We start from the raw sequence: 57,671 nt of genomic DNA, 5'->3' as shown, positions 1-57,671 counted from the left end.
GGTGAGACAACGTACGCCCGCCTATCGGAGCACTTCTTGAATGAATTGAAAGAGTGGCAACAGCCATTGATAAAAATGGAAAAGTATAGCTTTTTAAAAGAGGTGGGAGATTTTTCTGGACAGCATCGTGAGTCTTTGGTTTTGCAACAAAAAACAGGCTACAGTGCAGTTTACAAGGTGTGGCAAGAACTAAAATATTACTTGGATGTTTTTGCTAAGCACTCAACAGTGTCAATGAAGTCTGTCGCGGAAACGTATGAAGTATGGTGCTTTTTAGAAATACGTACAATCTTATTAGAAGTGCTTGGCTTTCAAGAAAAAGAACACAAAAAAACAAAGCTAAAGCTTAATGACTATTTTGAATTAAAACTTAAAGATGGTTTAACAGGCGCAGGGGCATTTACATTTGAGCGAGCCGATGGACTTAGGGCGAAGTTAGCCCATGAACCGGTCTTTCTGCGAGCTGGTCAACATATTCGGTCGTTTGGTGTGACACAAAAACCCGATATCTTGTTAGAAGTTACTTTCCCAGGTGGTAAGACGTGCATTTGGTTATTTGATGCCAAATATCGCATAAAGACCCAAAATAATCGATATGATGTAGATGATATTGATTGTAACGATTACGTGCCCGACGATGCGATTAACCAAATGCACCGCTATAGAGATGCTTTAATTCGAGTTGATGAACAAAAAGAGTCCAGAAGCAAAAGTCGTCCTGTTTTTGGTGCCTTTGCTTTATACCCAGGCTTTTATGACCAAGAAAGCGATGAAAACCCATACCAATCGATGATAGCTGAAGTTGGGATTGGTGCCTTTGCTTTGCTGCCTAGCGCAAACGGCAATAAGAACTCCTGGCTCCAAGCCTATTTATTGCATCAGCTAGGAACAGGTATCAGCTCTTACACTACTGAGTCGATACGGGATGATCTTTATGTCAATGAAGCAGCGCGTATTCCATACTCGGGAATGCAGCAAGTGCTACACCATGATCTTGTTTTGATATCGAAACTCGGTGAAAGTCGTGAGCAAGACTATATCGATAACTTTAATAATGGATTGGCAGAGTGGTTTCATATTCCAGTTTCTGTATTTGATCAGAAGTTTGGAAAACATATTGCTCAGGAATTGAGGTACTTAGCAGTCATAGAGAATAGTGAAAGCCCTCTGGTAATAACCATGGTTTACCGAATTAAAAAGGCGATGCTGTCGCAGCGCGATGAGATATCTGCTAAGCAAGCCGGTATTAAGGTCTCTAAAGTCGGGAAAAGCCAATACTGGTTATTTGAGCTTGGTGAAGCTATTCCATTGAAGCAGGCGATCCAACATGCTCCTACTGCTGGATTTAGACAATCATTGAAGCTAGCTAAATTAGATGACATGCTAGTTGCTAATAGTTTCAGTGAAATTGTGCCTATTTATGAACGCTGTTATCGATAGTCTTTGGTGATGCTTAATTTGATAAATATAGCTGGACCGAATGCTATCTTCGCTAATGGTAGGAGAGACTATATTAACGGTAGCAGTAGTGTGGCCAACTTGTTTAGCGCCTCTCTTCGCTCTTTCAAATAATCATACTGATCATAGATCCCTTCAACACCCTTTAACTTGTGATTCAAGCACCTCTCGGCCACATGGCCGGGAGTGCCTTGTTTTGCCAATAGAGTACGACAAGTGCGGCGTAGGTCATGCACGGTGAAGTGCGTCATATCCCCCATCAAATTGGGTGGCTGCTTCTTCTTGCCAGCCTCATGACCAAATAGCTTGGTAATGGCTCGGTTAAGCGTGTCGGGGCCCATGTGAGGGCTTTTACTAGCTCGCCTACTAGGAAATACATACTCAGAGCCAAATCCTCTTATCTTCAACTCTTCAAGCCATTTCAATACTTCTGGTGCTAGTGGGATAGTAAAGCCGACATTAGTTTTACTGCGCTCCGCTGGTAAGTGCCACAAACCTTCCTTCAAATTAAACTCTTCCCACTTTGCTTCACACAATTCAGATTTACGCACCCCTAAACAGACCAATAATGCACAAGCTAGGTAGTTATCGCGGCTAAAGTTAGCGCTGTTCTCTCTAGCGATACTAAAGAACTGTTTCAATTCATCTTCAGTCAAGAAACGATCTTTACTTTGTTCTATGCCGCCAGCATCCCTCACAGTAAATGCAGAGGCCGGATTACCTTGAAGAAGGTCTAGCTTCATCGCGTGATTAAATAACTGTTTACAGTGACCTAGAGCATCATTGGCTATAGTCGGTCGACCAGAGTCATTAATCGCTGTGATTGTTGTGCGAATATCACGTGCGGTAATCTTATCGAGAGGGATGTCACCGATGTGTGGTGCTATATCTTTAGTGTAAACACGTTTTGGGATATTAGGGTGTTTAAGGCGCTTAACTAAGGTTGGATACCAATCTTCGAATAAGTCATTAACGGTTTTAATGCTTTCTTGTTTGGCACGTTTGCGTTGTATGAGGGGATCAAAGCCTTCTCTCACTTGTTTCATTTTAGTGGCGGCTTCGAGGCGAGCGTTAGATAAGGAAAGGTCATTAACCTTACCAAGCGTCATTTCACGGCGCTTTTTATTAGAGGTAAAGCGTAGCATCCAGCTCGCAGTGCCCGAAGCTGGGACTACCAAGTACAAGCCCTCACCATCAGCATGGCGCTGTGTTTTCTCACCACCAGACTTAATGAGCGCTTCTACTTTCTTAACGGTTAACTTAGCCATAACCCACCTCTAATTGCGTATGATCTTGATGGTGGATATTATTTTACCCACCACTTACCTTTGTGGTAAGTCTATCACACCCACCACATTAACCACCAGTTGGTGGTGGTTAATGGCGTATTGAAGAATACGGTGGTAGAAAGTGGTTTGAACTAACTTGTTGTATTTAATTGTTTTTAATTCAGTTAAATACAATTATAACTATTATTCAATGTTCTGGATCTGCTCACGCATCTGTTCGATAAGAACTTTAAGCTCCACGCCCGATGCTGTGATGTCTGTGCTGATAGACTTAGATGCTAGCGTGTTTGATTCACGGTTGAACTCTTGCATCATGAAGTCAAGTTTACGGCCACAAGCGCCACCTTTCTTCAATACTACATTCGCTTCTTTCACGTGAGAGTCTAGACGGTCTAGTTCTTCTGCTACGTCTGACTTCTGAGCCAGTAGGATCAGCTCTTGCTCAACACGAGAACCTTCAAGTTCAATCTTCGCATCTTCAAATTTGGTAAGAAGACGCTCACGTTGCCATTCTAGGATCTCAGGCATGCGTGCACGAACTTTAACGACTTCTTCAGTGATCGCATCTAAACGCTGAACGATGAGCGCTTTCATGTTTTCGCCTTCACGAGCACGAGCGTCAATGAACTCTGCGATTGCATCGTTGAATGCTTCAAGTAGATCTTTGTTGATGGCATCCATGTCTTGCTCTGGCGTTTCCATTACGCCAGGCCAGTTCATGATTTGGAATGGGTTCAGACGGCTGTCTTCACCTGTCATCGTCATTACTTGGTTAGCAGCATTGATTACTTGCTGAGCCAAACCTTCGTTGATGCTTAGCTCGCCTTTCGCTGCTGGGTTTGCTTCAAAACGTAGGTTACATTCAACCTTGCCGCGAGCTAGACGCTTACGGAAACGCTCACGTAAGATTGGCTCTAAACCACGGAACTGTTCAGGCATACGGAAGTAAGTTTCTAGGTAGCGTTGGTTTACACTACGGATTTCCCATACTGCTGTACCCCAATCGCCTTTTACTTCTTTGCGTGCGTACGCGGTCATACTATAAATCATCGAATTTTCCTGTCTTTTATCATTCTGAAAATAACGCGCACGCATAGTATCACGATATGGTGTGCTCCCGAAGCTTGTCGATTTTCCGTTATAAATAGCCTTCACGGTAAGTATCTTTGAGTCGTAAGTCGCTTTAAGTAGTAGGCCACTTTGAATGGTAAATAGATTTGAAAGATAAACTGCTATATAATCTTGCCCCAATCAAAACTGTCTCACCCCTTTCTTAGGTGATGCACTCTTTCGATAGTAAATCACTTCAGACTGTTAATAAGGTAGATACCAATGCGTCCAAATGACCGCGCTGTAGATCAAATTCGTCCAATTAAAATTACTCGTAACTACACTGCTTATGCTGAAGGTTCTGTATTAGTTGAGTTCGGCAACACTAAAGTTCTATGTAATGCGACGGTAGAAGAAAACGTACCGCGTTGGTTAAAAGGCCAAGGAAAGGGTTGGGTAACCGCTGAATACGGCATGCTGCCACGTGCAACGCACACTCGTAACCGTCGTGAAGCGGCGAGCGGTAAGCAAGGTGGTCGTACGATGGAAATCCAACGTCTGATCGCTCGTAGCCTACGTGCTGTTGTTGACCTGAAAGTAATGGGTGAAATCATGATCACTGTCGATTGTGATGTTATCCAAGCAGACGGCGGTACTCGTACTGCTTCTATCTCAGGTGCAAGCGTTGCAATGGCTGATGCTATCAACAGCCTACTAGCAAGCGGCAAACTGAAGAAGAACCCAATGAAAGGCCACGTAGCGGCAGTTTCAGTGGGCATCGTTGGTGCACAAGCACTGTGTGACCTTGAGTACGTTGAAGACTCAGCAGCCGATACCGATATGAACGTTGTAATGACGGAAGACGGTAAGATGATTGAGATTCAAGGCACCGCAGAAGGCGAACCGTTCAGCCACGAAGAGCTGATGCAGCTTTTAGCCCTGGCAAATAAGGGCATTGCCGATATCGTCGAAGCGCAGAAAGCTGCGTTGGCCGACTAGTTTTTTAGATAGCTCCTTTCACAGGAGCTATTTTTTTGTCTGTAAAACCCGAAAGGGTAGTGCAGAGCGTAAGTTAAGTTTTATTGAATAAACGTAGAGGAAGAACATGAAAGCATATCAACGTGAATTTATTGAATTTGCACTAGAGAAAGAAGTACTTAAGTTTGGTGAGTTTACTTTAAAGTCTGGCCGTAAGAGCCCTTACTTCTTCAATGCTGGATTGTTTAATACAGGTCGTGACCTAGCACGCTTAGGTCGCTTCTACGCAGCAGCATTGGCTGATTCAGGTATTGAGTTCGATGTACTATTTGGCCCTGCATACAAAGGTATTCCAATCGCAACAACAACAGCGGTTGCACTGGCAGATCACCATGATGTGGACACGCCTTACTGCTTCAACCGTAAAGAAGCGAAAAACCACGGTGAAGGTGGCAACCTAGTGGGTAGCGAACTTGAAGGTCGCATCATGTTAGTGGATGACGTGATCACTGCAGGTACTGCGATCCGTGAGTCGATGGAAATCATCCAAGCAAACGGCGCTGACTTAGCGGGTGTTCTGGTTGCGATTGACCGTCAAGAGAAAGGCAAAGGTGAATTGTCTGCGATTCAGGAAGTAGAGCGCGACTTCGGCTGTGCGATTATCTCAATCGTTAGCCTGACTGATTTAGTGACTTTTCTTGAAGAGAAAGGCACAGACGCAGCACATCTTGATTCAGTAAAAGCGTACCGAACTCAATACGGAATCTAATTCGTAAACTGAAGAAGTTGAACCTAATGGTTTAGTGCCTTAGGTTTAGAGCTTAAAAAAGAAAAATGCCCGAGAGATGAAACTCTTTCGGGCATTTTTTTACTTAAATCTTATTGGACAGAACAAGGCTCGCTTACTTGTAACGAATGCCTTTTTCCGCCTCTGGATCTTCCATGGTTTTGAAGCGCTTGTGTAGCCACATCCATTGTTCTGGGGCTCTTAAGATAATCTTCTCAAGATAGCGGTTCATATACGCTGCTGCCGCTTTTTCATCTTTCTGCGGATAGTTATCTTCGATTGATTCGTCGGCCATGATTTCATATTTTCCGTCGGCATTTCTAAAGCCAGACCCAATAACGACCGCGCATCGACTGGTGTAAGCCAAAATGCTGGTTCCAGTGGTGGTGCTTGCATCCTCTACTGCAAAGAAAGGTACGAATACAGATTTATTGCGACCGTAGTCATGATCAGGGAGATAGAATAGGCGATCTCCGTTACGCAGAACACGTATCATCTTTTTCACATCTTTACGATCAATAGTCAGATTGCCATTGTGGGTTCGGCCCCAAAACTGAATAAGGTTATATACAGCGTTGTTGTGTGGGCGATACACGCCATATCCATGTTGTCCGAGTACGGCAAAAGCGCGAGCGGTAATTTCAAGGTTGAGAGCGTGCACACAACAAAGTAGAACGCCTTTACCGTTTTTGCTATGCGATCTCATTACTGCAGTATCTTTATCAACCAGCAACATTTTAAATCGCCACGTAGGCCAAAACCAAGTAATGCCGGTTTCAATCAACGCTAATCCAGTATTTTTGAAGTTTTCTTTAACTAATTGATTTATTTCTTCTATGGGCTTTTCAGGAAAGGCTAGCTCCATATTACGAGTTGCAATATCAACCCGTTTTTTACCAAAACGCACGCCTAGTAAGCCAAGTCGCTGCCCTAAGGAGAGCAACACACGGTAAGGTAGCAGGTTAACAATTAGAGCCAACAACCCAAAGCCTAGCCATACGGGCCAGTATTTAGGGTGCAGCAGTAAGAGTGAAAATTCAGGCTTATCATATGTGGTTTTGTTCATATATTTGGCTTAATGCTGATTACTATTCGATTTGTGCACTCAGAAGTGCCCAATACTCTTCAAAGTTCGCTGTCGGTTGATATTTGAAGTCCGAGCGAACAAATCGATTTAAACTTCCTTCAACCTGACCTAACAATTGAGCCGCTAAGATTTTTTCATCAACCGGGAATGACTTCCCTTCGCGAAGCTTTCTTTCTCGTAGAATTTGACGAAGTTGCGTCTCAATACGTTCGAAAAGCTGATTGATGCGATCGCGCAGGCGTTCATTTTCAAACATTAGAGCATGACCAGACAAAATTCGAGTCAGGCCTGGGTTACGTTCTGAGAAAACCAAGATAAGTTGTAGCACTAGGCGTATGCGCTCTAGTGTGTCTTTCTCTTCATCTAGAATACGGTTGATTCGAGACATCAACGCTTCTTCAATGAACTCGATCAAGCCTTCAAACATGCGAGCTTTGCTTGGGAAGTGGCGGTATAACGCAGCTTCAGAAACACCAACTTGCTTGGCCAACTTTACCGTTGTGATACGAGAAGCACCTTCGGTCGATTCCAACATTTGTGCTAGAGCTTGCAGGATTTCTTCACGACGGTTTGATTTTCGAGTACCGGCCATCTATTTACTTCCTTTCCTAAAGATGAGGATTGAGTGAAGCAGGATTATAAACACCATTCAATTCTGTTCCTAGTTTTGTAAGACCTAGGTCAACAGAATCGAGAGGTGTCAGCGTATTGTCAGGGTAAAATTGTGCGTTTATACGTCAATAAGCTGTTGGATCTGATTAAGGATCTGGAAACCAAGAGAGTCTTTGCTATCTAGAGGTAGAGATTTATCGCCACCTTTCCAATAAAGGTGCAACTCATTACTACTACTATTAAAGCCTTGGCCTTCGACAGAGACATCGTTAGCACAAATCATATCGAGGTTCTTTCTTTCCAATTTTCCGCGCGCATACTTCTCGACATCTTGAGTTTCTGCTGCGAAGCCGACAGTAAATGGACGATCTTCAGTCATTGAGGCAACGGAAGCCACAATGTCTGGGTTCTTAACCATTTGAATGGTCATGTCATCTTTACTATCGACTTTTTTAAGCTTCTGGTCTGCAATGGTCTCTGGGCGGTAATCGGCAACCGCAGCGCAGCTGATGAAAATATCATGCTGAGCAGCATTGGCATTCACGGCATCAAACATCTGTTGTGCGCTGTCTACATCAATGCGATTAACCTGATTTGGTGTCGCGAGTGATACAGGGCCACTAATTAGAGTTACCGTAGCACCTTGTTTCGCGGCCGCTTCAGCCAGTGCATAGCCCATCTTGCCCGAGCTATGATTGGTAATGTAACGAACTGGGTCGATCGCTTCGCGAGTTGGACCCGCAGTAATTAACACCGAACGGCCAGTCAGAGGTTTAGGTTGGAAGAAGTCTTCACAACGATGGACCAGTTGCATTGGCTCTAACATACGCCCCATACCAACATCGCCACAGGCCTGTTCACCAGCTGCCGGACCCCAGATTTCACATCCACGACGTTTTAGCGTTGCGATGTTCTCTTGAGTTGCAGGGTGGCTGTACATTTGTTGGTTCATTGCTGGGGATACCGCAACTGGCGCATCGGTTGCTAAAACCAAAGTGGTCAGTAGGTCGTTACCCATGCCTGCGGTCATACGCGCAATAAGGTCTGCGGTTGCGGGTGCTAATAAGACTAGGTCAGCCCATTTCGCCAGTTCGATGTGCCCCATGGAAGCTTCAGCAGCAGGATCAAGCAAACTATCAGACACTGGCCTTCCAGAGACAGCTTGCATGGTGAGAGGAGTAATGAACTCCTTAGCCGCATTAGTCATGACGACTTGTACCTGCGCACCACGTTCGATTAAGCGTCGAGTCAGTTCGGCACATTTATAAGCTGCGATACCACCACTAATGCCAAGTAGGATTTTTTTTCCAGCTAGGCCTTGTTGGTCAGCGTTATCCAGTTGATTAACCAATGTTTGCATGATTCTGTTCCTTAATTTCTCTGGGACTAACGATATCAGAACAAAGGATTAGTGCCTAGAAGCAGAATTGGAACAGGTTTGACACTCATCAAGTTGATGTTATCAAACTTATCAATTACACGGTTTTGCTAGGCATTAGTCTTCTTTATAAAGCTGTGGAAGCTCTCCGTAGACAAACGGATTAGGCTGATGGATCGTATTCATCACCCTAGATAGCCTTTATATGCCTATAAGTAAAATGCCTGTTGAGTCGATGCCAAGAGAAAAGTTACTGAGTAGAGGCCCCGACTCCTTAAGTGATGCGGAGTTGTTAGCTATATTTCTTCGAACGGGCACACAAGGAATGAATGTTTTAGAGCTATCAGACAAGTTGATCAAAGATTTTGGTTCGCTTCGCCATCTTTTTTCTGCAACGGAGGCTGAGTTTTGTGCCCATAAAGGGATGGGGCAGGCGAAATATGTCCAGTTGCAGGCTGTTTTGGAGATGACGCAACGTTATTTGGCCGAGACTTTATCTCGAGGGGATGCACTAACTAGCCCAAGTCACACCAAGTTGTATCTTTCGAGTATATTGCGTGATCGCCAGCGAGAAGCCTTCTACATATTGTTCCTAGATAACCAAAACAGAGTAATAAAAGATGAAGTGATGTTTGAAGGAACCATCGATGCAGCATCTGTTTACCCGAGAGAAGTGGTTAAACGGGCACTTCATCATAATGCTGCCGCTTTAATCCTAGCGCACAACCATCCTTCCGGTGTCGCAGAGCCAAGCCAAGCAGATAGGCGAATTACACGTAGATTAACCGACGCATTGGCACTAGTGGACATCCGAATTCTCGACCATTTTGTCGTTGGAGATGGCGAAGTTATCTCTTTTGCAGAGCGCGGATGGATTTGAATCACATTTTAGGTTGTTAGTTGCGTTAAATCTGCTATCATTCCGCCCACATTTTAGAACCTTAAATCAGCTCTGATTACTCAAATAGCTGCCCTGTTCAAAAAAAGATCACGAAATCCTTAAAAAGGATCTGTTCGGGTCTTGAGCAATGCATGTCAAGTTAGTATAATACGCGACCTTTGATAGCCTTGAATGGATTTTCCATTATGGTTTTTACCTCTATTTTCAGAATTGATAGAGAGGTTCGGCCACCAAGGTTGATATCGAGCTGAAACGATTTGGAGAGACATTCATGTCCCGAGTATGTCAAGTAACTGGTAAGCGTCCAGTAACGGGTAACAACCGTTCACACGCACGCAATGCTACCAAGCGTCGTTTTCTGCCGAACCTACAAACTCACCGTTTCTGGGTAGAGAGCGAAAAACGTTTTGTTAAACTACGTCTAACTGCTAAAGGCATGCGTATTATTGATAAGAAAGGCATCGATGCTGTTCTTGTTGATATCCGTGCACGTGGCGAAAACGTTTAAGAGGAATTAAGCAATGGCTAAAGGCATTCGTGAGAAAATCCGTCTAGTATCTTCTGCTGGAACTGGTCACTTCTACACAACTGACAAGAACAAGCGTAACATGCCAGGCAAATTTGAGATCAAAAAGTTTGATCCAGTAGTTCGCCAGCACGTTATGTACAAAGAAGCTAAAATCAAGTAATTGATAGCCCCTTTGTCTCTTCTTTTATAGAAGAATAAATTAAAAACCCAGCTTATAGCTGGGTTTTTTTATATCTAAAATTTGAGTAACTCAATTATTCTTGTTTGATATAGCGTCTGATAGATAGAAAACCGTACAACATAGAAAGTATTGCCACTTTCACGATATACTGATTACTCAATAGGTTAGATGAGCAGAATCATATGAGATATCGTGGACGCCGGTGGAACAACATACTCATGTTCAGTGTGATCGCTTTTATTGGCGTGTTAAACCTTCCAACTTTGATCAAAACGTACCTTATCGAGCCCGAACCTGAAGTTAAGATCAGCGGTTCTTATCCTTCTCTTTTAAATCCAGCAGCTGAGCTTCAAGCTTTGCATTTTGCTAATTGGTCAGTTGTAGTAGAAGACGATCATTGGGCTTATCAATTTAAAGACACAGTGCTTCCTCAAACTACCAGTGCACAAGAGCTGTCACAGAGGTGGCAGGAACTTGTGGGCACCGAAATTGACTCTCAAACCTATACCGACCTCTCACCACAATTGAATACCCCGCATACCATTGAGGTTTGGTATCAAGACCAAGAAGAGCCCCAGCGTATTACCTATTATCAACTTGCTGAGTTTTGGTTGCTAAAAAACTGGAATGATCAGTGGCTGGCGGTGTCTATTGAAGAGAGCTACTTGTTTCCAAGCTTTGGCTCAGGAGATTCATTTAAATCAGACCATCTCTTTAAAGCAGACAAGCTATCTATATCAGACAAATCACCTAAATCGGACGACTAACTATGCCTGAATTACCCGAAGTTGAAGTAAGCCGCATGGGGATCTCGCCTCATTTAGTCGGTGAGAAGATTAAAACTCTGACTTTTCGTACACCTAAACTGCGTTGGGATATCCCTCAAGAACTTAAGCTATTAGAAGGGCAGGTGATTCGCTCTATTTCACGCCGAGCGAAGTACCTATTGATAGAAACCGATACCGGAACAGCCATTGTTCACCTCGGTATGTCTGGCTCACTGCGCGTGTTAGATGCAGACTTCCCGCCAGCAAAACACGATCACGTGGATCTTAAGTTAACCAATGGCAAGATATTGCGTTACAACGATCCGCGTCGCTTTGGTGCGTGGTTATGGTCGGCGCCTGATGAGATACATACTGTATTACTGGGTTCTGGTCCTGAGCCACTAACTGACGACTTCAACGCAGATTACATTGCTGAGAAAGCAGAAAAGCGTAAGGTTGCCGTCAAACAGTTCATTATGGACAACAAAGTAGTGGTAGGTGTGGGGAATATCTACGCCAATGAAGCGCTGTTTTCTTCACGAATTCATCCACTTCGCCCAGCAAGCAAAGTGACAAAACAAGAGTGGATCTTGTTAACCAAAGAGATCAAACAAGTACTCGCTACCGCCATCAAACAAGGTGGCACCACACTCAAAGACTTCGCCCAAGCGGATGGAAAACCGGGATATTTTGCTCAAGAGCTGCAGGTTTATGGTAAGGCTGGTGAACAGTGTCCGAGTTGTAGTGAGAAGCTTGAAGAGCAAAAAATCGGACAGAGGAATACGTTTTTTTGTTCTCAATGTCAGGTATAGATGTATAGCTCTCAATACAGAGCTTGATATCACTTGAAGCTGTGTCTAGGGCACTTTATCTGATAAAATGTCAAGTCACCCCTTTGATTTATAGTTTGAATTATGTCGTCTTCATTTCTAAAGGCAGAGTCTATATCTAGAGCTTTGTTGCTAATTCCTTACCTATGGTTAGCTATTGGTATTATTTGGATGCCTCAGGGCAGCAAACCTTTGGTCGCTTTGGTTTTGGTCGCAGCTATCGCCCAGTTAGCGGTAAAGGGCTTTTCTCAGGTTAAAGAAAATCTGAAAACTAATATGTGGTTATGGGGCGTGTGGCTAGCTTTGATGTTCACCATTGTTAGCTACATAACTTATGGGGCAAGTTCTCAAGAATTAAGAGGTTTATTATTGACACTTGTTTTACTGATCGTTCTTCCTCAGTCGTATATAGTAAATATTCGTTGGGTTCAATATTTATTATTTTCAGCAGCGTTGGCTTGTTGGGCATTATCTTGTTGGTACTCTATGATCGAACCTACCCCACGAGGTCATTGGCCGGTAAACCCGATTCCATTAGCTATGCACCAAGGCCTCGTTTCTGTGCTTTCCATTGGCGCACTGTTGACGACATTTAAAGGCAAACGAAGCGGTTTACTTGCCGTCAGTGCCATCATATCAGGCTTGTCGGTATTGTTAACCCAGTCAAGGGGGGGGATCTTAGCTCTAGCTTGTTGTTACTTTTTGGTGGCGGTTAGTGTTGTCGTTCAAAAAAAGGGCAGTTTTAAAATTATCGTCATCTCCTTTTTAGTGCTCTTCGGTTCGGCGTTATTGGCTAAGGATGCGCTTATCAAACGATATCAAGAAACGGAGGCCGAGTTTTATCAAATGAACCATGGCAATCGAGATACTTCGATTGGTTTAAGGCTACAAATGTACCAAGCGGGTTTGGAGCTCTTTGCTAGTCACCCCATGTTAGGTCATGGAGAATTCACACGTGAGTATGCAGAAGATAACCTAACTGGTTATACACCGACCGGTTATCATTTTATCTCACAAGCACATTTACATAATAACTACATTGATAAACTGGCTCGTTCAGGGGTGATCGGTTTTATATTTTTGTTATATTTACTTTTTTATCCAATTTATTTTGGAATAAAAAAGCATCCGCAATGTGTTTGGCTATTGAGCTTACCCGCAATTTATTATGCTTTGACCAGTGTCACCGATTCGCCGTTTAGAAATGGCGACACCACGGTTGTCTATTTGGTTGTGATTGGCACACTCATGCACTATGCAAGTAGGAAAGTTAAGGTTGAAATAAATAACAGTGATGATAACGAAATATAAGCAATCACGATGAAATTATTCTATTATCTAAAACATGCCTTGCTCTCTATCGCACCTCGTTTGTATTTTTCAAAACAGTTTGAAAAGCTGGAAAAGTCATATTCCGGTCAAGCTGACTATATAAAAACCAGAGTAAATTATTATGTGAAAGGGCTCGGCGACTTTGATAAGGCTAGTCTAAGCTGCGAGATTAGTAATTATTCTCGAAAAGGCTACACATCTTATTTCTTTGATCTTAAAGAGTTTCTTCATTATTTTCCAAAGTACTTTCGTTTCAGTTACTACTTTGGTGATGAAACGCATATAGAGCCAGTTCCAACGTTATTTAAAGCTCGTCCGATTGCTGGGAACAATAGTAACTCTGTACTATTTAAATTAGATAAGCGTCGTCATTTCCGATTCGTGGATGATAGCTTAAGTTTTTCTGATAAAAAAAATATGGCCGTATTTCGTGGTGCTGTGACTCAACCACATAGAATTCGTTTTATGAAAACTCTGTATGGTCATCCACTGATGAATGCAGGTCAATCGAATACTTCAGAGCAAAACCCAGAGTGGCAACAACCATTTATGACAGTCGAAGAGCAGCTTCAATACAAATTCATTATTTGTCTTGAAGGGAACGATGTTGCATCAAACTTGAAATGGGCAATGTCTTCAAACTCACTTGTCGTTACTCCAAAAATGAAATTTGAAACGTGGTTTATGGAAGGCACTCTGCAGCCAGGCATACATTATGTAGAGGTGAAGGATGACTGGTCGGATTTTGAGCAAAAAATTAAATACTATTTAGACAACCCTAAAGAGTCTGAACAGATGATCAAAAATGCGCATGAATACCTTGCTCCTTTCCAAGATGAACAACTAGAAAAATTGGTTTGCATTAAAACACTTCAAGAATATTTTAGACTATCTGGTCAAGCTATTAACGAACACGCTATTAACGAGCAAGACAAATGAAAATTCTGATTATTGGCCCGTCATGGGTTGGAGACATGGTGATGTCTCAAGGCTTATATGTTGAGTTACAAAGACAGTATCCTGACGCAAAAATTGATGTTTTAGCGCCAGCATGGTGTAAGCCTATTTTGGAAAGAATGCCACAAGTCAATCAAGCTCTTGAAATGCCATTAGGGCATGGGCAATTTGATCTGAAATCTCGTTATAAGATCGGCAAATCGTTGAGGGAAGTACAGTACGATAAAGCGTACGTATTACCTAACTCCGCGAAATCAGCTTTAATTCCCCTGTTTGCACGCGTTCCTGAACGAGTTGGCTGGAAAGGTGAAATGCGTTTTGGTTTGCTTAATGACGTTAGAACCAATAAAAAAGCGTTTCAATACATGTTAGAGCGATATGTAGCGTTAGCGCACCCTAAAGCTGAAATGACGGGTAGTGGTTGTTTAGGTGAATTGTCATCATTACCTTTTCCAAGCCTACAAGTTGTTGACTCCAGCCAACAAAAGGCTATGGAGCAATTTGGTTTAAACAATCAAAGGCCTGTCCTTGGTTTATGTCCTGGTGCTGAGTTTGGCCCTGCGAAACGTTGGCCTGATAATCACTTTGCAACAGCAGCGACAGCGATGATAAAGCAAGGTTACCAAGTGTGGTTGTTTGGCTCGGCTAAAGATCGTGAAGTAACCCAAAAGATAATCGAACAAGTCCCTGTTAATATGCAGCAGCATTGCTTCAATTTAGCTGGAGATACGAGCTTAATTCAGGCTGTAGACTTGATCGGGGCTTGTCGTACTGTCGTTAGTAATGATTCTGGGCTGATGCATGTGGCCGCCGCGGTGGGCTGTAATGTCGTGGCTGTTTATGGCTCTAGTTCACCTAAATATACGCCTCCGCTAACGAACAAACTGGCGATCATCAATACCGATATTGAGTGCCGACCTTGCTTTGAACGAACTTGTCCCAAGCAGCACCTAAAGTGCCTAACTGAGTTAATGCCGAGTAGAGTCATTAGTGCTATTGAGCAGTTTGATGTAATTTCCCAAGGCAAAATATAAATAAGGTCGTCATATGAGCACTGTCGTTCGTTGGGCCTATACCGCGTTACTTTTCCTTGTAAGCCCTATCCTGCTTTGGGGCTTATATCGTTCCAAAGCAAACAAACCACCTTTTGGTCGTCGTTGGAAAGAGCATTTCGGGTTTACACCGTCGATCAATAATAGACAGTCGGGCGTGATCTGGCTTCATGCTGTTTCAGTAGGGGAAGTGCTGGCGAGTAAGAAGTTAGTTGAACAACTGGCGATACAAAACCCAGATAAAAGAATACTGATCACTACAACAACGAGTACAGGCGCTGAGCAGGTAGAAAAGATGAGTGGTTCGATTAGCCACCGCTATATGCCTATTGATTTTAGTTGGTGTGTTCAACATTTTATCAATCGCGTTCAACCAGATAACATGCTCATTATTGAAACGGAATTATGGCCAAACACCATTAACACCGTTGCTAAAAATGATATTCCGATGATATTAGTCAATGGACGATTATCCGAAAAATCAGCCAGTAATTATCAAAAGATGAGTTCGTTAATTTATCCGACAATCTCTAAGTTAAGCTTAATATTGACGGTACACTCTGATGATAAATCTCGATTTGAGTTACTAGGTGCGCCGAGCGAAAAAGTCATTGTCACAGGCTCAATTAAGTACGATGTGTCGATTGATAATAATGTAATCGCACAAGGCGAGCATCTTAAAGATATTTTGGGGCAGGGTAGGCAGATTGTTGTCGCCGCGAGCACTCATGCTGGTGAAGATGAACAAATTTTTAGAGCTTACCAGCAAGCCAAAAGAGAACTGCCAAAGTTACTCTTAGTGATAGTACCTCGTCACCCTGAACGCTTTGATTCAGTTGCTGAATTGGCCAAAAACCAAGGCTTAGTTTTGGTTCGTCGAACCGAAGTTGTTGACGACGTACCGCTTGGTGTCGATGTCTACCTAGGAGATACGATGGGAGAGCTTATGGTTATGCTTTCTGCGAGTGATCTCGTCTTTATGGGAGGAAGCCTACTTGGAAAGAAAGTAGGAGGGCATAACTTCATCGAACCTGCATTGCTTCAAAAATATTGCTTAACAGGGCCGAGCTATTTCAATTTTGCAGACCTGGCGAATCAATTGATCGACTCGAGCGCACTGTCTGTTGTAGCCGATGAGAATGAGCTTGCTTTACAAATGATCAGTGCATTATCCAAGCCTAAAGAGTTAATTGAAAAAGGGCGAATAGGCTATGGTATAGTTCAACAGAATCAAGGTGCGTTACATAAAACACTCCAATTGATACATCATTCAGCCACCAATAATCAGTCAACCAATATTGAGACATCACGATGATCAAAACTTTTGTTATTCATGTAAGCAAAGGCTACGAAGAACGTAGAAAACATATAGATAAGCACCTGCCAGAAGTGGGCATCACTGATTACGAATATATGTTAGCTGGTGATATCGATGATCTATCTGATGACGTTAGAAATGGTTTTTTTGACGACTCACTGAGGCTCCCTGAGAAGTCTTGCTTTTATAAGCACTACTTAGTGATGAAAAAAGTCGTAGAAGAACAAATTCCACAAGTATTAGTGTTAGAAGATGATGCTTTTTTAAATAGCGATTTTATTGAGCAACTAGAAGCTTTCCAAAATGAACTTCGTGGTGAAGAAAAGTATCTTGTAAATATTGAAGAGGCATCGAGCTTAGTACCTGCATCAGTAAGAGTTCCAAATCAACATCTGTACTTGTGTAAAACGAACAAGCTTACTGGTGGTTTGCTTTATGACCTTAGTTTTGCTCGTGCAATGGTAGAGCATATGGAAAGCAATATAACTGACGCACCTATTGATGGTTATATTGGTAATGAGCGAACGACATTAGAGTACAATATTTTTTGGACACACCCACCTTTGGTTCGTCAGGGTAGTAAAACCGGTGCATTTGATAGTGAGTTGAGTGGTAGAACCTCAGGACTTTATGCGACGGTTAGAAGTTGGTTTAAAGAGGGATACCGAACTCATGTTCGAAGCCATGTCAGCAGCAAGCACAAAGCACTTTTTAAAAATATTACGAAGTACTAAATTATGAAATCAGAATTGGCTAGAAAACACTTAACATTTGTTATTTATGGCAATGATAGAACTTACTATCAAGGCGCAAGGTTTTGCATTTTGTCTTTTTTAGCCAATTGGGTTGAGGCAAATGGAACTAGGCCTGAAATTTCTGTTCTAGCGGAAGAACCTGAGCACTTCGCTAATATGCCAATTAAAGTGTTTCCGATATCGCCTGATCAAAAGGCTGAATGGAGTCTAGACAATACTTATCACTTTAGAATCAAGAACCGCGGCTTAAAATATCTTTGTGATAATTTAGAGTTGAGTTCTGAAGATAAACTGCTTTTTCTAGATACAGATACGTACTTTAACGTGCCAACAAACGTTTACTTCGACTCTATATCGGATAAAAACGCGTTACTGTTTTGCTCAGAAGTGAACATCAATACTTTGCCAAGCACCAATGAGTATTCACATATCAGAGATAGAGATATAAAACTTATGGATGGCAGTGTCTACCGCACTAATCCAAACTCAGTTATGTGGGCGTCGGCAGTCATTGGTATCACCGGAAAAAACTCATCGGCTTTTGATTATGCCGATGTGTTGATTCAAGCGTTACGTCAAGAAGGGTGTGAGGCACACACTTTAGAGCAGTTTGCGCTATCTGAAGCGCTCTCTACGCAGGTGAATATTGAACCAGCGAAAGCTTGGCTCAATCATTATTCAACGAGTGGGCGAAAAGACTGGGCGAGAACGGTGTTGGAACAGTTCTTTGAAGAACACGGAGATAAACCATTTGAAGAGCAAATACGCTTAGCTAAAGAAGTGTCCTTCAAGCGCCCTCTTGCTGAAGTGATTCGAGGGCATATCTATAAAAAGAAAAAGAAACTTCGTAAGTTATTTGGTTTGAAAGAAGAATAAATCATAGACTCTCAAGGGTACTCACTTTGTACCCTTGTTCTATTTGTGAAAAATCAAAGTGCTGAGCATCAATCCTTCCTAATCGAACTTCTTTTTCGAATGAGCGCTTAAGTCGCTTTAAATTACTCTCTTTCCAGCTATTACCTGTTTGCGTTAGGCATTTATCAAAATCGATAATCCAAACCTTGCCTGCTTTATCAACGAGAATGTTATGGATATTGAGGTCGGTATGATTGACCCCGGCATCGTGCATTTTTCGAATTTGATGACCAATATCGTTGAAATGGGAATCGGATAGTTTTTTGTTTGATAGTATCTTTACTAAGTCTTCTGCGTCGGAAATCTTTTCAATTAAAATATCGGCTTTGTAAACGAGCCCTTCTTGCGAAACTTTCGCAGCAACGGGTGTCGGGACATTAACTTTATGTGTGGCTAGAAGCTCAAGTAACATTAGCTCTTGGTATGCTCGTGAGTTCTCTAATCCAGTAAATAAATAGCTGTCTCTAACTAGCTTTCCAAACAAGCCGCCGCGATGATAATGTCGAAGAGCGAAATTGCTTTTTTCTCCCTTAACAAACCATGTTGTTCCTCTACCTTGAGCGTGCCCCAGTATTGCTTGATTCGCCTTCCAATAATCCACAGAAAAAGCCAATTCAACGTCTTCGGTGAGTAATTTAGGATTATACCAGTACGTTGTTTTATGGATTTGCTTTGTTGTAAACATGAATCACTGTCTCGTATTGGGGAGTTTATGGCATACTTGGTAGAACAGTATATCAAACGCCGAACAGATTAATGAACGATTCATGTAGTTACCAAAAAATATTAGTTGTTGCCACTCATTGCATTGGTGATAGTTTGTTGATCTCTGCTTTTACCCATAGTCTGAGAAAAGCGTTTCCGACCGCAACAATAGATGTTTTAGTTAATGCTAGAGGGGAGATGGTTTTTGGTACCAATCCAGACGTTGACTCTTTAGTTGAAATTCCGCCAAGAGCATCCGTTAAGGACTATTACCGGATTTTAAAAACGCATGGTCGATATGATTTAGTCGTCAATGAAATGCTTAATGATAGAACAGCTATCTATAGTTTTATCTTTGGTAAGAAAAGACTTGGTGCAATTGATGAATCGCTTTCTGGCGCCTGGGTTAAAAAGTTAATTTATACTCATTACATTAAAGAACAGCATCGCTTTGAGCATAAAATGAGTCGCGTTGCTCGTATGCTGGATACCATAGATGTTAATTGTATTGCACGGCTAGTCTCTCCCGAAGAGTTATTACCTTCAGTGGTTCAAAAGAGATTGCCATCAAACTACATTGTTGTGCATGCGCCATCCTCCAACGAAATTAAGCAGTGGCCAGTCTCGTATTGGGTTGAAGTCATCAATCGTTTGATCTCTGCAGGCTATAACATTGTCTTATCTGGCGCTAAATTAGAACGCGATGAGACCATTGTTGAACAAATCATGAGTCAAGTCCCTGAGTCGAACCAACTGGTCAGTGTTTTAGGGGAATTATCATTAGCTCAAACTTCGGTATTAATAAAACATAGTGATGGTTTTGTTGGACCTGATAGTGGCCCGGGTCACCTCGCATCAGGTTACTCTATCCCAATTGTATCTATTATTAGCGTGGCACCAGCAAGCATGTGGTCACCTTGGCCATATGAAGAGCCAATTGATGTAACGAACAATTTATACAGCAATGGTGTTAGCTCCCAAAGAGTCGCCAATATTAGACTTGTGCAATCTGAACGTAACTGCGTCCCTTGCTATAAAAACAGATGTCAGATTAGCGATGATGTCTATTCGCCATGCCTTCAAGATATCAAGCCAGATAACGTTGTTTCTGCTGTTCTAGAAATGATGCCATTGGAATCGATCAATGAATAACGCTCTTTCTGCTCCAAAATCTATTTGTATTCTGCGTTTATCTGCCATTGGTGACGTTTGTCATGCCCTTTCTGTGGTGCAACTTATTCAAGCTACCTATCCAGAATGTCAGATCACGTGGGTGATGGGAAAAATCGAAGCTCAATTACTTGGTGATATACCTGGAATTCAAGTTGTAGTGTTTGATAAAAAACGCGGCCTAAAAGGAATGAAAGAAGTATGGAGATCCCTGCGTCTAACTCGGTTTGATTATTTACTGCATATGCAAGTTGCACTAAGAGCCAGCCTGTTAACGATAGGGATAAAGGCAAAAGTAAAACTTGGCTTTAGTTGGACACGTGCCAAAGAGGGGCAGTGGCTCTTTACCAATCGCAAGCTGCCAAAAACGGACGCATCTCATGTGTTAGATAATTTCTCTGAATTTGCTTACTTTTTGGGGTGTTCCAAACAGGTGCCGACATGGGATCTTGCTTTGTCTGATGAAGATCAAAGACTATCGATGGAGCTTGCGCATGAGCCGTATATTGTTATTAGCCCTGCCGCGAGTAAAGATGAGAGAAACTGGTTAGTTGAGCGCTATGCCGCTGTCGCCGATCACGCTTATCAGTTAGGCTTTAAAGTGGTTTTTTGTGGTGCTCCAACGGATAGAGAGCGCAATTTAACCGACAATATCTCTCAGCACATGACATCACCTTGTATTAACTTAGTAGGCTCAACTTCGTTAAAGCAGCTTACCGCAGTGATTGGTAAATCCAGTGTTGTGATCGCTCCTGATTCAGGGCCTGCACACATTGCGACGACTCAAGGTGTCCCCGTGATTGGTTTGTATGCGCACAGTAACCCAATGCGAACAGGGCCTTATCATAGTTTAGACAGTGTGGTTTCTGTCTATGAACAGATTGCTGAAGAGCAACACGGTAAAGCGGTTGACGAGCTTCCATGGGGAACCCGAGTAAAAGGAAAAGATCTTATGGCTCTTATTTCAACAGAATCGGTGATTGAGCAGCTAGACCGTGTATTAGGCCGATTGAAAAACAAGAAAACATCCAGTGAATAAAGGAATGTCATGAAAATAGCAATATACCCAGGTACTTTTGATCCAGTGACTAACGGCCACTATGACTTAATTAAACGTGCTGCATGTATGTTTGAAAAGCTTGTCATTGGTGTCGCAGAGAGCCCAAGTAAAGCCACCTTATTTAGCTTAGATGAGCGTGTGGCCTTATTGCGAGAAACTTGCCATGAATTACCTAATGTCTCCGTCGAGGGTTTTAGCAGCTTGCTGGTTGATTTTGCGACCGAGCAAAATGCCTCAATTTTGGTGCGTGGCTTAAGAACAACAATGGACTTTGAGTATGAGTTTGGTTTGACGACAATGTATCGTCGATTAAAACCAGAACTAGAGAGCCTGTTTTTGACACCTTCAGAAGAGTTTGCTTTTTTATCATCAACATTGGTTCGTGAAGTCGCTATTCATGGTGGAGAAATAGAGCAATTTGTTCCAGGGTGTGTTCATCAAGCTGTTGTCGCTAAAGTAAAAGCTTTTAAAAATTAAGTGATTATGAATATTTTAATGTATACAAGAGCTACGTTACCTGTGGTGAATTATGGTGGAACCGAACGAGTCATTTGGGACCTAGTTTATGCTTTGCATCTTGCCGGGCACCGAGTGACGCTGCTCGCTGGCAAAGGCACAAAGTGTGATTGGGCGAGAGTCATCGAGTATCAACCGAATGTACCACTGCAAAGTCAGCTTCCAAATGATATTGATGTTGTACATTTCCACTCTGATCTAGAGCCTATCTCTTATCCCTACATTTTAACGCAGCATGGTAATTCAGACGGCCCTATTGACCCTAATACCGTCTTTGTTTCATCTCAGCATGCAAAAAATCATGGTGCACAAGCTTATGTTTACAATGGCTTGAATTGGGATAACTACCAAAAGCCTAACTTTAACTTGCAACGAGAACGTTTCCATTTTCTTGGGAAAGCGGCGTGGCGAGTTAAAAATGTTCAAGGTGCCATTGATATTACCAAGAAAGCTGGCCAGCAGCTTGATGTGTTGGGCGGCCATCGATTGAACCTAAAAATGGGTTTCAGGTTAACGTTAGATCGTCATGTTCGTTTTTTAGGGATGGTGGACGATACAACGAAATCTCAGATCATGACTCAGTCAAAAGGTCTGATATTCCCCGTGACTTGGCATGAACCGTTTGGCTTAGCGATTACAGAGAGTTTGTATTTTGGTTGCCCAGTGTTTGGTACACCTTATGGCTCACTGCCGGAATTAGTTTCTAGTGAGGTAGGTCTTTTATCGAGCTGTGAACAAGATCTCGTAGAAGGGATCTTAAATTCTGACACCTATGATTCAGCTCGTTGTAATGAATACGCGAGAGATCAATTCAATGCCAATGTCATGGCTGCAGCGTATGTTAGTTATTACGAGAAGGTAGTTGAAGGTAATAAAGCCAATAGTGCATTAGGAAGTATTGTCGAGTCTTTTAAAAGGTTGCCTTATGAACGATAAATTGAAGCCAAAACTGGTTTTTGTAGGCTACAAGCAACAGTATGAAAAACTAGAAATTGATGTGCTATCGTCTGATTATGAAAAGCATCATATTTTCTTAAGCAAGTGGTTAGTGAAATTAATTTCCTTTTTATTTTTCTACAGTAAAAAACACTATCATGAGGCTTATGGAGCGATCATAAGACGAAAAATAAAGGCGCTAAATGGCTTTGATGTCATATTCACAACCGACTCTTTGAGAGACATTAAGTCAATATCAAAGGTTAGTGGGAGGAAGATTATTCTTTTTAGGAATATTACAGATGGGAGCTTGAACCATCTTTTAGATGATTTTGAAATATATACGTTTGATGAGGGTGATGCAAAAAAATACAACTTTAAGCATGCTTATTCTCCGATGCCTCAACTAAAAATTATTGATGAGATAGCAAAATCCTCTGATTACGATGTGTCTTTTGTGGGGGTGGATAAAGGAAGGAAAGAAAAGGTTCAAAAAATAGAAGAGGCATTGGGTGATTTTAAGTGCAACTTTATTGTGTTTGACAAAAAACCTTCTTATTCCTATGTTGAATACCTAACCGTGATGCTCAATACCAAATGTGTACTGGAAATTGTTCTTGATGGACAGACGTCTGATACTATGAGGGTTAAAGAAGCGTTATACGCCAGAAAGAAAGTTATCACGAATAATACGAGTCTTTATAATCACCCTTTATACTCAAAAGATAATTTCCTTATATTTGACTCTCTAAATGAACTCGCAAATCATATTGAGGAATTTATCTCTGGTGACTTTGATGAATCAGTTTTGATTAAGCTTGAAGATTACACAGTTGATGGTTTTTATCATAACCTATTATTTAGTCAAAAATAATGAGACGAATAAATCCGCCTTCTAAGAAGGCGGATAATCTTTAATAAATTAGAAGATATGTGTTAATAGCCCACATATGGGTCTTGTCCATTCCTACGTGTTTTTAACAACTTTAAAATCCACATGTACTGCTCAGGTTTCGGATTAACAAAACCTTCAACGACTTCATTCATTGCCCTAGCGTCTTGATGTTCATCGCCGGATAACTCAATGGGTGCTTTGATTTCAATTTCGTATTTACCCGTCTCAATATTATAGCTGGCAAAGGTTGGAACGATCTTCGCTCGGCTTACTTTTGCTAGTTTTCCAAGTCCGGGCAAGGTTGCTTTTTCAGTCGCAAAGAAATCTGAGAATACACTTTGCTCTGGGCCATGGTCTTGATCTGGCAGGTAATATCCCAAGTAGCCATCTTTGACTGATTTGATAAATGGCTTAATGCCTCCACTGCGATCATAAACTCGTCCGCCATACTGAACTCTTTGCTTGTGCATGAGCCAATCGGTCAGAGGGTTTTTCTGGCTATTTGCCATCGCAGAAACGGGTAAGCCTCTTGAAGCTAAAAGGATAGCCGGAATGTCGATGCACCAAGAGTGAGGTACGAGCAAAATAGCACTTTGATTGTCTTTTTGTAGCTGTTGTAAGTGTTCTAATCCAATGATTTCTGAGTGTTTTTCAAGCCAACGTTTACTGCGTAATGATATGGCAGGAAAACCAAGTAAAAAGGCGCCAGCAGTTGTTAGGCAATTGGTTAGAATGGTTTCACGCTCTTGAACAGACTTTTCTGGAAAACAAAGCGCGAGGTTTATACGTGCCTTTTGTACTGAGCCACGTTGCTTCTTCGCCATTTTTGTCGCCACGAATTTTGCTATGGCTACTCGAATCGAGTTTGGCAGCAAAGAAATGGGTAGACATAGGCATAGCCCGAGCCAAGTTCCCCAGTGTTTTGGTGATAAAAACGCACTGATGAATTTGGGGTTGTATGCTTTAGGATCGTAGTCGTCGCGTTGAGTTGTCACTGTAAACCTTTAACTGGCGATATATATTGAACAAGCTAACAGTATACCGTTAGCTTGTTTTCGGGAGAGTGTAATCTAGCGATTAACTGACTGCATGTACTCGCTGACGCCTTCAGCAACCGATTTAAATTGAACATCGCAACCGGCATTACGCAACTTAGTTAAATCAGCTTGAGTAAACTCTTGGTAAGCACCTTTCAAATGCTCAGGGAATGGGATAGTTTCAATCTCTCCCTTACCGTGATGTTTAATCACCGCTTTTGCGACTTCTTCAAATGATTCGGCATTACCTGTACCTAGGTTGAATATACCTGATACGCCATTTTTTAAGAACCACAGGTTTACGGCCGCAACATCACCAACATACACAAAATCACGCTTGAAGGTTTCGCTTCCTGCGAATAATTTCGGGTTTTCACCAGCGTTCATTTGATTGTTTAGGTGGAAAGCGACAGAAGCCATGCTGCCTTTGTGCTGTTCACGTGGACCGTAGACATTGAAGTATCGAAACCCAGTGATTTGAGAAAGCGTTTCGTTGTGTGCGGTTGCATCTGCAGTTAAGCGACGCACATAGTTATCAAATTGCTGTTTTGAATAGCCGTATACGTTTAGCGCGCCTTCGTACTGCGGCTCTTCAATAAAGGTATCGGTTTCACCATAAGTGGCAGCAGAAGAAGCATACAAGAACGGAATCTCGCGCTCGATACAGTAATGCAGCAACTCTTTAGAGTATTCATAGTTGTTGAGCATCATGTATTTGCCATCCCACTCGGTGGTCGCAGAACATGCACCTTCATGGAAAACAGCCTCAATATGACCGAAATCATCACCAGCCATAACTTGAGTTAGAAAGTCATCACGATCCATGTAATCTGTGATATCTAGGTCAACCAGGTTCTTAAATTTTTTGCCATCTTTTAAGTTGTCGACAACTAGAATATCGTTGTGGCCAGCTTCATTGAGCGCCTTAACAATATTGCTGCCAATCATGCCTGCACCACCAGTTACGATAATCATATTTCTTCCTACTTTTTTGAATACAAACTCACACGAGTATAGCAAGGAACAAACGAAGCGAGCTAGTGGAATAATTCTTTAATTCTAGTGTGATATGATTGTGTTAATCTAGTCATTATTACCTACTCAAAACACGATCTTATCGGTCTTAGTATGAAAGATTCTACGTCTTCGACTTTTGTTTGTAGGCTGGCTTACGCGCGACATGAGAGTTGTTTGGTCGCAATTGATTTTGAACTATTTTAGTTGCTTAAGCATTTGAGCTGGTATTACGTATCGAACTATCCTTCGAATAGTAAGAAATAGATTTACAAAATTAGAAGAACTTTTCCTTTGAATTTTAGGGTTTTAGAAATCTTATGAAGATATTAGTTACAGGCGGCGCTGGCTTCATCGGTTCAGCTGTCATTCGTCACATTATAAATAATACATCTAGCAGCGTCGTGAATGTTGATAAGTTGACTTATGCGGGTAACTTAGAGTCTCTTGTTGACGTGGGAGAGCACGAGCGCTATGCATTTGAAGCGGTGGATATTTGTAATCGTACTGAGCTAGACCGTATTTTTGAGCTGCATAAGCCTGATGCAGTAATGCACTTGGCTGCTGAATCTCATGTTGACCGTTCGATTGACGGCCCCGCTGCATTTATCGAAACTAATATTGTTGGTACATATACATTGCTTGAAGCAACTAGAGCCTATTGGAATGAGCTTTCTGAAAGTGATAAAGCTGCTTTTCGTTTCCACCATATCTCTACTGACGAAGTCTATGGCGACTTAGAAGGTACGGATGACTTGTTTACCGAGACGACGTCGTATGAGCCATCAAGCCCATACTCAGCTTCGAAAGCTTCTTCTGATCATCTCGTCCGAGCTTGGCTACGCACCTATGGTTTACCAACCGTCGTAACTAATTGCTCAAATAACTACGGCCATTACCATTTCCCTGAAAAATTGATCCCATTGATGATCTTGAATGCACTCGATGGAAAACCTCTGCCAGTGTATGGCAACGGTATGCAAATCCGTGATTGGTTGTTTGTCGAAGACCACGCTCGAGCGTTGTACAAGGTGGTCACTGAAGGTGAGGTAGGTGAAACCTATAACATTGGTGGTCACAATGAAAAAGCAAACATTGATGTAGTAAAAACGATCTGTACATTACTTGAAGAGTTGGTGCCCAATAAGCCAGAAGGTGTGGGTAACTATCTTGACTTAATCACTTATGTCACTGATAGGCCTGGGCATGATGTACGCTACGCCATCGATGCGTCAAAGATTGAACGAGAATTGGGTTGGAAGCCAGAAGAAACTTTCGAATCAGGTATTCGTAAAACTGTCGAGTGGTACTTAGATAATAAACAATGGTGGTCACGCGTATTAGATGGCTCTTACGCTGGTGAACGCTTAGGTGTTTCTTCAGATTTAGTTGTAAATGGTAAGGTTGATAAGTAATGAAAGGGATTGTTCTTGCTGGAGGCTCAGGCACGCGGTTGTATCCACTCACTCGCGGCGTATCAAAACAGCTTTTGCCCATCTACGATAAGCCGATGGTTTTTTACCCAATCTCGACGTTAATGCTAGCTGGTATCAAAGATATTTTAATTATTACGACACCTGAAGATAACGCTGGTTTCCAACGCCTACTTGGTGATGGCTCAGATTTTGGCATCAACCTTGAGTATGCAATTCAACCAAGCCCAGATGGTTTAGCGCAAGCCTTTATCATAGGTGAAGAGTTTATTGGTGATGACAGTGTTTGTTTGGTGTTAGGGGATAACATCTTCTACGGACAGTCTTTTTCTAGAACTCTACAAAATGCAGCTTCAAAAGAGTCTGGAGCAACTGTTTTTGGTTATCAAGTCAAAGATCCTGAGCGTTTTGGTGTGGTCGAATTTGACGAAAAAATGAGAGCTGTTTCGATCGAAGAAAAGCCTGATGTGCCAAAATCTAGCTATGCGGTAACTGGTTTGTATTTCTACGATAATCGAGTTGTAGAAATGGCAAAAAAAGTAAAGCCATCTCATCGAGGTGAGTTAGAAATTACCACTATCAATGAAATGTACCTAAACGATGGCTCGCTGAATGTAGAGCTATTAGGTCGTGGTTTTGCGTGGCTAGATACAGGTACTCACGAAAGCCTTCATGAGGCTTCATCTTTTGTGCAAACCATCGAAAATGTACAAGGGCTAAAGGTTGCTTGTTTAGAAGAAATAGCTTGGCGTAATGGGTGGTTAAGTAGCCAGGATATATCAAACTTAGCAAAGCCTATGCTAAAGAATGAGTATGGACAATATCTAGAGAGGCTTGTAAACAGTGAAAGCAACTAAGACTAAATTAAAAGACATTTTGATAATTGAGCCTAAAGTTTTTGAAGATGAGAGAGGCTTTTTTATGGAAAGCTTCAATCATTCAAACTTTGAAAAATTAATTGGCCGAAGCGTTCAATTTGTTCAAGATAACCACTCTAAATCAGGTAAGGCTGTGCTTCGAGGCCTGCATTATCAAATACAGCACCCGCAAGGCAAACTTGTTCGAGTTGTCCGTGGAAAAGTTTTAGATGTCGTGGTCGATCTACGGGCTGACTCTCCAACCTATAAACAGTGGCAATCGTTTGAACTGAGTCAGGAGAATAAGAAGCAATTATGGATCCCTGAGGGTTTTGCTCATGGTTTTCTGACGTTGACAGATGAAGTCGAGTTTTTGTATAAAACAACCGATTATTACTTCCCACAAAGTGAACGTTCTATTGCCTGGAATGATCCAGAATTAAAGATCGATTGGCAATTAGATGAAGAAAGTTTGATCGTTTCAGATAAAGACAAGAATGGGCTGCTACTTAAAGATGCTGAGCATTTCTAAAAATAAGGTTTTATAAGATGACAACGCAATTATTTGTTCCAAAGTTTCGTGTTGATGAGTGTCTAGAGCATGTAAGAGAGTGCCTAGAAAAAGGCTGGACAGGAATGGGCTTTAAAACTGTCGAAATTGAGGATGAATGGAAAAAGTATACTAGCCTACCTCATGCTCACTTTTTGAGTTCAGCAACAGCGGGCCTTCACCTCGCATTTGAAGTCTTGAAGCGTGCGCATAATTGGAGTGATGGCGATGAAGTTATATCTGCATCTTTAACATTTGTCTCTACTAACCACGCTATTAAGTACGCTGGTCTAGAGCCTATTTTTGCTGATGTTGATGAGTACTTATGCTTAGACCCTCAGAGTATTGAAGAAAAGATAACAGATAAGACTAAAGCTGTTGTTTTTGTGGGGCTAGGTGGAAATACTGGTCAACTTGAAGCGGTGGCAAAGCTGTGTAAAGAGCGTGGGTTGGCTCTAGTATTAGATGCGGCGCACATGGCCGGGTCAAGGTTTGAGGGAAAGCACGTAGGTTATAATGCTGATGTCACCGTGTTTAGTTATCAAGCTGTAAAAAATATGCCTACAGCTGACTCTGGAATGATTTGTTTCCAGAACCCAGAATATGATGCGTTAGCACGTAAACTAACTTGGTTGGGTATTAATAAAGATACTTACGCGCGTACAGCCGCACAAGGTGCTTATAAGTGGAAATATGATGTTGAAGATTTAGGCTTTAAATATCATGGCAACTCAATTATGGCCGGTATGGCTTTAGTTGCACTTAAATACTTGGATAATGATAATTCTTATCGCAGACAGTTAGCTAAGTGGTATCGTGAAGAGTTATCTGAATGTGATAATGTAAAAATAGTTCCGATTGCTCAAGGGTGTGAATCATCGACACATTTACTTCAAATACGAGTTTCAAATCGAGATGAGTTACTAATCAAGCTAAATGAAAATGATATCTATCCAGGTGTGCATTATACAGATAATTCAGAGTACAAAATGTATGAAAAATCTGGTCGTTGCCCAAAAGCTTTGATAGCAAGTAATGAAATCATTTCATTGCCAATGCATATGGGCATAACAAGGCATGATGTAGTAAATGTAGTAAACATGGTGAAAAAGTACAGTAAATAAACTGTCTGCCATGTAGCTATAGCTAATTCGACCAGATGTGAACAGGTCGATCTATCTGTTTAGTGGCGATATACTGAACCACTAAACGGATAGGGATACTAATGCTAATGAAAACACGTGACAAGATTGTTTACGCAGCTCTAGAGCTTTTTAATGAGCACGGCGAGCGTAGTATTACGACCAATCATATTGCTGAACACATCGAAATCAGCCCCGGAAACCTCTACTACCACTTCCGCAACAAACAAGAAATTGTACGTGATATCTTTACTCTCTACTCGACAGAGTTACTTGAAAGATTTACTCCGATTCAAGGGCAGCAAGAAAGCCTGACGCTACTAAAGAGCTACTTAGATTCCATCTTCACGCTGATGTGGAAGTATCGATTCTTCTATGCAAATTTGCCTGAAATATTGTCACGTGATGAAAAGCTGCACCTTGATTACATGGCCGTTCAAGAAAAGCTGCAAACGAATCTTGTGGATATTATGAGAGCATTTGTTGAGTTGAATTTGCTAAAGGCAACAGATGCAGAAATGAAGTCGATGGTCACATCTCTTCACTTGATCGCATCAGGTTGGTTGGCGTATCAGTCCGCGATGTCGCCAAAAGCTCAAATTACTGAACAAGTTGTTCACCAAGGAATGCTGCAGATGATCGCAACCGTTAAACCGATTGCAACGACTCAAGGCTTTGAGCAACTGACATTGCTAGAAGATGGTGTGAGAGCGCTGAACAGTAAATAAAAGCGAAGGTGTGGGTAAGCGGTAAGTGGGATTCGGGTAACGAGAGCGGGAAAGCACAGATTCGAGTGGTGGGATATAAATCGCGACGTCATTCCCTACAGCGAGGAACGAGCGTGATAGGGAATCTTTTTATGTCAGGGCTCGAAAGATGACTCACGGCAATGTGAGATAGAGATTCCAGATATTTCGTCCCTCAATTCAGGAATGACTGAGTTTGATAAATGCGAATTCAGAGATTTTCAGCTCTTTGGGCTTGCTCTTCGCATCTCGGTTACTTATATCTCGTATCTGTTTTTACCTAACTAACCATCTTTTCGGATTTTGAGCTTGGCTGTTTCTACGAATTTCAAAGTACAGCGATGGGCGGGTTTGTCCGCCAGTGTCACCTGCAAGCGCAATAGCCTCACCCGCTTTCACCTTGTCACCTTCTTTCTTTAAAAGCGCTTGGTTAAAGCCATAGAGCGTCATGTCGCCTTTACCGTGGTCCAGCAGTACCACTAAACCATAACCACGCAAGTACTCGGCAAATACGACCGTTCCTGAGTATACGGATTTTACTTGTTGACCGTATTTCGCTTTGATCACCATGCCTTTCCAATTTACTTGACCAGTTTGGCGTGAGCCGTAGTTATGCAGAACTTTATCTTTGATTGGCCAAGGCAGTTTACCTTTACGTTTGGCTAAGCCATCCATAGGGACAGCATTGCGTCTCTCTCGTGCGGCTTTTTCTGCTTTCGCTATTTCGGCTTTTAGGCGAGTTTCATTACGTTGAAGTTCGGCTAAGTAATTTTTGTCGCCAGAGATGTTTTTCTTAATACTGCCGACGGTCTTTTTACGCTGTGTTTGGGTCTGCGATAGTTTGTTGCGCTTTGCTACCTGTTGATTTAACAGCGCTGCTATTTGTTCTTGCTCAAGTTGGCGTTGCTTATGGCTTTCTTCTAATTCAAGTTGAGTTTGTTCGATCGTTTTGATTGTTGCAGAACGCGCTTTGGCGAGGTGTTGGTAATAGTGACTAATGCGGTCTTCTTCAACGCCAGTATTTAAGATGTGAGAAGAGGCTTTGGCTCTGCTGGTCATGTAGTAAGTCTGAATCAGCTGCTCTAACTTATCGGTATGGGCTTTTTTCTGTACTGTAAGCGCTTTAATCTTATTATCTAAGCTAGCAACATTAGCATTGGCGGTATTGAGTTGTTTTTTACTTGTTTTAATGGCTTTTTCAAGCAAGGAGATAGAGAGCTCTTGTTGCTTGAGGTTTGCTTGTAAATTGTCGAGCTTCTTCTGTTGTGAGGATAGTGTTTTTTGTTGACGATATATCTCACTCGACACACCTTTCAGCTCCCCTTTCGATGCGGCAAGTGGCGATGCAGAGAAAAGAACAGCGCAAAGGCTGGCAGATATCAAAAGAACAGTGCTAATTACTTGGACTGGTTTCATCATTATCGTCATGTTGCTCTTATTAGTTTTCAGCATCTGCTCTTAAGTCTTTCGTATCTTGGCTCATCGAACCTAGAATCAGCTCTTATATTCCATCACCATGAATGAAATTTTGCGAGCGACCATTGAAGCCTTGGTCCATATCTAAAGATGGTTTATCTGTTTTCGGTTTTCCGACAATTTTTGCAGGAACGCCTGCGACTGTTGTATGAGGTGGTACGGCTTGTAGTACAACAGAGCATGAGCCAATCTTCGCGCCTTCACCTACTTCAATGTTGCCGAGTATTTTAGCACCGGCCCCAATCATTACGCCTTCGCGGATTTTGGGGTGACGGTCGCCGCCTTCTTTACCAGTACCACCAAGGGTAACGTCTTGAAGGATCGATACATCATTTTCGACGATAGCAGTTTCACCAATCACGATACCAGTGGCGTGGTCGAGCATGATAGCTTTACCGATACGAGCCGCTGGGTGAATATCAACTTGGCAAGCAACTGAAATTTGGTTTTGTAGGTAAGTAGCAAGTGCGATACGCCCTTGTTTCCACAACCAGTTAGCTACTCGGTAACCTTGCAGAGCGTGGTAGCCTTTCAGATAAAGTAGAGGCATCGAGTACATCTCGACCGCAGGGTCTCGATTTACCGTCGCGCAAATATCACAAGCTGCCGCATCAATAATCGATTGATCCTGCTTAAATGCTTGTTCAACCACTTCACGTACTGCCATTGCAGGCATTGAAGCCGTCTTTAGCTTGTTTGCTAGGATGTAGCTAAGGGCTGCGCCTAAACTTTCATGGTTGATGATCGTGGCATGATAAAAACTCGCAAGCATAGGTTCTTGCTCAGACTGCTGTCGAGCTTCCTTCACTATGCATTGCCAAACTTTTTGCTGTTCACAGTGTTTCATTTTTCCATCCATTCTTTTAAATCAGATACGCGTAGCGAGATGATAGATACGAAGAGCTTAGAAAAGCCAATTAGCGTAAATGAGATTCCAGATACTTCATTCTTCAATGACGAGCATTATACTAACGTCATCTTCAAGAATGAGGTACGAGCGAGTTGGAGAACTTTGTTCGGGTCATTTACTTTATGCTATTCGCATCTTGGTTACCCGTACCTCTAACTCTCTTCGTATCTCGCTTACTCTAATTTCGTATCTGCTCTTACTATCTTTCTGACTTTTTGTCTCTAGCAAGCAGATCTTGTGCTGCTAGGTGTGCATCTTTCCCTTGATACAGCACTTGATAAATCTGTTCAACAATGGGCATTTCAACGCCCATACGTTCTGATAGTAACCAAACTTCTTTGGTGTTGCGATAACCTTCCACTACTTGGCCAATTTCTTCTTGTGCTGTATCTACATCTTTACCTGCGCCAAGTGCCAAACCAAAGCGACGGTTACGTGATTGGTTATCAGTACAGGTTAGCACTAGGTCACCCAATCCAGCCATGCCCATGAAGGTTTCTGGTTGCGCACCAAGAGCTGCGCCTAGTCGACTCATCTCAGCTAGACCGCGAGTGATAAGTGCAGTACGTGCATTGGCACCAAAACCAATACCATCCGACATGCCAGCACCAATGGCGATAACGTTTTTAACCGCGCCACCAAGCTGCATGCCAATAAAATCTGAATTTGCGTACACACGGAACGTTTTGCCACAGTGAATCTTTTCTTGAAGTTGCTCAAGGAATTCTGCATCAGGGGAAGCCACAGAGATTGCCGTTGGCATACCCATCGCTAGCTCTTTGGCGAAGGTAGGTCCTGATAGAACTGCTAACGAGTACCCATCACCAAGCACATCGTGAGCGACATCTTTAAGTAGGCGGCCTGTTTCTGGCTCCAAGCCTTTTGTTGCCCAGCAGATACGAGAACAATCTGTTAAGTGAGGCTTAAGGCTATTTAAAACGATACCAAATACGTGGCTAGGGACGACAACAAGAAGATCACGACTTGCTGTTACTGCCTTCTCAAGGTCTGATTCGATGATTAGGCTTTCTGGGAAGTCGATATTCGGTAGAAACTCATTATTTGCGCGCTCGGATTCGAGGCGAGCCATGTGAACAGGATCATGCCCCCACAGAACAACGTTTGCACCGTTACGCGCTAGAGAGATAGCTAAAGATGTTCCGTAAGAACCTGCGCCAATTACTGCCATGGCGATCTCTTTGCCATAAGCGTTTGTCGAGTCAGTTGTTTCTGTCATGCTTCCACCTAAAAATAATGAGGGAAATCGAAGAGTCTTGGAAAAGCTATCCACTAAAATCAGAGGAGCTTTCAATTTTAATACAGTGTAAAGAAAAAATGCACATCGCAGAAGTTGCGATGTGCATTTAAAAGCTAACTAGCGCTTGAATCGTTAGAGTTAAGCTCTAGTTTGAGACTTAAGCTTGTTCGCCTTCAGCTTGTTGAGCTTGGTTTTGTAGGTAGTTCATGAACAAAGCATCAAAGTTAACTGGTGCTAGGTTCAGTTGTGGGAACGTACCTTTAACCACTAGGCTAGAAATTGTTTCACGAGCGTATGGGAACAAGATGTTCGGGCAGAATGCACCTAGGCAGTGAGCTAGTTGCCCTGCTTCCATTTCGCTTGCAGAGAAGATGCCGCCTTGTTGAACTTCACAAAGGAATGCAGTGTCTTCTGCGTTCTTAACTGTAACCGTTAGGCGTAGGATTACTTCGTACACGCCTTCGCCAAGCTCACGGCTTTGAGTGTCTAGGTCCAGTTTTACATCTGGGTTCCACTCTTTTTGAAACATGTCTGGAGAGTTTGGCGCTTCGAAAGATACGTCTTTTAGGAAGATACGTTGGATTGCGAAGTTCTGTTGTGCGTCTTGTTGTGCTGCTTCAGCCATTTTCTTGTCCTTAAAAATTTATAATTAGGTTTCGTTCGCCATCTCTGTTGAACAAAACCTTAAAGTCATATTCGTTTAGTTAGGTCAGCTTACCTTTAACTACTTTTTACCTTTCACCAAAGGTAGGTTAGCTTCGCTCCAAGCCACTAAGCCGCTTTTCAGCACGCTTACGTTTTCGAAACCAGCTTTAACCAGTAGGTTAGCGCTTTCTTGAGCTGTTTGACCTGTCTTACATACTACGATGATTGGGTCGGCTTTGTGGCTTTCAAGGCTACCAAAGCTATTTGCTTTGATATCTGACGGCAAAATGTGAACTGCGTCAGTAATATGCCCCTTTTTGAACTCATCTTTAGTACGAATATCAACCACAACACCGTTTTCACGGTTAATCATGTGTGTGGTTTGCGCAGCCGTGATCTCTTTGTAAGCTGCGTTTGATGTCTTGATAACGTTCGCAATGATGGCAACAACCAAGCCGATCCATACGATGGCTAAAATCATATTCTCTTGAACAAATGGAACTAACTCTTGCATATCTTGAACTCTTATTCGTTATTGGGCGAAAAATTATAGGGTAGGAGTATAGCTATAAAGGGGGGGAGAATACAGAGGAAGCATATTGTTGTGTGTGAGTTAATGTATTAATGGGGGATATATACTAATTGCTTATGATTTATCCATTTACTTGATTGAAGTTATTAATTATGATGTACAAACAGTTACTTAAGCTGAGTGGCTGGTAGGGTCTATGTAATTAGTCTCTATTATAAACGTTTATATTATTGGAAATCATTATGAAAAAGATGGCTCTAGCAGCTGCATTAGCAGTTAGCTTCTCAGGTGGTGCTTTTGCAGCAACAGAAACTGCAGTAGCGGGCGCTGGTGCTGGTGCTGGTACTAGTGGTGCGGCAGCCGGTGCAGGCGCATCTGCAGTTGCAGCAGGTACAGCTACAACTGTTGCAGTAACGACAGCAGCAGTAGCAGCGGCAGCAGCAGTAGCCGTTGCTTCTAACGAAAGCGGTGCAACGACTACAACAACAACTCGATAATTTTTGAGTTGGTGTTTAAAACCATTTTGTGTGAAAGCATAAAGTGGTTTTTTTATATCAGATTTTCATATTGGATATCAGCAACCAGATTGCTAGGAAGCCGAACTCGTCATGCTTAAACTTCTAATCATATCTCTTGGTCTTTTTCTTGCGGGTTGTTCTCAGCAGTTTCAAGACGTTAACTCCACTTTTGATGAAGCCTTTTTTGGCAGAACCGATGTTGAGCTATCAAAGGAATACATTCAAACCTTACCTTATTCCAGTATTTATGCGGAAGTGAATGACCAAGGCAAAATCTTCATGGTTTTGGCGTACGTCGGTGAAAATCCTCAAACGGGCGTAGAGCAATTAAAATGGATGTCTTCTGATAAAGCTATGATCGTCACTGAAAATGGACGTATTGTACAAACGCTATTGCTTCCCTACGAAAACCTTTCAGGTTTGGCATTCCAACCGTTAGATTCGTTCTCGTCTGCAAACAGTTCGTCAGCAGACTCTTCTTCTGCGTTTGATGTGTCTACCAACCCCGGAGCTCAAAAATGGCAAGCGGTTTACGACTGGCAACCCAATTATCGATTCGGCTATAAAGCAAACATTATCCGAACGTATGCGGGAAATGAAACGGTCGAAACACCGATAATGTCTATCGATACCAAGAAGTTTCAAGAAAAAATTAACTTTCCGATGTTAGAACAAGAGATTACCAACGAATATTGGGTCGATAGTAAAGGAAAAGTGGTCAAAACCATACAGTATTTAGGCCCTGATATGACAAGGCTTGAGTTAACCGTTCTTAAGCATTATCAAAGCAATTAACGAACAGGGTAATGAACGAAAATGATGAATTATATGAGTCATGTATCAAAAATGACGGGACGTCGGTTACCAGTGGTGAGAGCTCTGTTGGTGTTGAGTACGCTGTTCTCTCTGTGCACTGTTAGCAACGCCTCTCCGATTAAGACAACGGTTGAACTTCCCCTTCAAGGTGTAACGTTTGAGTATAAAGCTGACGTTCGACTGCTTCAGGTATTAGACGACGTTAACGTGAATGCGAACGGCAGTATTGGTTACTTTCCCCTTTCGGCTCAACTGTTTGATAAAGCCAATACTGAAGCTATCGAAGCCAAAAAGCGCAATGTATTTAACCAGCTTGAAGCTTTTGCAGTAGAAGAGTCAGAAGCAAAACTGGTAAAGCAACAATTAGCTTCTTTCCAATATCTCAATCGAGTTTTTATTGAGTTAGACCGCAATGCCGTTATATCTCAATCAGATAAGAACCCGTTGCTTGTTTCAAGTTCTAATACTAACAAGTTATCTGCTGCCATAACAAAAGCGCCGAACAGTCAAACTCAAGCATTTTCTCTGTACTTACCGCAACGATCAACGTCCATTCAGGTGATGGGTGTAATGAAAGATTCTGTAAGATTGAATTTGATTGAACATGGAACGCTGAACGATTATCTCTATGCATTACCGAGTGATTTTATTGGTGAGTCAGCAGATAAAAGCGTGGCGTATGTTATTCAGCCAGATGGCATGGTGCAAACCATTCAATATGCGTACTGGAATGAACAGCCGGTTTATTTAGCGCCAGGTGCTATCGTATTTATGGCGTTTTACTCTTTGCCATCGGAATACGCAACGTTGAACCAAGATATTGTCGATTTGCTACGTCATAAGGTTGGCCTGTAATGCTGAAACAGAAATCATTCCCTCTATCAGCAGTGTGCACATCGGTTACCTGCGCTTTATTAATGACTGGTAGTGTGTCGGTTAACGCAGAGACCGCCATTGATTCGTCTTCGATTCGAGCTGATAAATCATCATTCGACGATACCGAATATAGAACGTCGCAAATGAACTTTGGTGGTGTTGGCTTAATGCAAATGCCAACAGGCCGAATGGCACCAGAAGGTGAGTTCAACTTTAGTGCTTCGTTTAATAATGAATACCATTTTTATAACGTGAGTCTGCAGGTGATGCCTTGGCTAGAAACCACCATTCGTTATACACAAGTACAGGATCTGCTTTATAGCGGAGGCGCGGATCAAGATTGCTCTCAAAACTCATTCAGTGGCTGTACTAAATACACCGATAAAGGCATCGACTTTAAGCTGCGTCTAATCGAAGAAGGGTACTACTTACCGGAAGTATCGGTCGGTATGCGTGACTTTGGTGGTACCGGTTTATTTGATGGTGAGTTTGTTGCGGCGACCAAACGCTTTGGCCCTGTTGATTTTACCTTGGGCATGGCTTGGGGATACATGGGCACCAGTGGTAACTTCACTAACCCATTGTGTAAAGCCAGTGACAAGTATTGTGATCGCCCGTCAGATATTAAAGGCAATGGTGGCAGTGTCGATTTTGAACGTTGGTTTAAAGGCGATGCGGCGATTTATGGTGGCTTTGAATATCAAACCCCTTATAAGCCGTTAACCTTGAAGCTTGAATACGATGGCAATGATTATTCTCAAGACTTCCCAGTAGTACGTGGTGGGGTCGACATGACACAACACACGCCATGGAACGTGGGAGCTGTGTACCGTTTCACCGATTGGGGTTCTGCTAAAGTGAGCTACGAGCGAGGTGATACGCTAACCCTTGGTTTCGCTCTCTCTACCAATTTTAATGAAATGTATTCGGTGTGGCGAGATACCGAAACAGCAGAGTTGCGCCCGAGTGGTGTCGAGACGGTTGATGACATTGATATGGCGGCCTTTGCAAACCAACTTGAAACGATTGCTGGCTATGAACAAGCGCAAATCTTGGTCGACGATAACAGCATTGTGGTAAAAGGCACTCAGGTTAAATATCGAGACAGAGATATCGCCCTTGAACGCGGTGCGACCGTGATTGCCAACGCGGTACCGAGTTACATTGATACTTACAAAATAATCGAAAATGATAAATCGTTGGAACTCACCGAGACAACGGTAAATGCACAAGCGTTCAAAGCGGCAGCGAACAACAATTATCTTAACGCTCATACCAATGATGCTTCGCACACTCACGAATTAGAACGTAAGAAATCAGTTATCTATCATGATGGGCGTGAGCGATTCGATGTGTCGATTTCACCAAACCTCGCTCAATCGTTTGGTTCAGCTGAAAACTTCTACCTATACAGTTTGGGTTTATACACCAATGCTTCGTTCTGGGCGTTAAACAATGTTGAACTGTCGGGCTCTCTTTACGTCAACTTAATCGATAACTACGATAAGTTTAATTACGAAATCCCATCAGACGGCACTGACCAAACACCAAGAGTAAGAACTTTGTTCCGCTCTTATGTTGATGATCCGGTTCGTTTAGACCGTTTACAACTGACGTGGTTTGAAGACTATGGCAGCGGTGTCTACACCCAAGCCTACGGTGGTTACCTAGAGAGCATGTTCGCGGGTGTGGGTGGCGAAATCCTGTATCGTCCATTCAACCAAAACTGGGCGATTGGCGCAGACATGACAGCAATAAGCCAGCGCGATCCAGAAAGCTGGTTTGGCACGTTTGATCAAGAGAACCAAGTCAACCCTGGTGATAGCAACCGAACGTACAAAGTAATCGATAAAGGTACGACTGGCTTCATCACCGGTTACTACACCCCACAATGGGATTTCTTGAACGATACTTTACTTAAAGTTGGCATCGGTAAATTTCTTGCCGGTGATATTGGTACTCGGGTCGACTTCTCTAAGCAGTTCAAGAGCGGTGTGATTGCCGGCGCGTTTGTCAGCCTAACAGACATGACTACCGAAGAATACGGTGAAGGCAGCTATACCAAAGGCTTTTATGTGTCGATTCCGTTTGATTTAGTCACTGTGAAGCCAAGTTCAAGTCGCGCAGGCTTTACCTGGTTACCTATCACTCGTGATGGCGGGCAAGTATTGAACAAGCAGTATAACTTGTTCGATCAAACCGATGCTCGTTCTCCTTGGTTCCAAAGGCCAAGTAGTGTGAAATAAATAGAGTGAAAGGGGAATTATAGGGGGAGGAGACAGTATACACCCTAACCCTCGATATTCGAGGAGTTAGGTGTTTGTTTGATACTTAATCTTATGTGATCTCGGCTCTATAGTTTTACTTTAAACTCAGCTAATGAGGTTGATAATAATAATGAATAATGGATAATGCACGAGCAGTAAGGTAAGTATATGAAAATTGGTACCTTTGCGGAAAGCTTTACAAAATCCCTGTTCTAATTTCTATTTTATTTGTTAGGGAAAATTAACTCACGCAGTGTGATTTCGCGGAATATCAAGGGGCGGTAGCGTTCCTGAGCCTGCGTACAAGTGCGGTGAGTCAATCAGGTATAAACCCTTTTACTTTAATGCTTATAACATGGTGTGAGAGCTACAATAGCTAAATTCTCTTTTTATCGGGTATCTTTTGGGATATCGCCCACATTTCGTTTCTATGAATTGGTCAACATGAAGATTAATAAAAATCGACTCCTAGTAGGGCTCCTTCCTGCATTATTAGCAGGGTGTGCAACTCCTGGCTCTCACCTTTCGACAGGCAACAAGAATGTGATTCAGCCTTCAGAGCAACAGCATAAGTCTGATATTTCTGATGTGGTTAACCTTTACCCACTGACGGCTCAATCTGTATCGAGTTACCAAACAAACACTCTGTCGGTTTCACAAGCCAACCCTAAGCTTGATATTGATATCGCAAAATATGAATACCAAGTGGGTGTCGGTGATATTTTGAACATTACCATTTGGGACCATCCTGAACTGACTATTCCAGCCGGTTCGTACCGTAGTAGTACCGAAGCTGGAAACTGGGTTCATGCTGACGGCACAATTTTTTACCCGTACATTGGTACAGTAGAAGTATCAGGAAAAACCGTTCGCGAAATTCGTTCTGACATAGCAGCACGTTTGGCGAAATACATAGAAAGCCCTCAGGTTGATGTTAACGTGGCGGCCTTCCGCTCTAAGAAAACCTACATTACAGGTGAAGTGTCTAAACCAGGCCAGCAAGCGATTACCAATATTCCCTTAACGTTATTAGATGCTGTGAACCGTTCTGGCGGTTTATCTGAAGAGGCCGACTGGCGTAATGTTTCATTAACGCGTGATGGTACGGAAGAAAACATCTCGCTTCATGGTTTGATGCAACGTGGGGACCTCACACAAAACCGTTTACTGCAAGCAGGTGATATTGTCCATGTGCCTCGAAATGATAAACAGAAAGTCTTTGTGATGGGGGAAGTTAAAGAACCTAAGTTATTGAAAATTGATCGCGTAGGAATGAGCTTAACCGAAGCATTAAGTAATGTCGGCGGAATCAACGAACTCACTGCTGATGCAACGGGTGTGTTTGTGATTCGAACTTCTGATGATAAATCAGAACGTATGGCCGATATTTACCAACTCAATATAGAAGATGCCTCAGCACTGGTGATTGGTACCGAGTTTGATTTAAAACCTTACGATATTGTTTATGTAACGGCAGCACCAATCAGCCGCTGGAACCGTGTTGTCGGGCAGTTACTACCAACCATTGACGGAATTAATAATTTGACTGAAGGTGCATTGCGTATCCGTAACTGGCCTTAGGTTTAGATAGAGTCATCATCAGGTCACATTTCATATGTGGCCTGATTTTTATGTTTAGAAGCTCGTTTAGTTTATAAGTATGTGTAGCTTCTTAAGCCCATTACAGTTAGAAATCAGTTATGTTTAATAAAATTTTGGTCGTCTGCGTGGGTAACATTTGTCGTTCACCTACCGGAGAACGGGTTCTTCAAAAGCTGTTGCCTAATAAAGAAGTAGCCTCTGCCGGCATTGCTGCTGAAAAGAGTCGTTTAATTGGGAAACCAACGGACGATACAGCAATTTTGATTGCCGCTGAAAATGGAGTAGATGTTGGAAATCATCAGTCTCAGCAAGTCACGCCACAGCTTTGCGCTCAGTATGACTTGATCTTGGTGATGGAGAAGGGGCATTTAGAAGCGCTTACTAAAATATCACCAGAGGCTCGTGGTAAAACTATGCTGTTTGGCCAATGGATTGGTCAGAAAGACATCCCTGATCCTTACCGTCAAAGTCGTGAGGCGTTTGAACACGCTTACAGACTGATTGATGAGGCAGCGCAAGCTTGGGCGAAAAAGCTGTAGGCTTCATATTTTAACATAATAGAGGCCTCATCGTAAGCGCGGCGAAACCACCAACAGAATTAATAACAAGAGAAGTACGCAAAGCGTATTTAATGTCTCTTAAATAGTAATAATTTAGGAAGTAGTAATCTGATGACAACACAACCATCTCAGCAATCACACGCAGATAACTCTGGTGAGATAGATTTAGGCAAACTGCTTGGCATTCTGTTAGACGCTAAATGGCTAATTATGCTAACCACATTCGCTTTTGCTGTGTTTGGTATTGCGATTGCCCTGCTTTCAACGCCGATATACAAAGCCGATGCGCTGATTCAAATTGAAGAAAAGAGCTCTGGCGGCATTTCATCGATGGTCGGTGACATGGGCGAGTTGTTCTCTCAGGAGTCTTCTGCTACTACAGAAGTTGAGATCATCAAATCTCGCATGATTTTGGGTGAAACGGTCGATAAATTCAATCTTACTACTGTGCTATCTCCGAACTATGTGCCAATTGTCGGTAAGGGGTTTGCTCGCTTAACCGGCGACATAAATCATGTTGTGGTTAGCCGTTTTACTTTGCCAAGCTATGTGAACAGCTACGCACACACGATTAAAATTCTCGATGCCGAGCAGGGAACTTACCAATTGGTACGTGACGATGAACGCATTATTCTGCAAGGTAGAGTGGGTGAGCTAGCAACCACTGATGATTACAGCTTGTTTGTAGCAGGTTTCGAGTCACATAACAATTTTGAATTCTCAATTAGCAAGCGTAGCCGATTGGAAGCTATAGAATGGTTGAAGTCTTCTTTGTCTTTGTCTGAGCTAGGCAAGCAAAGTGGTATTTTGAAGCTAAGCTTTGAAGGTGAAAATAAACAACAGATATCTGATATTCTCAACCATATTAGTCAGATTTACTTTTTACAAAACGTGAAACGTAATTCAGCGGAAGCAGAGAAGAGCCTATCTTTCTTAGAAAGTCATCTTCCGGGCATTAAATCTGAGCTAACCGGTTATGAAGACGTACTAAACAATTACCGCCAAAAAAATGAATCGATCGACTTGGGCTTGGAAGCACAATCAACCTTGAAGGTAATGGTTGAGCTTGAAGCGCAGTTGAATGAACTGACGTTTAAAGAGAGTGAAATCAGCCAGCGCTTTACTAAAGATCACCCAGCATACAAAGCTTTACTTGATAAGCGTAAAACGCTGTTGAGTGAGAAAGAGCGCTTAAATAGGCAAGTACAAAAGTTACCGAGAACACAACGCGAAGTACTGCGTATGACTCGTGATGTTGAAGTAAACCAACAAATTTACATCCAGCTTTTAAATAAGGTTCAAGAGCTAAGCATCATTAAAGCTGGTACGGTCGGTAACGTTCGTATCTTAGATGACGCTCAAGCGTATGCTCACGCTGTAAAACCTAAGAAGCCGCTGATTGTTGTATTAGCAACGCTACTGGGTGGGATGTTAAGTGTTGCATTAGTACTCGTGAAAGCAGCGTTCCATCGCGGTGTTGAAAGCCCGGACCAAATTGAACAAATTGGCCTTCCCGTGTATGCAGCTGTACCAAAATCAGATTTACAAGTAGAGCTAACTAATCGCTTTAAATTGAAGAAACAGAAAACTAAGGGAACGCAGGCACTGCTTGCCGAATCTAACCCTGCCGATCTGTCCATCGAGGCACTACGTGGCTTGCGTACCAGTTTGCACTTTGCGATGTTAGAAGCAAAGAATAACATTCTGATGATATCAGGCCCTGCGCCGGGTATCGGTAAGTCATTTATCTCAACCAACTTCGCAGCTGTAGCAGCAAAAACAGGTCAAAAAGTGCTGCTGATTGACGCAGATATGCGTAAAGGTTACCTACAACAAAGTTTTGGTTTTAAGTGGGACAACGGCCTTTCTGATTTGTTAAGTGGTAAGCAAGACTTTACTCAATTCATTAAGACAGCATCAGTAGCTAATCTAGATATAATTACTCGAGGCCAAGTGCCACCAAACCCATCTGAATTGTTAATGCATCCACGCTTTGCGGCACTAATGGATTGGGCTTCAAGAGAGTATGATTTAGTGATTGTTGATACTCCGCCAGTTCTTGCGGTAACAGACCCAAGTATTGTTGGAGCTTTTGCGGGCACTACATTAATGGTTGCTCGTTTTGGTCAAAATACAATTAAAGAAATTGATGTCGCTCGTAATCGTTTCGAACAATCAGGTATCGAAGTGAAAGGCGTTATCTTCAATGCAATAGAGAAAAAAGCTTCTACCTCTTATGGGTATTATAGTTATACGTACTCTAGTGATAAAAAATAGGAGCCGAATATCAGACATGAGTAAGTGATAAGATAGAGTGTAGTGAGTCTAATCGCTACCTTAGAGTTAGAGTTAGGCTTGGGTTGCCGTTATTTCGGAGATGTTGTAAAGTAGTTTAGTTAGAGTTTAACTGCGATAATTTCTGAACCAATCAGGTTGATTACTTCTAATTTAAGGTGCGTTAGCCCCGATAAAATACCTTGAATAAAATAGTCACCTATTTATTGAAGAGATGTTCGAACTCAATAAACCTCATGCTTGTTAATTTATCAACAAGCATGAGATAATATTCAATACCAATTAACTTGGAAAGTGGTTTTTTGGCTTTAAAATGACTTTGTTACCTATTAGGTATTGGGAAGTCCAATTGTCACTTGGGTTTTATAGAAAATAAAAATAATTTTTATAAGTGTGTATTGATTTGAAATTATCATCAATTATTCGTGATGTAAATAGAAATTAATGCCAGTAATTTTATAGCTTAAGTGTTGTTGGTATTTTATAGCTGAAGTGTTATTGATATTTTATCTTAAGCAGAATATTTAATTTTATTTTTATAAGCTGAACATTAGCAATAAGGTAATAATATGAGTAAAAAGGCAGTGGGTTTTTTGCAGGGTGGATTAGGAAATCAGTTGTTTATATACTTTTCGCTAGTATCTGTCGCGCAGGACAATGATTTAGAACCCTCTTTTAATAAAGACAGTTACGGCTATGATAAATTTTCAAGAGCGTTAGGCTTGGAGCTATTAGGGTTTGACATTAAATTTGAGAGTAGCTATTTTTTCAAAAATAGGTATCTACGCCTAATTTTTATGAAATTTGGGAGATATCTATTATCTAACAGAATTTTTAATAATTATCACTTTGAATATCGAAGTAATCAGCATGCTGATTTTGTCATAAACGATGATAAAGATAATTACTTCTTTGGTTATTTTCAGAATGAAAAATACTTAAATGACGAAGTTGTTTTTGATAGTTATGAAGGTAGTGAATACGTTAATTCGGTTCGAGATAAGGTACAACGTAAATATTCAAGTGAAGATACCATTGCTATTCATTTGAGAAGCTATAACGAAGTTAAAGATGAAGTGTGTAGTATTGATAAAGATTATATTAATGCTGCACTATTGGAATTGAATTATAACAAGAACAAAGATCGTATTTTAGTCTTTACAGATTCTATCGAATTTTCAAGCAGTGTTTTATCCGGCTTGAATTATGACTATTTTGATGAAGGTTTTTTATTCACAGCAGAAGAAACTCTGATTTCTATTAGTTCTTTTGAGCGTATAATATGCTCGAACAGTTCTTTCGCATGGTGGGGAGCATATTTTTCAAAGAGTGAAAAGGTTGTTTATCCCAAAGATAGAGGGTATAAGTATTATCCTAGTCCTTGTAAGAATTGGCACTTAGTGTAGTGTTTATTTTCTTGAGATATATTAATGTTTAGAAGTAAAGAATTTTTGTCGTTACTTGAAAAAGCTATTAAGTCAGCATCAGCACTTATTACGATATTTCTTGTTTCTTCAAAACTACAACCCCAGGATTTTGGGGAGTTTTCTCTCATTGAAGGATATTGTTTTTTACTATTTAGTATAATTGTTTTTGGTTTTCAAACTGTAGGAAACAGGATTCTTGTTGACTATGATTCAAGTGATTGTATTAGAAAGATTATAAAATTAAGATTGTTAATATGTTTGGTGTTAAGTGTTAGCTCATTTGCTTTTTTTAATTTAATAGACATAAAAATAATAAATAACTTAGATGTTTTTTTGATTACTCTCCTCCTTTTTTATACTGTTACTTCTTATCGAGAAAATATTTCATATCATAATGATAATTACTCTGAGTATATTGTTGATAAGATCTTAGTTTTATTGTTCTGTTTTACCTTAAAGTTATTATCACTATTTCTATTTTTCGACTATATTATTAGTGTGCTAATAATATGCTTTTTTATGGAAGTTTGTCCAGTTAGCTTTGTATTCTGGAGGAAGTATTCTATAGTTAAAGAGATAGAGGAAAAAGAAAAAATAACATATAAGGAAATGAGCTTTCTTTGTTTTCCAACAATGTTATCATCTATTTCAATAGTTATTTATAGTAGATTTAATCAATACTTATTAGCTTACTTCTTGCCATTGAGCGATGTTGGTGCATTTTCGGTCTTATCCAGAGTTTCGGATTTATTTGTTTTTTTACCTACTGTTATTGGAGCACTTTATCTTCCTCGTGCATACAAATTAGGTATAACTCCGAAGTTCATTGAAAATTACTCAAGGTTGATTCATATAGTTGCATTTGTCTCCTTCTTATTTTCGGTTACGCTATATGGGATATATTATTCCACAGCAGAAGAAAAGGGCTGGCTTATACCTATGAATACTGCTATTTTTTATCAATTGACAATTTTTCTTAACTTTATAGGTATGTTTGTGAGTCAAGTGCAATCTTATCTAGGTAATCCAATTCATCGAATGTTTAGAATAGTAGCTGGAATGATTATTAATATTTCATTGAGTTATTTTTTAATACCTGTCTGGGGGGTGAATGGTGTAATTGTGTCTATTTTAATATCTCTTACCATTTCAAATTTGGTAATTCCTGCTTTATTTAAAGAGTCTTGGTTAATTCGAGTTGTATTAAGTTCTTTATTGTCATTTTATAGGTTTAGAAGCAATGATATTAAACTTTAGCTTTGGTAGGGCTGCATTATATAGCTATTTAATGGTCTTTCCTTTTGGTGTTATATCTATTTTATCTAAAAACTTTAATATAATATTTACCTCTCTTGAATCAATACAGGTAATAGGCTTTATAGCATCTTCTATTTTATGTATTATATATTTCATTTCAAAGCTAAGAGTTGCTGTTCGGTTTGACTTATTGAGTTTGATAAATGGTTTTATAATAATATCTATCTTGCTATGGTTTTTATTATCAATATTAGTTACTTTTGAACTTATTGGGTATGGCTCTAGCAATGAAAGTATCTCGTCTTTCGAGTATCACTTTCCTATTTTAATTAAATACTTAAGTTTAATATTTATATCGGCAAATTTTCATTATATTCTTAAGGATGAATATAAAAAATGGCACTTTGTTTTATGGGTGTTAGCGAGTTTTTCTATTGTAATATCATCAAATATGTCAATTCTTTCTTTAGATTTTCTCAATTCAAGGAACCCCTCTGACCGCTCATTTACCTTAACGTTATCGGATTACTTTGCGTTGACATCTTTATTACTTTTATATTTTGTTAATGGTATCAATAAGTATGTAGTGTTCCTTATATCAGCAGTGTTATTGTTTTTTATATCATCTAGGACAGCGTTATATACATTTGTTGTCGCATTTTTGATAAAGGAAGTATTAGGCTCAGGCTTTAACTTGAAGAACATAATTCTCTTGTTTTTGTTTTGCTTTATATTCTATGTGGTTGGAATCTTTGCTTATGATAATGTCTCTGGTTATTCTCTGAGAATTTTCACTGGCTTTTCAGGAGATTCTTTTGATGAGCGAAATGATATTATGCGTTATTCATGGGAACGGATTATGCAATCACCAATTATCGGTGATTTTGCAGGTCAATTAGATGCTAGCTTTCATGGTTCTAATAAATGGGGAGTCTACTCTCACAATATATTGTCTTTTTGGCGACAATATGGATTTATTGGGTTAGCTTTGATTATATATTCCATGTTGTTTACATTTTTTAATGTGGTCAATATTATCATGGGTAAAACAAGGTGCATGAATTTACTGCCTGTTTTACTTTACTTAACTTGTGTTATTATTTTCTCTAGATCGTATGTATACCCATGGATCTTTATGTTACTAGGGATGAATTTATTTATTTTAAAACGGGCTAGCGAAAATGGAAAAGATTAGTGTCATTATTACAACCAAAGATAGAGAAAAAGAACTCCACAGAGCTATCCGCTCGGTGCGTTCTCAATCATATAAAAACATAGAAATTATTGTTGTTGATGATGGGTCAGACCCTGAATTATATAAGAGAGTAGTAGACTGTTATTCGAGCGGTAATATTAAGTTTGTGAGAAATACTTCTAGCTTAGGTGCTTGTAGTGCAAGGAATTCTGGAATAAGTGCATCTACTGGTTCTTTTATTTCTGGGTTAGATGATGATGATGAATTTACAGAAGATAGGCTAGAAAAACTAATGATTTTTCATAGTTCTTTCGATATCGAACCTTCTTTAGTTTGTTCCTATAATAAGAATTATAATCCTTCATCAGGGCTAGTTACTTTTGAGAAAGAATACGACATAAATATTGACTTAGAATCGATGAAATATAGCAATAAAGTAGGCTCTCAAGTGTTAATTAGAAAAGAAAAACTACTAGGAGCTGGCCTATTTGATGAAGAGTTTGTTGCATCACAAGATTATGATATGTGGTTCAGAGTTATAGCAATGTATGGTGATGCAAAAAAAATAAATGAATTCTTATATATATGTCATGATGATCCATCTCTAACTCGCGTTTCTTCAAATAAGAAAAAAGGTATGGTACAGTTTTATACGAAACATCGTCATAGCCTTAAACTGCGCCATAAGATATACTCACTTGCTAGATTTTTGCGTGCTCTTATTAAATGACTTATTGGAAATATTAAATGAAAGCAATTATTACCGGTATTACTGGCCAAGACGGCTCTTACTTAGCTGAGCTTCTAGTTGAAAAAGGTTATGAAGTTCACGGTCTTATTCGTCGAGCATCATCCTACAATACAGAACGTATTGATGCGCTGGTAAACGGAGGTGCAAGTATTAAACTGCACTATGGCGATCTTACGGATTCTTCAAACCTAATTCGATTAGTTAAAGAAATTCAACCTGACGAAATCTATAACTTGGGTGCAATGTCGCATGTAGCGGTTTCTTTCGAGTCTCCAGAGTATGTTGCTGATGTAGACGGCATGGGTACTCTTCGTCTTCTGGAAGCGATCCGTATTAACGGTTTGGAAAAGAAAACTCGCTTTTACCAAGCCTCTACCTCAGAGCTCTACGGTGAAGTTCGTGAAACTCCTCAGCGTGAAACAACGCCTTTTTATCCACGATCTCCATACGCTGTAGCAAAAATGTACGCATACTGGATTGTTGTGAATTACCGCGAATCTTACGGTATGTACGCATGTAATGGCATTTTGTTTAACCATGAGTCACCACGTCGTGGTGAAACTTTTGTAACTCGTAAGATTACTCGAGCTATCGCTAACATCTCTCAAGGTCTGGAATCTTGCTTAGAACTTGGCAACATGGATGCTTTGCGTGACTGGGGGCATGCTAAAGATTACGTTCGAATGCAATGGATGATGCTGCAACAAGAGAAGGCTGAAGATTTTGTTATTGCTACTGGTAAGCAGATCTCTGTGCGCGAGTTTGTCCGCTTGTCAGCGAAGGAAGCGGGGATCGAACTTGACTTTTCCGGCGAAGGTATTGATGAGATTGCTACTGTGGTAGCTATCGATGAAGAAAAAGCACCAAAAGTGAAAGTTGGTGATGTCATTGTGAAAGTAAACCCTCGCTTCTTCCGTCCAGCGGAAGTGGAGACACTACTTGGCGACCCAAGCAAAGCGAAAGCTAAACTTGGTTGGACCCCAGAGATCACTGTAGAAGAAATGTGTGCAGAAATGGTTGCATCTGATATCGATAAGGCAAAACAACACGCAGTTCTAAAAGAACACGGATTTGACGTTGCGATCTCACTAGAAAGCTAATTAATCAGTATACTGATTCGTTTATATTGCAGAGTTCCCATTTGGGCTCTGCTTTTTCTATTTATATTATCGGAACTAGTATGAAAAGAGTATTTGTTGCTGGTCATAAAGGTATGGTTGGCTCAGCTATTGTTCGTCAACTATCTAAAGACTCTTCAGTAGAAGTGATTACTAAAGATCGTAATGAGCTTAACCTGTTAGATGCACTGGCTGTCGAGGCGTTTTTTACGAATCACCATATTGATCAAGTTTACCTTGCGGCCGCGAAAGTCGGTGGAATTGTTGCTAACAATACGTACCCTGCTGAGTTTATTTACCAAAATTTGACGATTCAAAACAATATTATTCACTCAGCACATCTGCATGGTGTTCAAGATTTACTATTCTTGGGTTCGTCTTGTATTTATCCAAAGTTTGCACAACAACCGATGCGTGAAGACTCTTTGTTGACCGGAACTTTGGAAGAAACCAATGAGCCTTACGCAATTGCTAAGATTGCAGGTATCAAAATGTGCGAGTCTTATAATCGCCAATATGCTCGCAACTATCGATCAGTAATGCCAACTAATTTGTATGGTGAAAATGATAATTTTCATCCTCTAAATTCTCACGTCATTCCCGCATTGTTGCGTCGCTTCCACGAAGCAAAATTGAATGGCGACAGTAAAGTTGTTGCGTGGGGTAGCGGTAAACCTATGCGAGAGTTTTTGCATGTAGATGATATGGCAGCAGCTTCAATTTACGTAATGAATCTAGGTCAAGAGGCGTATCTAGAAAATACGCAAGAAATGCTTAGTCACATAAACGTAGGTACAGGTGTGGATTGTACTATCCGTGAACTCGTTGAAACTGTTGCAAAAGTGGTTGGTTTTGACGGCGAAATTGAATTTGACACTACGAAACCAGACGGTACTCCTCGTAAGTTAATGGATGTTTCACGTTTAAAGAGTCTAGGTTGGAAAGCAAAAACGAGCCTAGAAGATGGTTTAACTATGACTTACCAGTGGTTTCTAGAGAATCAAGAAAATTATCGCGGTTAAAGTACCTAGGGTAGAGCTAATGTAAGGGTTTAAACAAAGCAAATGTTTTTAAGCAAACAACGTTTTTCTCAAGTGATTGAAAGTACCCCGTTAGTTTCAATTGACTTAGTTATTGAGGATGAAAGTGGTCAAGTTTTACTTGGGGAGCGTTTGAATCGACCAGCTCAAGGTTTCTGGTTTGTTCCCGGTGGTCGTATTCTTAAAGATGAAAAGCTTGAAGATGCCTTTGCTCGTTTAACTTTGGAGGAGCTTGGGCATGAGTTTAAGCTCTCTCAAGCAACACTGAAGGGACCTTATACACACCTCTATAATGACAATGTGTTTGGCAATGACTGTACTACTCATTATGTCGCGATTGCCTACAAGCTCATTGTCAATCGCTCTGAATTGAACTTACCCATGGATGTACAGCATTCTCGTTACCGTTGGTATAATCAAGATGAATTATTGACCTGTGATAGTGTACATATTCATACTAAATGGTATTTTCAAAAAATAACTAAAACTATCACTTAATTAAAAACAACGAGTTGACTATGCTTATTCCTGTAATTATGGCCGGCGGCTCAGGCAGTCGTTTGTGGCCTCTATCTCGTTCAAAATATCCCAAACAATTCCTTGCAGTAACTGGTGAACAAACCATGCTTCAACAAACGTTGAGCCGCATGGTTGGTTTAGAACACAATGCGCCATTTGTGATCTGCAATGAAGAACATCGATTCCTAGTTGCTGAACAACTTCGCCGTATTAATGGCAATCATAGTGGAATACTATTGGAACCAGTAGGGCGGAATACTGCTCCCGCTATTGCTTTAGCAGCAAAATTTGCTCTATCTGAAAATAAAACTTCATATGAAGATTCTTTGATGTTAGTTCTTGCGGCTGATCATGTGATTAAAGATACTCAATCTTTCCATCAATCGGTGCAAGCTGCCATTCCGTACGCACAACGTGGTGATATGGTAACTTTCGGTATAAAAGCGAATGCACCAGAAACAGGTTATGGCTATATTAAAACCGGTGCTACGGTTACTGCTGCGGATGAGAGTCGAGGCTTTAGTGTTGATAGCTTTGTTGAAAAGCCAGATCTCGAAACTGCAAAGCAATATCTAGACGATGGTAGCTACTTGTGGAACAGTGGTATGTTTTTATTCAAAGCATCTACTTATCTTGAAGAATTAGCAAAGTTCCGACCAGATATCTTGAAAGCATGTGAAAGTGCCTACGATAGCCACTTTGACGACCTAGACTTTATTCGCATGTCATCTGAATTGTTCTCACAAATCCCAGACGAATCCATAGATTTTGCTGTCATGGAAAAAACAGAAAAAGCTGTTGTTGTTCCAATGGACGCAAATTGGAGTGATGTTGGTTCTTGGTCTGCACTTTGGGACGTGAATGATAAAGATGAACAGGGTAATGCAACTCGCGGTGATGTGTTAACTGAGCAGACAAAGAATAGTTATATTTATTCACAAGATAAACTCATTGCGACCGTTGGCATTGAAAATCTTATCGTTGTAGAGACGAAAGATGCACTGCTAGTTGCGGATAAAGACAAGGTTCAAGATGTTAAGTCGATTGTTAATCAACTAAAACAACAAAACCGAGTAGAGTGTCAGCAGCATCAAGAGGTATATCGCCCATGGGGTTCTCATGAGACGGTATCTGAAGGTGAGCGTTACCATGTGAAGCAAGTGTTAGTTAAGCCAAAAGAGAAGACAGCTCTTCAGATGCACCACCATCGAGCTGAGCATTGGGTTGTCGTGTCAGGTACGGCTAAAGTGACAAAAGGAGATGGAACTTTCCTTCTTACTGAAAATCAGTCCACTTATATTCCAGTAGGGACTCCGCACTCCGTAGAAAACCCAGGGCAAGTGCCTTTGGAGCTGATTGAAGTTCGTTCTGGATCGTACTTAGAAGAAGACGATATTGTTCGCTTTGATGAGCAAGCATCTAAGTTTGGCGGCGACTACTAACTACTTATTGAGATAGGAAATTATGGTAACAAAATTAATCAGTAGTGAAGTGCTTGGTGCTTCAGGCGTTCAGTTTGGTACTAGTGGCGCGCGAGGGCTCGTTACTCAGTTTACATCGGACGTCTGTGCTGCATTTACTCACGCATTTGTGGCATCAATGCGTAGCCATTTTACTTTCAATCAAATGGCTGTTGCAATTGACAACCGCCCTAGTAGCCCAGCAATGGCAAAAGCAGTCATTCAAGCACTTACTGATGCCGGTGTAGATGCGATTTACTATGGTGTTGTACCTACTCCTGCTCTGGCTTTTACCGCAATGCAAGACAAGATGCCTTGTATCATGGTGACTGGGTCTCATATCCCATTTGACCGCAATGGAATTAAGTTCTATCGCCCAGATGGAGAGATTACTAAAGCAGATGAACAAGCAATCTTAACCGAGAGGGTAGACTTTAGTGCTATTAATGACCTGCCTGAGTTAACGATTAATTTCCGAGCAACTGAGCTTTACCGAACACGTTATATTGATTTGTTTGATGCAGATTTACTAGCAGGAAAGCGTGTTGGTATATATGAGCACTCAAGTGCCGGGAGAGATATTTACCAAGGACTTTTTGAATCGCTTGGGGCTGAAGTCATATCATTGGAGCGTACTGACGAATTTGTTCCAATTGACACTGAAGCCGTTGCTGAATCTGATAAGGAAAAAGCACGAAGCTGGTCGAAACAGTATAATTTGGATTTTATATTTTCGACTGATGGAGACGGTGATCGTCCTTTAGTTGCTGATGAGAACGGCGAATGGTTGAGAGGTGATATCCTTGGCTTACTTTGTTCAAAATCGCTTCAAGTAGATGCATTAGCAGTTCCTGTTAGTTGCAACACTATTATTGCTGAGTCTCCTGAATTCGAGATAGTATCTCTGACTAAAATTGGATCACCATATGTAATTGCCGAGTTTGAAAATCTCGCTACGCAGCACAAAACGGTTGCAGGCTTTGAAGCTAATGGTGGTTATTTACTGGGCAGTGATGTTAGGATTAACGATAGGGTGCTAAAAGCGTTACCAACACGGGACGCTGTGTTACCGGCACTAATGCTGATTTCATTGGCTAAGCAACAAAAAACCACTGTTAAAAAATTGGTGGCAGCTTTACCTTCGCGATTCAATCATAGTGATCGTATTCAGAACTTTGCGACACAAAAAAGCTTAACAATCTTAGCACAAGGTAAAGAGAGTCCTGACGCCTTGTTGGCTCGTTTAGGTATGACAAATGTGGTTGTTTCTAACAGCGACCATACAGATGGATTGCGCATATCGCTTTCAGACTCAACGATAATTCATTTAAGACCATCGGGCAATGCACCTGAGCTTCGTTGTTATGCAGAAGCAAATGACTTCGAAACAGCCAAAGCACTTGTTGATAGTATTCTATCTATTGTCAGTCAGTTTTAAGTATTAGTAGTGAAAGGTTATGTTTAAGCTAAAAAATCAAATTCAAAACTATGCTTGGGGCAGTAAAACCGCTATCAGTGAGCTGTTTGGAATTGAAAACCCTACTAACGAACCGCAAGCTGAAATATGGATGGGAGCACACCCTGGTGGCTGTTCTCGTAACGCAGAAAATGACGATCTTTTGTCAGATATCATTGAACTCGATAAGAAGGCTGTATTAGGTAGCTATACGGAAAGTTGTTTTGGTGAATTGCCTTATTTGTTTAAAGTACTAGCTGCCCATACGCCTCTGTCTATTCAGGTTCATCCTAATAAATGGAAATCTGAGTTGGGTTTTGCTCGTGAAAACGAGCAAGGTATTGCTTTAAATGCTCCAAATCGCAATTATAGAGATCCAAACCATAAGCCTGAATTAGTCTATGCGATAACTCCTTACAAAGCGATGAATGGCTTTCGTCCCATCGAACAGATTATTTATTTGTTTGATGGGATTGCGCTTAATGAGCTAAAGAAAGAAGTAGGTTTATTGAAGCACTATCCTAATAGTAAAGGTCTAGAGCGTTTCTTTAGTTCTTTGATGATGTTAAGTGATGAGCGTAAAAGCAAGGTGATTTCACAGTTAGAAGAGGCATACCAAAAACCGGTAGCGGGAACGGTGCGTGAAGCTATCGAATATAGCCAAGCATTTAAGGTACACTATGAGGGTGATATAGGCTTATTGTCTCCATTTATCTTTAACATCGTAGAACTTGCACCTGGAGAAGCCATGTTCTTGTTTGCTGAAACACCTCATGCTTACATTCAAGGCACGGCACTTGAGGTAATGGCGAGTTCTGATAACGTCCTTCGCGCAGGACTTACACCTAAGTATATTGATATCCCAGAGTTGATTGATAATCTAGCATTTATTCCTATAAAGCCAGAAGATTTGAAAACGTCTCCAATAATCACAGGTAATAAAGAGCAGTACCCAATCCCTGTTGATGACTTTGGTTTTGATATTCTTTACGCTAAGGGTATTAAGCAAGAGCAACATGTGCATAGCGCGGAAATTTTGTTTTGTGTTGACAGTAATATCGTGGTGGAATCACAGGGTAAACTCATAGAACTAACTCCTGGCGATTCTGTTTTTGTGCCTTTTTCCTCGCAAGCGTACACATATAAAGGTAAAGGTCGTTTAGCTCGAGTTTACAATTAAAAAATATAAATCATTGGTTAGGTAATATGAAAATTGCAGTTGCAGGTACAGGCTATGTAGGCCTATCTAACGCTATGTTATTAGCACAACACCACAACGTAGTGGCCGTTGATATCATGTCTGAAAAGGTGGAGATGCTAAACAATAAGCTATCTCCGATTGTTGATACCGAAATCACCGATTTTTTGACAAATAAAACTCTTAACTTTGTAGCGACTCTGGATAAAAAGCTCGCTTACGAAGGTGCTGAATATGTAGTAATTGCTACACCTACCGATTACGATGTGGAGACTAACTACTTTAATACTTCTTCTGTCGAGTCGGTAATAAAGGATGTTATGGCGATTAACCCAAGTGCTGTTATGGTTATTAAGTCTACCGTTCCTGTGGGTTACACTGCTCACATTAAGAGAGAACTAAACTGTGAAAATATTATTTTCTCACCGGAGTTTTTGCGTGAAGGTAAAGCGCTATACGATAACTTGTACCCTTCTCGAATTATCGTAGGAGAACGCAGCGAACGTGCACAAACTTTTGCCAACCTTCTTGTTGAAGGAGCTGAGAAAAAAGGTATCGCAGTATTATTTACAGATTCGACAGAAGCAGAAGCCGTAAAGCTGTTTTCAAACACCTACCTTGCGCTTCGTGTGGCTTACTTTAATGAGTTAGACACTTATGCCGAGACACATGGCCTAGATAGCCGTCAAATTATTGAAGGGGTCGGTCTTGATCCTCGCATTGGCAGTCACTATAACAACCCATCCTTTGGTTATGGTGGTTACTGCTTACCAAAAGACACTAAGCAACTCCGCGCGAACTATGAAGATGTACCGAATGAAATTATTGGTGCGATTGTAGATGCAAACACTACGCGTAAAGATTTTGTAGCCGACTCAATCATCAAGCGTAACCCTAATCGTGTGGGTATTTACCGATTGATAATGAAATCAGGATCTGATAATTTTCGCGCGTCAAGTATTCAAGGTGTAATGAAGCGCATTAAAGCCAAAGGTATTGAAGTTGTGGTGTACGAGCCAGTATTAGATGAACCTGAGTTCTTTCACTCACGAGTCATCAACGATCTCGATGAGTTTAAAACCATCTGTGATGTGATTGTCTCTAACCGCATGGTTGATGATATCCAAGATGTTGCAGATAAGGTTTATACTCGAGATTTATTTGGTAGTGACTAGGGCGTGTTGATCTTTGCTGTAGATTTCGCGTTCAGCAATACATCGGTAGCCACATCAACATAAATGCCAGCGATAACATGCTGGCATAAACTTATCATATCCACTTGAAATAGCTCGATAATGCTTAATTCTCGCAAAGGCATTTTCGACCAAGTGTAGTGGTCAACTAAAATTGGCCACAGTTTTGTAAGTTTTCCAGTAAAGCCTTTCCGATTCATTCGGTGTTAGGCCAACATTGTACTGGTGCGGCCTGATTTGACTATAGTATCTAATGATGTAGCCAATGATGCTCTGCCAAGCTTCACCTAAACTGCGATAGCCACTGGCTGGCACCCATTCTGTTTTCAAGCTTCTGAAGAAGCGTTCCATCGGGCTATTATCCCAACAGTTACCTCTCCGAGATAAACTCTGCTTTATTCGGTTGACGGTATTTTCGACTCGTATAATGCGTTCCTTGGTCGCTATGGAACATCACTTCAGTAGGTATTCCTCGTGACTCATAAGCCATCTTTAACGCTTTGACCGTCAACTGGCTATCAGGTGAAAAGGACATTGCCCAACCAACTGGTTTTCGAGCAAATAAGTCGATGATAACAGCTAGATAGGCCCTTGACTTAACTCAATATCTGAACGCTTTAAAATCTCGACCTGACGTTAAAGCGGCAGCGCATCAACATATTTTGTGGTCACAACTTCAGTAAAGGCTTCAGGGCTACCGATGCTTTTCGGGAGCATATTGGCAGGCCGAGGCGCTGTGATAATTTTGCTGCTGGTTTGCGTTTTTTCGCACTGACGGCAAGCATATTTAGTGCGTTCATGGCGCACGACACTGACTCTTTGAGGGATTATTTTTAGCTCTTCCGAGACTTCAATGCCGCATTTATGCAGTGGTTTATTACAGCATTCACATTAAGGGGCATTGGGCGTGTGTTGATGTACTTCGCGCTATGGACCCATTTCTAGCACATCCGCGACAATAAGAAACAGGCCATCAATCGACTTTCTCATATCGGTGATACCCGAGACGAGATAGACCGTGCCACTTGGGATTATTACAGTGCCTTTGTCAACGCCAGTTTAAAA

Annotated in this window: 55 protein-coding genes and 3 pseudogenes (1 of these 58 running past the window's edge); 42 read left to right on the top strand and 16 right to left on the bottom strand. The window is 41.3% G+C overall.

Annotated features, from left to right (window positions below):
• Positions 1-1,440, top strand: the 3' portion of a protein-coding gene (locus AB4589_RS02240; protein WP_372099191.1) for a DUF2357 domain-containing protein. It extends 942 nt beyond the left edge of the window; only the last 1,440 of its 2,382 coding nucleotides appear in the window; its start codon lies beyond the left edge, outside the window; its stop codon occupies positions 1,438-1,440.
• 68 nt (positions 1,441-1,508) lie between these two features.
• On the opposite strand, the gene AB4589_RS02235 is transcribed toward AB4589_RS02240, so the two are convergent.
• Complete coding sequence (locus AB4589_RS02235; protein ID WP_372099190.1) at positions 1,509-2,726, bottom strand: tyrosine-type recombinase/integrase; 1,218 nt, start codon at positions 2,724-2,726, stop codon at positions 1,509-1,511.
• Between the two features lie 204 nt (positions 2,727-2,930).
• On the bottom strand, positions 2,931-3,797 hold the full coding sequence (locus AB4589_RS02230) for a YicC/YloC family endoribonuclease (protein WP_009847984.1): 867 nt from the start codon (positions 3,795-3,797) through the stop codon (positions 2,931-2,933).
• A 282-nt stretch (positions 3,798-4,079) separates the two neighbouring features.
• On the opposite strand from AB4589_RS02230, the gene rph reads away from it, so the two are divergent.
• Positions 4,080-4,796, top strand: a complete 717-nt coding sequence (rph, locus tag AB4589_RS02225) for a ribonuclease PH (RefSeq protein ID WP_009847983.1) — start codon at positions 4,080-4,082, stop codon at positions 4,794-4,796.
• Between the two features lie 106 nt (positions 4,797-4,902).
• Positions 4,903-5,544 carry an orotate phosphoribosyltransferase gene (pyrE, locus tag AB4589_RS02220; RefSeq protein ID WP_009847982.1) on the top strand — a complete coding sequence of 214 codons (642 nt, stop codon included), beginning with the start codon at positions 4,903-4,905 and terminating at the stop codon, positions 5,542-5,544.
• Positions 5,545-5,677: 133 nt separating this feature from the next.
• Here the strand turns inward: pyrE and lpxL are convergent, their stop codons facing one another.
• From lpxL to coaBC, 3 genes are all read right to left on the bottom strand, one after another.
• The gene (gene lpxL, locus AB4589_RS02215) at positions 5,678-6,628 is read right to left on the bottom strand and encodes an LpxL/LpxP family Kdo(2)-lipid IV(A) lauroyl/palmitoleoyl acyltransferase (protein WP_017100199.1); all 951 of its coding nucleotides are present in this window, start codon (positions 6,626-6,628) and stop codon (positions 5,678-5,680) included.
• 22 nt (positions 6,629-6,650) lie between these two features.
• Entirely contained in the window at positions 6,651-7,241 is a 591-nt protein-coding gene (gene slmA, locus AB4589_RS02210) for a nucleoid occlusion factor SlmA (protein WP_017100198.1), read from the bottom strand.
• Between the two features lie 138 nt (positions 7,242-7,379).
• A complete protein-coding gene (gene coaBC, locus AB4589_RS02205) occupies positions 7,380-8,621 on the bottom strand; it encodes a bifunctional phosphopantothenoylcysteine decarboxylase/phosphopantothenate--cysteine ligase CoaBC (RefSeq protein ID WP_017102407.1) in 1,242 nt (413 codons plus the stop codon).
• 223 nt (positions 8,622-8,844) lie between these two features.
• On the opposite strand from coaBC, the gene radC reads away from it, so the two are divergent.
• The 11 genes from radC (at position 8,845) to AB4589_RS02150 (ending at position 18,137) form a co-directional block, all read left to right on the top strand.
• Positions 8,845-9,519, top strand: coding sequence for a DNA repair protein RadC (gene radC, locus AB4589_RS02200; RefSeq protein ID WP_012603038.1), 675 nt, complete (start codon positions 8,845-8,847; stop codon positions 9,517-9,519).
• 292 nt (positions 9,520-9,811) lie between these two features.
• Positions 9,812-10,048: a 50S ribosomal protein L28 gene (gene rpmB, locus AB4589_RS02195; protein WP_004728407.1), complete on the top strand. Its 237-nt coding sequence runs from the start codon at positions 9,812-9,814 to the stop codon at positions 10,046-10,048.
• 13 nt (positions 10,049-10,061) lie between these two features.
• Positions 10,062-10,229, top strand: coding sequence for a 50S ribosomal protein L33 (gene rpmG / locus AB4589_RS02190; RefSeq protein WP_002535344.1), 168 nt, complete (start codon positions 10,062-10,064; stop codon positions 10,227-10,229).
• A gap of 239 nt (positions 10,230-10,468) precedes the next feature.
• Complete coding sequence (locus AB4589_RS02185) at positions 10,469-11,017, top strand: hypothetical protein (RefSeq protein WP_372064024.1); 549 nt, start codon at positions 10,469-10,471, stop codon at positions 11,015-11,017.
• A gap of 2 nt (positions 11,018-11,019) precedes the next feature.
• Positions 11,020-11,829, top strand: a complete 810-nt coding sequence (gene mutM, locus AB4589_RS02180) for a bifunctional DNA-formamidopyrimidine glycosylase/DNA-(apurinic or apyrimidinic site) lyase (RefSeq protein ID WP_372046992.1) — start codon at positions 11,020-11,022, stop codon at positions 11,827-11,829.
• A 102-nt stretch (positions 11,830-11,931) separates the two neighbouring features.
• Complete coding sequence (locus AB4589_RS02175; RefSeq protein ID WP_372046994.1) at positions 11,932-13,158, top strand: O-antigen ligase family protein; 1,227 nt, start codon at positions 11,932-11,934, stop codon at positions 13,156-13,158.
• 9 nt (positions 13,159-13,167) lie between these two features.
• On the top strand, positions 13,168-14,118 hold the full coding sequence (locus tag AB4589_RS02170) for a glycosyl transferase family 90 (protein ID WP_372099189.1): 951 nt from the start codon (positions 13,168-13,170) through the stop codon (positions 14,116-14,118).
• Entirely contained in the window at positions 14,115-15,170 is a 1,056-nt protein-coding gene (waaF, locus tag AB4589_RS02165) for a lipopolysaccharide heptosyltransferase II (protein WP_102582393.1), read from the top strand. Before AB4589_RS02170 ends, waaF begins: the two co-directional genes overlap by 4 nt.
• Before the next feature lie 13 nt (positions 15,171-15,183).
• Entirely contained in the window at positions 15,184-16,503 is a 1,320-nt protein-coding gene (gene waaA / locus AB4589_RS02160) for a lipid IV(A) 3-deoxy-D-manno-octulosonic acid transferase (protein ID WP_102582392.1), read from the top strand.
• Positions 16,500-17,240, top strand: coding sequence for a glycosyltransferase family 25 protein (locus AB4589_RS02155; RefSeq protein WP_017097386.1), 741 nt, complete (start codon positions 16,500-16,502; stop codon positions 17,238-17,240). The genes waaA and AB4589_RS02155 overlap by 4 nt, the downstream gene beginning before the upstream one ends.
• A gap of 3 nt (positions 17,241-17,243) precedes the next feature.
• A complete protein-coding gene (locus AB4589_RS02150) occupies positions 17,244-18,137 on the top strand; it encodes a hypothetical protein (protein WP_372064033.1) in 894 nt (297 codons plus the stop codon).
• A 1-nt stretch (position 18,138) separates the two neighbouring features.
• Here AB4589_RS02150 and AB4589_RS02145 read toward each other — a convergent pair whose 3' ends face one another.
• Entirely contained in the window at positions 18,139-18,861 is a 723-nt protein-coding gene (locus AB4589_RS02145) for a 3-deoxy-D-manno-octulosonic acid kinase (RefSeq protein ID WP_009847972.1), read from the bottom strand.
• 71 nt (positions 18,862-18,932) lie between these two features.
• Here AB4589_RS02145 and AB4589_RS02140 point away from each other — a divergent pair, with 71 nt between their 5' ends.
• The 5 genes from AB4589_RS02140 to AB4589_RS02120 are packed head-to-tail and all read left to right on the top strand — an operon-like array spanning position 18,933 to position 23,437.
• Positions 18,933-20,033 (top strand): glycosyltransferase family 9 protein, encoded by a 1,101-nt coding sequence (locus tag AB4589_RS02140; protein WP_371727256.1) that lies wholly within the window; start codon positions 18,933-18,935, stop codon positions 20,031-20,033.
• Positions 20,026-21,090, top strand: coding sequence for a glycosyltransferase family 9 protein (locus AB4589_RS02135; RefSeq protein ID WP_371709411.1), 1,065 nt, complete (start codon positions 20,026-20,028; stop codon positions 21,088-21,090). Before AB4589_RS02140 ends, AB4589_RS02135 begins: the two co-directional genes overlap by 8 nt.
• Positions 21,091-21,099: 9 nt before the next feature.
• On the top strand, positions 21,100-21,588 hold the full coding sequence (gene coaD, locus AB4589_RS02130; protein WP_017102399.1) for a pantetheine-phosphate adenylyltransferase: 489 nt from the start codon (positions 21,100-21,102) through the stop codon (positions 21,586-21,588).
• An 18-nt stretch (positions 21,589-21,606) separates the two neighbouring features.
• Positions 21,607-22,563, top strand: coding sequence for a glycosyltransferase (locus AB4589_RS02125; RefSeq protein ID WP_017102398.1), 957 nt, complete (start codon positions 21,607-21,609; stop codon positions 22,561-22,563).
• Positions 22,553-23,437 (top strand): LPS biosynthesis protein, encoded by an 885-nt coding sequence (locus AB4589_RS02120; protein ID WP_017102397.1) that lies wholly within the window; start codon positions 22,553-22,555, stop codon positions 23,435-23,437. The genes AB4589_RS02125 and AB4589_RS02120 overlap by 11 nt, the downstream gene beginning before the upstream one ends.
• A 62-nt stretch (positions 23,438-23,499) precedes the next feature.
• On the opposite strand, the gene lpxM is transcribed toward AB4589_RS02120, so the two are convergent.
• Together lpxM and rfaD are read right to left on the bottom strand one after the other, a co-directional pair.
• On the bottom strand, positions 23,500-24,453 hold the full coding sequence (gene lpxM, locus AB4589_RS02115; RefSeq protein WP_012603053.1) for a lauroyl-Kdo(2)-lipid IV(A) myristoyltransferase: 954 nt from the start codon (positions 24,451-24,453) through the stop codon (positions 23,500-23,502).
• Between the two features lie 75 nt (positions 24,454-24,528).
• Positions 24,529-25,470 carry an ADP-glyceromanno-heptose 6-epimerase gene (gene rfaD, locus AB4589_RS02110; protein WP_029222819.1) on the bottom strand — a complete coding sequence of 314 codons (942 nt, stop codon included), beginning with the start codon at positions 25,468-25,470 and terminating at the stop codon, positions 24,529-24,531.
• Between the two features lie 359 nt (positions 25,471-25,829).
• Between rfaD and rfbB the strand changes: the two genes are divergently transcribed.
• The 5 genes from rfbB (at position 25,830) to AB4589_RS02085 (ending at position 30,219) form a co-directional block, all read left to right on the top strand.
• On the top strand, positions 25,830-26,924 hold the full coding sequence (gene rfbB / locus AB4589_RS02105) for a dTDP-glucose 4,6-dehydratase (RefSeq protein ID WP_371709409.1): 1,095 nt from the start codon (positions 25,830-25,832) through the stop codon (positions 26,922-26,924).
• The gene (gene rfbA / locus AB4589_RS02100; protein ID WP_372047013.1) at positions 26,924-27,799 is read left to right on the top strand and encodes a glucose-1-phosphate thymidylyltransferase RfbA; all 876 of its coding nucleotides are present in this window, start codon (positions 26,924-26,926) and stop codon (positions 27,797-27,799) included. The genes rfbB and rfbA overlap by 1 nt, the downstream gene beginning before the upstream one ends.
• Entirely contained in the window at positions 27,786-28,331 is a 546-nt protein-coding gene (gene rfbC, locus AB4589_RS02095; protein WP_017097373.1) for a dTDP-4-dehydrorhamnose 3,5-epimerase, read from the top strand. Before rfbA ends, rfbC begins: the two co-directional genes overlap by 14 nt.
• A gap of 17 nt (positions 28,332-28,348) precedes the next feature.
• Complete coding sequence (locus AB4589_RS02090) at positions 28,349-29,473, top strand: DegT/DnrJ/EryC1/StrS aminotransferase family protein (RefSeq protein WP_017097372.1); 1,125 nt, start codon at positions 28,349-28,351, stop codon at positions 29,471-29,473.
• A gap of 107 nt (positions 29,474-29,580) precedes the next feature.
• Positions 29,581-30,219 (top strand): TetR/AcrR family transcriptional regulator, encoded by a 639-nt coding sequence (locus AB4589_RS02085; RefSeq protein WP_029222818.1) that lies wholly within the window; start codon positions 29,581-29,583, stop codon positions 30,217-30,219.
• Positions 30,220-30,513: 294 nt separating this feature from the next.
• On the opposite strand, the gene AB4589_RS02080 is transcribed toward AB4589_RS02085, so the two are convergent.
• The 5 genes from AB4589_RS02080 to AB4589_RS02060 form a co-directional block, all read right to left on the bottom strand.
• Positions 30,514-31,665, bottom strand: coding sequence for a murein hydrolase activator EnvC (locus AB4589_RS02080; RefSeq protein WP_371709407.1), 1,152 nt, complete (start codon positions 31,663-31,665; stop codon positions 30,514-30,516).
• A 73-nt stretch (positions 31,666-31,738) separates the two neighbouring features.
• Entirely contained in the window at positions 31,739-32,560 is an 822-nt protein-coding gene (gene cysE / locus AB4589_RS02075; RefSeq protein WP_052880228.1) for a serine O-acetyltransferase, read from the bottom strand.
• Between the two features lie 262 nt (positions 32,561-32,822).
• Positions 32,823-33,860 (bottom strand): NAD(P)H-dependent glycerol-3-phosphate dehydrogenase, encoded by a 1,038-nt coding sequence (gene gpsA / locus AB4589_RS02070; protein WP_135445139.1) that lies wholly within the window; start codon positions 33,858-33,860, stop codon positions 32,823-32,825.
• 178 nt (positions 33,861-34,038) lie between these two features.
• Complete coding sequence (secB, locus tag AB4589_RS02065; RefSeq protein WP_009847959.1) at positions 34,039-34,506, bottom strand: protein-export chaperone SecB; 468 nt, start codon at positions 34,504-34,506, stop codon at positions 34,039-34,041.
• Positions 34,507-34,605: 99 nt separating this feature from the next.
• Positions 34,606-35,040, bottom strand: a complete 435-nt coding sequence (locus tag AB4589_RS02060; RefSeq protein ID WP_016786319.1) for a rhodanese-like domain-containing protein — start codon at positions 35,038-35,040, stop codon at positions 34,606-34,608.
• Between the two features lie 260 nt (positions 35,041-35,300).
• Between AB4589_RS02060 and AB4589_RS02055 the strand changes: the two genes are divergently transcribed.
• The 18 genes from AB4589_RS02055 (at position 35,301) to AB4589_RS01970 (ending at position 56,588) form a co-directional block, all read left to right on the top strand.
• Positions 35,301-35,555, top strand: coding sequence for a hypothetical protein (locus tag AB4589_RS02055; RefSeq protein WP_372099188.1), 255 nt, complete (start codon positions 35,301-35,303; stop codon positions 35,553-35,555).
• A 111-nt stretch (positions 35,556-35,666) separates the two neighbouring features.
• Complete coding sequence (locus tag AB4589_RS02050; RefSeq protein ID WP_371709404.1) at positions 35,667-36,371, top strand: YjbF family lipoprotein; 705 nt, start codon at positions 35,667-35,669, stop codon at positions 36,369-36,371.
• 21 nt (positions 36,372-36,392) lie between these two features.
• Entirely contained in the window at positions 36,393-37,247 is an 855-nt protein-coding gene (locus tag AB4589_RS02045; RefSeq protein ID WP_372099187.1) for a capsule biosynthesis GfcC family protein, read from the top strand.
• Positions 37,247-39,514: a YjbH domain-containing protein gene (locus AB4589_RS02040; RefSeq protein WP_372099186.1), complete on the top strand. Its 2,268-nt coding sequence runs from the start codon at positions 37,247-37,249 to the stop codon at positions 39,512-39,514. The genes AB4589_RS02045 and AB4589_RS02040 overlap by 1 nt, the downstream gene beginning before the upstream one ends.
• A gap of 465 nt (positions 39,515-39,979) precedes the next feature.
• Positions 39,980-41,116: a polysaccharide export protein gene (locus tag AB4589_RS02035; protein WP_372099185.1), complete on the top strand. Its 1,137-nt coding sequence runs from the start codon at positions 39,980-39,982 to the stop codon at positions 41,114-41,116.
• Between the two features lie 119 nt (positions 41,117-41,235).
• Positions 41,236-41,676, top strand: coding sequence for a low molecular weight protein-tyrosine-phosphatase (locus AB4589_RS02030; RefSeq protein WP_372099184.1), 441 nt, complete (start codon positions 41,236-41,238; stop codon positions 41,674-41,676).
• A 132-nt stretch (positions 41,677-41,808) separates the two neighbouring features.
• A complete protein-coding gene (locus AB4589_RS02025) occupies positions 41,809-43,974 on the top strand; it encodes a polysaccharide biosynthesis tyrosine autokinase (RefSeq protein ID WP_372099183.1) in 2,166 nt (721 codons plus the stop codon).
• Positions 43,975-44,561: 587 nt separating this feature from the next.
• A complete protein-coding gene (locus AB4589_RS02020; protein WP_372099182.1) occupies positions 44,562-45,398 on the top strand; it encodes an alpha-1,2-fucosyltransferase in 837 nt (278 codons plus the stop codon).
• Positions 45,399-45,422: 24 nt separating this feature from the next.
• Positions 45,423-46,676 carry an oligosaccharide flippase family protein gene (locus AB4589_RS02015; RefSeq protein ID WP_372099181.1) on the top strand — a complete coding sequence of 418 codons (1,254 nt, stop codon included), beginning with the start codon at positions 45,423-45,425 and terminating at the stop codon, positions 46,674-46,676.
• Positions 46,660-47,871, top strand: coding sequence for an O-antigen ligase family protein (locus AB4589_RS02010; protein ID WP_372099180.1), 1,212 nt, complete (start codon positions 46,660-46,662; stop codon positions 47,869-47,871). The genes AB4589_RS02015 and AB4589_RS02010 overlap by 17 nt, the downstream gene beginning before the upstream one ends.
• Positions 47,858-48,601: a glycosyltransferase gene (locus tag AB4589_RS02005; RefSeq protein WP_372099179.1), complete on the top strand. Its 744-nt coding sequence runs from the start codon at positions 47,858-47,860 to the stop codon at positions 48,599-48,601. Before AB4589_RS02010 ends, AB4589_RS02005 begins: the two co-directional genes overlap by 14 nt.
• A gap of 17 nt (positions 48,602-48,618) precedes the next feature.
• On the top strand, positions 48,619-49,722 hold the full coding sequence (gene gmd, locus AB4589_RS02000) for a GDP-mannose 4,6-dehydratase (RefSeq protein WP_372099178.1): 1,104 nt from the start codon (positions 48,619-48,621) through the stop codon (positions 49,720-49,722).
• 80 nt (positions 49,723-49,802) lie between these two features.
• Entirely contained in the window at positions 49,803-50,762 is a 960-nt protein-coding gene (locus AB4589_RS01995) for a GDP-L-fucose synthase family protein (RefSeq protein WP_372099177.1), read from the top strand.
• Between the two features lie 42 nt (positions 50,763-50,804).
• Positions 50,805-51,278, top strand: coding sequence for a GDP-mannose mannosyl hydrolase (locus AB4589_RS01990; protein ID WP_372099176.1), 474 nt, complete (start codon positions 50,805-50,807; stop codon positions 51,276-51,278).
• A gap of 20 nt (positions 51,279-51,298) precedes the next feature.
• Positions 51,299-52,741 carry a mannose-1-phosphate guanylyltransferase/mannose-6-phosphate isomerase gene (locus AB4589_RS01985; RefSeq protein ID WP_372099175.1) on the top strand — a complete coding sequence of 481 codons (1,443 nt, stop codon included), beginning with the start codon at positions 51,299-51,301 and terminating at the stop codon, positions 52,739-52,741.
• 22 nt (positions 52,742-52,763) lie between these two features.
• On the top strand, positions 52,764-54,197 hold the full coding sequence (locus AB4589_RS01980; RefSeq protein ID WP_372099174.1) for a phosphomannomutase: 1,434 nt from the start codon (positions 52,764-52,766) through the stop codon (positions 54,195-54,197).
• Between the two features lie 19 nt (positions 54,198-54,216).
• Positions 54,217-55,395: a mannose-6-phosphate isomerase, class I gene (gene manA, locus AB4589_RS01975; protein ID WP_372099173.1), complete on the top strand. Its 1,179-nt coding sequence runs from the start codon at positions 54,217-54,219 to the stop codon at positions 55,393-55,395.
• A gap of 26 nt (positions 55,396-55,421) precedes the next feature.
• Positions 55,422-56,588, top strand: a complete 1,167-nt coding sequence (locus tag AB4589_RS01970; protein WP_372099172.1) for a nucleotide sugar dehydrogenase — start codon at positions 55,422-55,424, stop codon at positions 56,586-56,588.
• A gap of 31 nt (positions 56,589-56,619) precedes the next feature.
• Here the strand turns inward: AB4589_RS01970 and AB4589_RS01965 are convergent.
• The 3 pseudogenes from AB4589_RS01965 to AB4589_RS01955 all read right to left on the bottom strand — a co-directional run.
• Positions 56,620-56,744, bottom strand: a pseudogene (locus AB4589_RS01965) (IS5/IS1182 family transposase); the annotation flags it as partial.
• 6 nt (positions 56,745-56,750) lie between these two features.
• Positions 56,751-57,195: pseudogene (locus tag AB4589_RS01960) on the bottom strand (DDE-type integrase/transposase/recombinase); the annotation flags it as partial.
• Between the two features lie 50 nt (positions 57,196-57,245).
• Positions 57,246-57,497, bottom strand: a pseudogene (locus tag AB4589_RS01955) (IS66 family transposase zinc-finger binding domain-containing protein); the annotation flags it as partial.
• Positions 57,498-57,671: the final 174 nt, after the last annotated feature.

This window comes from Vibrio sp. 10N.222.49.A3 (assembly GCF_041475145.1).
Lineage (GTDB): Bacteria > Pseudomonadota > Gammaproteobacteria > Enterobacterales > Vibrionaceae > Vibrio > Vibrio tasmaniensis_A.
This window is presented reverse-complemented; position numbering and strand designations above follow the sequence as displayed.

Excerpts from the sequence above, each read along its gene's own strand:
- AB4589_RS01970 (WP_372099172.1), top strand. The coding sequence starts at position 55,422 with ATGAAAATTGCAGTTGCAGGTACAGGCTATGTAGGCCTATCTAACGCT.
- AB4589_RS02155 (WP_017097386.1), top strand. The coding sequence starts at position 16,500 with ATGATCAAAACTTTTGTTATTCATGTAAGCAAAGGCTACGAAGAACGT.
- AB4589_RS02085 (WP_029222818.1), top strand. The coding sequence starts at position 29,581 with ATGAAAACACGTGACAAGATTGTTTACGCAGCTCTAGAGCTTTTTAAT.
- AB4589_RS02135 (WP_371709411.1), top strand. The coding sequence starts at position 20,026 with ATGAATAACGCTCTTTCTGCTCCAAAATCTATTTGTATTCTGCGTTTA.
- AB4589_RS02035 (WP_372099185.1), top strand. The coding sequence starts at position 39,980 with ATGAAGATTAATAAAAATCGACTCCTAGTAGGGCTCCTTCCTGCATTA.
- coaD (WP_017102399.1), top strand. The coding sequence starts at position 21,100 with ATGAAAATAGCAATATACCCAGGTACTTTTGATCCAGTGACTAACGGC.
- cysE (WP_052880228.1), bottom strand. The coding sequence starts at position 32,560 with ATGAAACACTGTGAACAGCAAAAAGTTTGGCAATGCATAGTGAAGGAA.
- gpsA (WP_135445139.1), bottom strand. The coding sequence starts at position 33,860 with ATGACAGAAACAACTGACTCGACAAACGCTTATGGCAAAGAGATCGCC.
- AB4589_RS02050 (WP_371709404.1), top strand. The coding sequence starts at position 35,667 with ATGCTTAAACTTCTAATCATATCTCTTGGTCTTTTTCTTGCGGGTTGT.
- AB4589_RS02145 (WP_009847972.1), bottom strand. The coding sequence starts at position 18,861 with ATGTTTACAACAAAGCAAATCCATAAAACAACGTACTGGTATAATCCT.
- AB4589_RS02060 (WP_016786319.1), bottom strand. The coding sequence starts at position 35,040 with ATGCAAGAGTTAGTTCCATTTGTTCAAGAGAATATGATTTTAGCCATC.
- AB4589_RS02030 (WP_372099184.1), top strand. The coding sequence starts at position 41,236 with ATGTTTAATAAAATTTTGGTCGTCTGCGTGGGTAACATTTGTCGTTCA.
- AB4589_RS02055 (WP_372099188.1), top strand. The coding sequence starts at position 35,301 with ATGAAAAAGATGGCTCTAGCAGCTGCATTAGCAGTTAGCTTCTCAGGT.
- AB4589_RS02150 (WP_372064033.1), top strand. The coding sequence starts at position 17,244 with ATGAAATCAGAATTGGCTAGAAAACACTTAACATTTGTTATTTATGGC.
- manA (WP_372099173.1), top strand. The coding sequence starts at position 54,217 with ATGTTTAAGCTAAAAAATCAAATTCAAAACTATGCTTGGGGCAGTAAA.
- AB4589_RS02015 (WP_372099181.1), top strand. The coding sequence starts at position 45,423 with ATGTTTAGAAGTAAAGAATTTTTGTCGTTACTTGAAAAAGCTATTAAG.
- lpxL (WP_017100199.1), bottom strand. The coding sequence starts at position 6,628 with ATGAACAAAACCACATATGATAAGCCTGAATTTTCACTCTTACTGCTG.
- gmd (WP_372099178.1), top strand. The coding sequence starts at position 48,619 with ATGAAAGCAATTATTACCGGTATTACTGGCCAAGACGGCTCTTACTTA.
- radC (WP_012603038.1), top strand. The coding sequence starts at position 8,845 with ATGCCTATAAGTAAAATGCCTGTTGAGTCGATGCCAAGAGAAAAGTTA.
- pyrE (WP_009847982.1), top strand. The coding sequence starts at position 4,903 with ATGAAAGCATATCAACGTGAATTTATTGAATTTGCACTAGAGAAAGAA.
- rfaD (WP_029222819.1), bottom strand. The coding sequence starts at position 25,470 with ATGATTATCGTAACTGGTGGTGCAGGCATGATTGGCAGCAATATTGTT.
- waaA (WP_102582392.1), top strand. The coding sequence starts at position 15,184 with ATGAGCACTGTCGTTCGTTGGGCCTATACCGCGTTACTTTTCCTTGTA.
- AB4589_RS02090 (WP_017097372.1), top strand. The coding sequence starts at position 28,349 with ATGACAACGCAATTATTTGTTCCAAAGTTTCGTGTTGATGAGTGTCTA.
- slmA (WP_017100198.1), bottom strand. The coding sequence starts at position 7,241 with ATGGCCGGTACTCGAAAATCAAACCGTCGTGAAGAAATCCTGCAAGCT.
- rfbB (WP_371709409.1), top strand. The coding sequence starts at position 25,830 with ATGAAGATATTAGTTACAGGCGGCGCTGGCTTCATCGGTTCAGCTGTC.
- AB4589_RS02170 (WP_372099189.1), top strand. The coding sequence starts at position 13,168 with ATGAAATTATTCTATTATCTAAAACATGCCTTGCTCTCTATCGCACCT.
- waaF (WP_102582393.1), top strand. The coding sequence starts at position 14,115 with ATGAAAATTCTGATTATTGGCCCGTCATGGGTTGGAGACATGGTGATG.
- mutM (WP_372046992.1), top strand. The coding sequence starts at position 11,020 with ATGCCTGAATTACCCGAAGTTGAAGTAAGCCGCATGGGGATCTCGCCT.
- rpmB (WP_004728407.1), top strand. The coding sequence starts at position 9,812 with ATGTCCCGAGTATGTCAAGTAACTGGTAAGCGTCCAGTAACGGGTAAC.
- AB4589_RS02125 (WP_017102398.1), top strand. The coding sequence starts at position 21,607 with ATGTATACAAGAGCTACGTTACCTGTGGTGAATTATGGTGGAACCGAA.
- rph (WP_009847983.1), top strand. The coding sequence starts at position 4,080 with ATGCGTCCAAATGACCGCGCTGTAGATCAAATTCGTCCAATTAAAATT.
- AB4589_RS02010 (WP_372099180.1), top strand. The coding sequence starts at position 46,660 with ATGATATTAAACTTTAGCTTTGGTAGGGCTGCATTATATAGCTATTTA.
- AB4589_RS02025 (WP_372099183.1), top strand. The coding sequence starts at position 41,809 with ATGACAACACAACCATCTCAGCAATCACACGCAGATAACTCTGGTGAG.
- rpmG (WP_002535344.1), top strand. The coding sequence starts at position 10,062 with ATGGCTAAAGGCATTCGTGAGAAAATCCGTCTAGTATCTTCTGCTGGA.
- AB4589_RS02040 (WP_372099186.1), top strand. The coding sequence starts at position 37,247 with ATGCTGAAACAGAAATCATTCCCTCTATCAGCAGTGTGCACATCGGTT.
- AB4589_RS02005 (WP_372099179.1), top strand. The coding sequence starts at position 47,858 with ATGGAAAAGATTAGTGTCATTATTACAACCAAAGATAGAGAAAAAGAA.
- AB4589_RS01980 (WP_372099174.1), top strand. The coding sequence starts at position 52,764 with ATGGTAACAAAATTAATCAGTAGTGAAGTGCTTGGTGCTTCAGGCGTT.
- AB4589_RS02120 (WP_017102397.1), top strand. The coding sequence starts at position 22,553 with ATGAACGATAAATTGAAGCCAAAACTGGTTTTTGTAGGCTACAAGCAA.
- AB4589_RS02185 (WP_372064024.1), top strand. The coding sequence starts at position 10,469 with ATGTTCAGTGTGATCGCTTTTATTGGCGTGTTAAACCTTCCAACTTTG.
- coaBC (WP_017102407.1), bottom strand. The coding sequence starts at position 8,621 with ATGCAAACATTGGTTAATCAACTGGATAACGCTGACCAACAAGGCCTA.
- secB (WP_009847959.1), bottom strand. The coding sequence starts at position 34,506 with ATGGCTGAAGCAGCACAACAAGACGCACAACAGAACTTCGCAATCCAA.
- AB4589_RS02020 (WP_372099182.1), top strand. The coding sequence starts at position 44,562 with ATGAGTAAAAAGGCAGTGGGTTTTTTGCAGGGTGGATTAGGAAATCAG.
- rfbA (WP_372047013.1), top strand. The coding sequence starts at position 26,924 with ATGAAAGGGATTGTTCTTGCTGGAGGCTCAGGCACGCGGTTGTATCCA.
- AB4589_RS02235 (WP_372099190.1), bottom strand. The coding sequence starts at position 2,726 with ATGGCTAAGTTAACCGTTAAGAAAGTAGAAGCGCTCATTAAGTCTGGT.
- AB4589_RS02045 (WP_372099187.1), top strand. The coding sequence starts at position 36,393 with ATGATGAATTATATGAGTCATGTATCAAAAATGACGGGACGTCGGTTA.
- AB4589_RS02175 (WP_372046994.1), top strand. The coding sequence starts at position 11,932 with ATGTCGTCTTCATTTCTAAAGGCAGAGTCTATATCTAGAGCTTTGTTG.
- AB4589_RS01985 (WP_372099175.1), top strand. The coding sequence starts at position 51,299 with ATGCTTATTCCTGTAATTATGGCCGGCGGCTCAGGCAGTCGTTTGTGG.
- AB4589_RS01990 (WP_372099176.1), top strand. The coding sequence starts at position 50,805 with ATGTTTTTAAGCAAACAACGTTTTTCTCAAGTGATTGAAAGTACCCCG.
- AB4589_RS02080 (WP_371709407.1), bottom strand. The coding sequence starts at position 31,665 with ATGACGATAATGATGAAACCAGTCCAAGTAATTAGCACTGTTCTTTTG.
- AB4589_RS02230 (WP_009847984.1), bottom strand. The coding sequence starts at position 3,797 with ATGATTTATAGTATGACCGCGTACGCACGCAAAGAAGTAAAAGGCGAT.
- AB4589_RS01995 (WP_372099177.1), top strand. The coding sequence starts at position 49,803 with ATGAAAAGAGTATTTGTTGCTGGTCATAAAGGTATGGTTGGCTCAGCT.
- AB4589_RS02140 (WP_371727256.1), top strand. The coding sequence starts at position 18,933 with ATGAACGATTCATGTAGTTACCAAAAAATATTAGTTGTTGCCACTCAT.